Consider the following 57,671-nt stretch of genomic DNA (forward strand, 5'->3'; position numbering starts at 1 on the left):
TTCATTGATGTCGGCAGCCTCGTGACCGCCGACGCGGCAAGCGGAACATCGATGTTCTCCATTGCACGTACCGACGTGTTACGGGTCCAGGTCTTTGTGCCGCAGACGGATTACTTCGGCATCAAGGACGGCGATCACGCGACGGTCACGGTTCCGGAGCTATTGAACCGGACCTTCGACGGCAAGGTTGCCCGCAACGCGCAGGCGCTTGCGGCGAACACCCGCACCCTACTGACCGAGGTCGACGTGGACAACAAGGCCGGCGAGCTGACCGCCGGACTTTATTGCATCGTCCATCTTCAAATCCGCCGTTCAAGCCCGGTCGTTCGCTTGCCCTCGCAGGCGGTGATTTTCAACAAGGAAGGTCTCAGCGCGGCGGTGGTCGTGGATGGCAAGGTACAGCTTCGCAAGATCGATCTGGAAGCGGACAATGGGGCTGACGTCGAGGTGCGGGCCGGGCTCGTGCCAGGCGACCAAGTCATTCTTAGCCCCCCGGTAAATTTGATCAACGGCGCGAGCGTGAAAGTCCCTTAGGGCAGCTCAATTTTTCGATGCCGGCGGCGTTTTGGATGTGAAGGTCCAGATCGCATAAGCGACAACGCCGATGATGAGCGTGCTGGCAATCTGCAGGACATTTGGATTTTCCAAAATGTAGTTTTTGATGCTTCTGAACATGGGTTGTCCTTGGATCCTTAAAGTCCGCCCTTCGCACCGCGTGAAACATATTGGTACGATCGGCGGATCAAGTCCAATCCCGGTTTTTTCGGAGGCTGACCATGGGTCGGCGACGCAACAGGCGCCAATCAGAATCCGCCGACCTTTTCAGTGAGCTTTTTGCGGATATCCGATGCTGTTTCGAGCAGGACGTCATTGGTGGCGAGTGCCTGGCTGATCTCTTCGGTCTTCGGGCTGGAGACGGTAAAAATGCTGATGTTGTCTTCTGTGATTTGCAGCTCCTTGCTCCTCACGATTTCTCCGACCAGGGCCCGCTGCGAAGCTTGGAGTTCATTGAGGCTGCAGTTCACTTTGGTCAAGCAGCCATTGATGGCTTTGACCGCCTTCTCGTGGTGATCGAGGACATCGAAAAGGCCGCACGTCGTTGCGTTGATCTTGTGCTCGAGCTCTGCCCCGCTCTCTTCCCTCGCGACTCTAAAAATGAAGGGAGCCGCGACGAGGGTCGCGCCGCATAACGCTAACAATGTTTCGGCAGCATGCAGGTCGATACGCCCCACCGCAGCGACGACAGCAATGGCAATGAGTACAACGCCCGCCAACGTGGGCAGTGCCTGTTTCCACATATCCGCCTCCCCGAATAGGCGCATCCAGCCTTATTTGATCGCGATGACCATCGAATCTGGTTCATCGAGATTTTCCACGCTCGTCTGCGAGAACCCCACCTCGCGCATCCAAGCCTGACAGTCGGCCCCGGTAAAGTCGAAGCCGCCGGCGGTCTCGATAAGCATGTTCAGGCTCATCAGGAGGCCGAAAGCATTTTCGCGCCGATCATCGTCAATCAGCGCTTCATAAACAATGAGTGCCCCGCCCTTAGGGAGCGCGGCATAAGCCTTGGCAAGCAGCAGACGCTTCTGCTCCAAATCCCAATCGTGCAGAATATGGCCCATGATGAGGACATCGGCGGCCGGCAGCGGGTCTGTGAAGAAATTCCCCGCCAGAAATTTCACGCGGTCGGAAATATTCTGCTTTGCAATGAATTCCGAAAAAACCGGTTTGACCTCGGGCAGATCGTAGCCGGCTCCGGTGAGATGCGGATGCGCGCGGGCCAACGTCGCCGCCACCATGCCTTGCGCAGTCCCGACATCGACGAAGCTCTTATAGTTCTTCCAAGGGAATTTGGCGGCGATTGCCTTGGCCGCACCAACGCTCACGCCACTCATGGCCGTTAGAAAGGAACGCAGCCGCTCAGGATCGGCATAGAGCGCGGCAAAAAAATCGCTCGTATTTTTGCCCTCGCTCTGATTCTGACCGGTTTTCAAAGCATCGGTCAAATGACCCCAAGAGCCGTAGAGCCGCGCATTGGCCATTTCCAAAAGGCCGCCGGCGTAGCTTGGCTTTCCCTTGTCGAGGAAAAGGTCGGTCTCCGCAGTGTTGCCGTACCGCCCCTCCTTCCGATCAAGCAGCTTGAGAGCGACTAGAGTGTCGAGGAAATCGCGGGCGGCGCGATCGTGCAAGCCAAGCCGGCGAGTCAAAGTCGGCAAATCCGCCGGGCCGTTGGCGAGCTCGGTGAAAACCCCTAGCTCGACGGCGCTCAACAGCGCCTTGGCTGCCCAGAATCCCAATCCGAGTTTGAAAATATTGGCCGGTGTAACGGCTTCGCTCACGACATTCCCCCTGGACGACCACGCCGCTCCGCCGAAATTTGCTGATTTTGGGCATCTGCTTGGTGCAGTCAGCCAAGCGGCAACATGTTTGGCAGGTGGTTATTTTACTATGGCAAGAGTGAGGCGACAGCTGAGCTCGTGAGAGGCTTGGGGTGTGGGCTGGCGCAAAGACGGGGGGTAGAGCAGCTGTGATTTAATGGATCGGTTTCCAGGGACGCGCAGCTATCTTTTGGGTGCCGTGGCAATCAGTTTGCGCAGCGTCGCAATGGTCGATTGATCCGCAATCCCATCGACGAGAACCGGCCGAAAATGGCGCTGAAAAGCGGTCACGGCCGCCTCGGTCTTGGCGTCGTAAAGGCCGTTGATATCGAGCCCGTATCCATAGGTCGCGAGCAAGTTTTGCAACGCTTCCACCTCGGGGCCATCGGCATCGCGTTGCAGACGCGGACCCTCTTCGATCGCGCAAGGCGCCACAAAATGGCCAATCCCTGCCTTGGCCAATTGCCCCCAAGGAAAATGCTCGCCGGGGTCGATCTTGCGATCCGGCGATACGTCCGAATGGGCCAGCACACGGTGGGGCGCGATGCGCCAGCGGGCGATAATATCCTGGCAGAGCGCGATGACGGCCTTGATCTGCGCCGAAGGATAGCTCGGCGACCCGCCGCGATGGCCCGGATTGGCGATTTCAATCCCGATCGACACATCGTTCATATCGTGCTCGCCGTGCCAAACCCCGCGGCCGGCATGCCAGGCGCGACGGCTCTCTTCCACGAGTTGCGTGAGGCGTCCATCTTCCCACACGAGATAATGGGACGAGACTTCCGTCACCGGATTGCAAAGCTGCTGCAACGCGGCCTCCGCGGTTGGAAGGCCGGTGTAATGCAGGAGTATTGAGTCCGGAGTCCTGCCTCCCTTGCGAACACCATGGTTGGGCGAGGGGTGGATCATCACGGGAAGAGTGCTGTCAGGTTTCAATAGCCGTAATACGCCGTGCATACCTGATTGCCATAAGCATCATAGCCGATCTGCGCGCAACGCGGCGGTGGTGGCGGCGGACGCCGGTAATAGCCAGGCGGCGGGGGTGGAGGCGGAGGCGCCGTTGTCGCGCCGACTATAGCACCCGTCGCCGCGCCAAGCGCGCCGCCCGCGAGGGCCGCACCTACGCCACCTCCGGTGGCCGCTCCGATCGCAGCCCCGGTCGCGCCACCAAGAGCAGCACCGCTCACGCCGCGCTGTTCCGGGGTGTAGCCGCAGCCTGTGAGAGCGATCGACGAGGTGAGGAGGATCGTCAATGGAAGAATCTTCTGCATGCCACATCCTAACATTCGTGCGCGTGCCACGGTCTGTCCAGACACTCCAGTCAATGCTCCGGGTCAAGACGAAAAATCGCGTCCCTGTTGTTGATTCAGCCCGGCGCGGCATTTGTAGCACGCAGGCCTTTCCAAATAGACAATTGACGAATCCGAGATAGCGCGCCTAAGTGGGACGCGCCAGTCGGCCGGGTGGCCGCCGCTTACAAAGCGGAGGAAAGTCCGGGCTCCATGGAGACACGGTGCCGGATAACGTCCGGCGGGGGAAACCCTAGGGAAAGCGCCACAGAAAACAAACCGCCAAGAGGTTCAAACCTCGCGGCAAGGGTGAAATGGTGCGGTAAGAGCGCACCGCGCGCATGGCAACATGAGCGGCATGGCAAGCCCCACCGGGAGCAAAACCGAATAGGGGCAACACAAGGCGTTTCTCGCCTGAGAAAATCCTTAGATCCGTCTCTGGATCGTTGCCCGGGTTGGTTGCTCGAGGCGGCCGGCAACGGTCGTCCTAGAGGAATGGCCACCACGCGCGCGATCACTCGCGGGCCATACAAAACCCGGCTTACAGGCCGGCTGGCGCCTTAGCGGCATGGCAAGCAAGCCAAGCTTGCGAACAAAAACCAGAGCCTTCCGCTTTCGGGGGATGACTCTGGTTTTGTTGTGATCCTCAACTGACCGCGCGGGACTAGGGCGGGATGAGGAAAAGTGGAACCCGGTTTTCCTCATCCCGCTCTAAATTTTTGGAATCGATCACGCTCATGATTTTGGATTGAATCAATCCAAAATCATCGTGATCTAGCGCAGCCGGCCAGCCGCATGCGCAAGCATGGTGTAGACCTTGCCCGTCTCCGACAGGAGATAAGTCTTAGTGACGGCTTCTCCGCCGGTATCGCCGCCGAGTTCTGCCAGCAGCCGTTCGAATTCTTGAATGTAACGGTCGATGGTCGCGTGAAACTCCGGATCGAGGCGATAGCGCCGGCGAACTTCATCGAAGGTTTGCGCCCCGCGACCGACATAGATCCGCCGTGAGAAGGCATTGGCTTCCCCACGACGATGGCGCTCCCAGGCGTCCGACACCGCGGCATGATCGATCAGGCGCGCAACATCGAGAGAGAAGGCATCGAGCGGTTGGGCGGCTTGCGTTGCTTTAGCAACCGCCTTCGGAGCGGGAACGGGCTCCTCGCTGTCGGCGCGGGCAAGGAGATCTGAGATCCAACCATTGCCGCGTTCGGGTGGCTTGGCCCCAGCCGCCGGGGGCCGGGCCGCGGGGCGCGGCTTTTGCGGCTCGGGCCGCTGTGGCTCTGGCGTACGCGGCGCTTCGGCCACATGGGCAGGCTCCGCTCGGCGGGATGCTGTCTGGGAACCAGCGCGTTCAGAAGCGAGCGGCGCCGGTTGCGAGACATCCAAGCCGCGCCCCGAGCGGGTTACGATGTCGCTCAATTCTTCGAGTGCCTTGATCTGGTCCGCCACGGCACGCCGCATCAGCGCGGCCTGTTGCGCGGTCTCCTGCGGCAAGTCGGTGGCGCCCCGGCGCAATGCCTCGCGGGTCGCTTCGAGTTCCTTGTGGATGTCGCGCGACATATTCCGGAGTTCCGCCGCCGCGGCTTGGAAGCGCTCGGTGGTTTGGCCGAAAATGCCATCGACTTCGGCATTGACCTGTTCGCAGGCCGCGCGCAACGCGGCTGCGGTCTGTTCGCGTTCCTGCGCGATGTTGGCCCGAATATCCGCAAATTGACGATCGACCATGCCACCCGTGGCCTGCGAAGTTTCGCTGAGGAATGCGTTGATGTCGCGGGCTTGCGTCGCGGCTTTCTCGAAGGAGTCCTCAAGCCGCCCCGCGAAGGACGTCATCATGCCTTCGAATTCTTCGCGCCGCTCCGTGATATTGGTGATGAGAGATTCGAGCGAGTCACGGCGGGCGGTCAGCATTTCATCGAGCTCACCCTGCGAACGCGAGAGTTCGCCTGCGGAACCCGCAAGGCTCTCCCGGTGCAGCACGATCGTTTCGGCAAGACTGCCGGCGTCGTCGATGGTCGCCCGCGTGGCCTGATTGAATTGGTTGATCTCGGCCACGACATGATCCAGCACCGAGCGGAAATCGTCCATGCGATCGCTCAGCGAATGTTCCGCAGCCGCGAAATCTGCCCCCGAGGATCCGATCGCCGCTTGCAGCGCGGTGCTTGTATTGACCAGGCGATCGATCACTTCGCTCATGCCGGTCCGCAATTTTTCATTGGTATCGACAAGCGCGCCGATCGAGGTCGAGGCGCTGTCTTCGATCACGCTGCGCAGCTGTTCCGAGGATTGCTCTATCGCCTCGGTGAGTTCGGTTTGCTTTTGCGCAAGATGCTGAGCGATGGCGTTGCCGCGGCCCTCGATCGTTTGGGTGACGATCTCGCCGAGGTTGGTCATTTCCTGCGCGATCTCGTTGCCGCGCGAGGAGAGAGTTTCGATCAGTTGGCCGCCGCGTGTTTCGAACAGCTCACGAAGATCTCCGGAACGTGCCGCCAGGGCCGCCTGCAAGGCCTGACCCCGCTGGCCGAGCGCACCATCGAGATCGGCAAGCCGGTTCGCTAGCGTCACGCTGATTTCGTTCACGCGTTCGACGAGGTTTTCGCCGATCTCGCCGGCGCGTCCCGCCAGTGTCCTGTCGAGATCCTCGACAGCCTGTGAAATCGTGTCCCTGATTTCCTCGGCACGTCCCGAGAGCATTTGCCCGAGGTGGCCGGTTTCTCGGTCGAGCGCGGAGTTGATGTTGCCGGTATGCAGACCGAGCGTTTCGTCGATCTCCTTGGTCCTGGCGGCCAAGGTGTCCGCAATGGCCCTGCCCCGCGCGTCGAGCTCGCCGGACACCGTGGCCAGCCGGCCGACCACGCGATCCTCGAATTCGGACACCCGGCCATCCAGCGTGTCGGCGATCGCCTCCGCCCGGCCCCCGAGCGCGGCATTGACCTCGTCGGCCTTGGCGGTGAACACCTCGGCAATCTCGGTGGAGCGAGCCGCCAAAGTGACGCTGATTTCCTCGGCCTTTTCGTCGAGCGACCGAATGATCCCGTCGCCGCCTTCGCCCAAGGCCCTGGCGATTTCGAGGGCTCTGCCCGTCAATGTCTCGCTGAGCATTTTCGCGCGTGAATCGAGGCCTTCGTCGACGCGCGAGATCAGCGTGTTGAGTGTTTGGCCGATCTCCTCCGCCTTGGCGGCGGTGCGGGATTCGAACGCTTCGATATGCGCTTCCAAGGTCGCAGCCGCTTCCTGCGCGCGCATGCCGAGCTTGTCATTGAGCTCGCCACCATGCACGGTCAGCGTGTTCTCAATCGAGCCCAGCCGGTCGGCCAAAGTCGCGGTAAACCGTCCAGCATGATCCACGAGGTTACTTGCGATGGTCCCGCCCTGCTCGATGACGGTCTCTTCGAACATCAGCAGCCGGCCAGCGAGGGCTTCATTCACCCGGTCGCTATGGGTGGTGATCGCGTTGATGGCCTCTTGCGCGGTTTGCACGAACCGATCGTTGAGATCGTTAGATTGATAACCAATCGAAGCGATCGCTTGCTGCGCGGTGACTTCGAAATTCTCGCGCAGAGCGCTGGTGTGATCCGCAAACGCGGTCACCGCGCCGGTTGCCGCCTCCGCGAGCCGCTCGCTCATTTCATCGGAATGGATCGTCAGGGCGCCGAGCGTCTCGTCGAGCGCGGTGGCAAGGCGTTCATGCAGCGCCTCGGCGTGGCCGGTAAAGACCTCCACCGAACGCTCCGCGGTTTTTTCAAGCCGCTCGCTCATAGTCTCCGAATGGCTCGACAAAGCACCGAGGGTTTCGCCAACGGTTGAATTCAAGCGCTCGTGGAGCGCTTCGACATGGCTAGTAAACTCCGTCACCGAATTTAGCGCGGTCGTCCCAAGCCGCTCGCTCATCGCCTCGGAATGGCTCGACAATGCATCCAGGGTTTCGCCGACGGTCGCATTGAGATGAGCATGGAGCGCCTCGGTGCGGCCGGTGAACACCTCGACGGATTGCTGCGCGGTCGCCTCCAGGCGTTCGCCCATTTCCTGCCAATGGTTGGACAGCGCGCCAAGCGTGTCGACACTTGTCGTGGAAAGCCTTTCGTGAAGCGCCTCGGTTTGGCTCGAAAAGGCCCGAAGCGTTTGCCCTGCGGTCGATTCCAGACGTTCGCTCAGCCGTTCGGAATGATCCGTCAAAGCCGCGAAGGTTTCATCGAGCGTCGCGGCGAGCCGTTCATTTAGGGCGCCGGTGTGGCTGGTCAGGGCAGCGACCGTATCTTGCCCTGTATGGGTCAGTTGCTCGTGCAGCTGCTCGGTATGATTGCTCAAGGCGGCGAGCGTATCTCCGACCGCGGTGGCGACTCGCTCGTGCAACGATTCGGTATGGCTGGTGAGCGTAGCGGCCGTCGTGTCGGCGGTCGCGGCGAAGCGTTGCTGGAGCTCCTCGCCATGCCGCTCGAACTGGGCGTGAAGTCTGGCCTGACGCTCGTCAAAAATGGTCGCCAGATTGCGGCTTGAATCTTCCAGGGACTCCCGCGCCTCAGTGGTGCGATCCTGGATCAGGCCGGCGATGCGGCCGCCCATTTCGGTAAGGCTTTCCTGCAGGCTGTTGCCTTGCACCGCGACAACATCGTGGAGGCGATCGCTGGTTTCGGCCAGGCGAATCGCAAGATTGTCGCCGCGCGCGAAAATCGTCTCGGCGATTCTTGTACCAGTCACGTCGATGCGTTGCGCAAGGGCGTCACCCCGGCTTTCGAGGTCGAGGACCAGCGTTTCCCTGGCATTCGACAAGCGCTGATCGATTTCCGCCACCCGGTCAGAAAGAATTTGCGCGATGCCATTGCTGGCGCCCGCGAGACTGGCGGCCGCTTCCTGGCCGGTCTGCGTCAGGCGCTTAACGAGATCATTGCTTTGAGAGGACAATTGCGCGGCGAGGTCATCGCGGCCTTGCCCCAGCGCGGTTTTGATCTCGTCTCCCTTGGAACTGAGCGAGGCGGTGACGCGGCCGGCGGCTTCCCCGACACTCTCTTCAAAACGGGTGGAGGCACGATCGAGATCCCGGGAGAGATTGTCATGCGCAAGCGCGATCGCCCCCCGCACCCGATCCGCATTGGTGAGAATGGATTCCCGCTCCGACGCTATTTCGTCGATCAGGGACCGAACGCGGCGCTCATTATCCGCATAGGACCGCTCCAGATTGGAAACTTCCGACCGCACGAGCGTTTCGAGTTCGCTCGCTCTTGCCAGAGCCCGTTCAATGCCGTCGCCCATTGAGGCGACTTCGCGCCGAATGGCCTGCGACAGCGTAACCATCTGTTCGGTGGCGATGGTTTCAGGCTCCGCCAGCCGCAGCGCGACTTCCGTCATGGACCGGGCCGCCAAGCGCATTTCCTGAACGCGCCGCACCAAGGTGACGGTCACCAGGACGAAAATGATCGGGCCGACAATGGTCATGAGGTAGAGCGCGGCTTCCGGCAACAAGGAGCCGGCGGGCAGCGCGAAGATGACCGAACGATTGGCAACGAGGTAGCCAAGAACCAGAATGACCCAAAGGCCCGAACAGGCGACGACGAGCGCCGTCGGAACGCCGCTCGACCGGCTTTGGAACGCGCGCAGAACTTCGCCGGCGGACTGGCGGTCATCATTGGCCGGGCGCACAGATGCGGTGGCCGCCGCGGCGCGCTCGACGGTGCGCGGATCGTTGGCGGCGAGCATCGCCCGCGTCTGATCGAATAAGCGATCCTCATCATTGCCGAGCGCCTCTGGCGGCTGCGGGCGTGCGGGTTCACGCGAGCGCCCCGGCTCGCTCGCGCGCTTTGAAGCGTCTCGCCGCGCCGCATTGGATCCGCGGTCGCCGGACAATCGATCTTTTGTTTTGTCCTTGCTCGGTGCGGGCTCTGCCGGTTCGGCGCCGAGATCGCCGGCGCGAAGGTTGAGCGCCTCTTCGATGGCTAAAAGCGCCGCAGCCGCAGGGTCTTGAGCCTGTTTGGAACTCGCCATGGATACCCCTTACAAACTCTATCTAGCGCGAGGGGCCAGGGCTCCCCGCCAATACGCCACCGAGCGGCCCCGGTCGGAACCGTTAACCAAAGCTTACTTTACAGCCGGAGCTCTGGGATTCAAACCGCTTGGCCAAAGCCATTTATAAACATCGTTAACGTGGCCATAGGCTTACACGCTAAAGAGGGCGCATTTTGGATAGGTTTGACCACTCGAATAGAATGGGGCGTCCGTCGGACAAGCGGCTTTTTTATGGCGATTGCCAAGGGTCAAGCCTGTATCCTCAGGCACGCCATTGCCCGCCGAAGGCGAGATCGCGCGGGACGCCATTACCAGATAGAAACAAAAATACATTCTATATCAATATGTTAATTGAAAGTTTAGAGTTCTTCAAGGCTGCCCTTGCCCTCGGAGTTTGCTGCTGTTAGAACCATTCTAACCCGACTCAGGGCACCGTGCCTGATGCTCGGGCTCCGCCAAATCGAGAAGGACGTAAACATGGCAGGGCTGAGTGGCAGCAAAACCGAATCCAATCTGAAGGATGCCTTCGCGGGCGAATCCCAGGCAAACCGGAGATATCTCTATTTCGCGCAAAAGGCCGACGTCGAAGGCTTTAACGACGTGGCCGCGGTTTTCCGTTCGACCGCCGAGGGTGAAACGGGTCATGCGCATGGTCATCTGGAGTTCCTGGAAGAAGTCGGCGATCCGGCGACCGGCCTCCCCATCGGCGAAACCTCAAAGAACCTGACCGCTGCCGTTGCGGGGGAAACCCACGAATACACCGACATGTATCCGGGAATGGCGCGCACCGCCCGCGAAGAGGGTTTTGGCGAGATCGCCGATTGGTTCGAGACGCTTGCCAAGGCGGAGCGCTCGCACGCGGGCCGCTTCCAGAAAGCTCTCGACGAACTGCCAAAGTAATGGCAAGGCCGCCCGTCATCAGAATGGGCGGCGGTTCGGTCTCGCATTGCCTTTTCAAGACAAGCTAGAGCGATGATTGCACCATGGGTCGAGCTCTCGGCCCATGGTTACTTCCGGCCAACCTGGCCGGCCGTCACCCTGTCGTTTTCTTTTTGAAGAAGTCTGCATCCCATGAGCGAAGGCGGCCTTGCGGCTCCGTCCCGACATCCGTTGGACTGGCAAAATCCGGACTTCTATGATGAGGCGAAGCTCGATGCCGAGATGCGGCGCGTGTTCGACATCTGTCACGGCTGCCGCCGCTGCTTCAACCTTTGCGACTCGTTTCCGCGCCTCTTCGATCTGGTCGATGCCGCCCCGAATGGCGAATTAGACACCGTCGCCAGCGCCGACTTCAAGCCGGTGGTGGACGCATGCACGCTCTGTGACATGTGCTACATGACGAAGTGCCCTTATGTTCCCCCGCATGAATTCAATCTCGACTTTCCGCATCTGATGCTCCGCTACCGCGCGATGGAAGCGAGCAAGGGCAAAATAAAGACCGCCGATCGCGAGCTCGCCAAGACCGATCGCAACGGCAAGCTTGCGCATTATCTGGCGCCTCTCGCCAATTGGGCCACGGACCGCGCCAGCAAATCCATGCGCGCCATTCTCGCAAAGGTCGCTGGACTTCATAAGGCGGCCTGGCTGCCCAAATACAGCTCGCAGAGCTTGGAGGCGCTCAGCCGCGAAAATCCGCCGGCTCTCAATCCGGACGCGCCGGCCCATGGCCGCAAAGCGGTGATCTACTCGACCTGTTTTTCCAATTACAACGACCCCAACATCGGGCTCGCAGCCCGCGCGGTGCTCGCCAAAAACGGTGTCGAGACGGAGGTCGTGCATCCGCATTGCTGCGGCATGCCGATGCTGGAGCAGGGCGAAATCGCGGAAGTGGCCAAGGCCGCCAAGATCGTGGCCGCGGCAATGCAGCCCTGGATCGAAAAAGGCTATGACGTCATCGCGCTCGTTCCGTCCTGCGCCTTGATGCTGAAACTCGAATGGCCTTTGATTTTGCCGCAGGACGAAGACATCAAGCGGCTGGCCCGGGCAACCTTCGATCTCAGCGAATATGTCGTTGGCATCGCCCGCAAGGAGGGGTTGGCGCCGGGACTGCTGCCGGTCGCTCCGGGCGGCATTGCCCTGCATATTTCCTGTCATTCGCGGGCACAGAACATGGGCCAAAAAGCGCGCGAATTGCTGAAGCTTTTGCCGGCTGTGAATTTGCAGGTCATCGAGCGCTGTTCTGGGCATGGCGGTGCCTGGGGCTATAAGGAACCGAATTTCGACACGGCGATGAAAGTGGGTGCGCCTGTGGCCCGGCAGGCCGCGGACAGCGGCAAAGCCGTGGTCACCTCGGAGTGCCCGCTCGCCGGCCTTCATATCGCGCAGGGGATCGATAAGATCCGTGGCGACAAACCCAAACCGCGCCTCGTCAGTCACCCGATCCAACTCATTGCGGAAGCTTACGAGCTCAACGACTGATGGGGCCAGCGACGGGTTGGCACAGAGTGTAATTTGTGGAGCAGGTCATGGACCGGAAGCATAATCTCACGGCCGCCGACATCCTGCCGATGGCCGAATATGGAAAGATCCGGGGCGAGTGCCGGCGCAAGATGTCCGAGCGCAAATGCAACCGACGGGCGGAGATCGGGCCCCACATCACCTTCTATTTCGAAAATTATGAAACCATGTGGATGCAGGTCCACGAGATGGTGTTTATCGAAAAAGGTGGCGCGGAGCAGATCGAGCAGGAGCTCGTGGCCTATAATCCGCTGATCCCCAAGGGCCAGGAACTGGTCGCGACCTTCATGATCGAAATCGACGATCCGGATCGGCGAAAGCGCGTTCTCGGCGGCCTCGGCGGGATCGAAAGCACTGCATTCATCGAGATCGGCGGCGAGCGCAGCCAAGGACGCCCGGAAGAAGATCAGGATCGGACCCGCGACGACGGAAAAGCCTCGGCGGTTCAGTTCGTGCACTTCCCATTGACCACCGCTCAAATCGCGCTGTTTCGGACCCCCAACGCGAAGGTGACCCTCGGCTTCACCCATCCCGCATACAGTCATATGGCGGTTCTGCCCGAAGCCATGCGGGCCGAGCTTTCGGGCGATTTCGACTAAACCGAAACTTGGCCACCCATCGTCAAGGACGATTGGTATCATTTAAACCATCGATTAGACCGATATGAAACGGGCGGTTATAGCTCCCTTCACGGTCGATGCAGCGGCATCGACGATCTCGAAAGGAGTTTCTAAATGGCTGCCATTGGTTCCAAAATTCCGAGCTTTTCCGTCGTCGGCGTCAAGCCGGGTTTTGAGGCGCATGAGGAAAGCGGTAACAGCGCCTTCGAGATCCTGACCGAAGCTAGCTTTCCGGGCAAATGGAAGGTCATCTTCTTCTATCCCAAGGATTTCACCTTCGTCTGCCCCACCGAGATCGCCGAATTTGCGCGTCTCAGCAAGGAGTTTGAGGACCGCGACGCGGTTGTGCTCGGCGGCTCCACCGACAATGAATTCGTCAAGCTCGCTTGGCGGCGCGCGCATAAGGATCTCGCCAAGCTTCCGATCTGGCAATTCGCGGATACGAACGGAACGCTGACCGACGGCTTGGGTGTCCGCTCGCCGGATGGCGTCGCCTATCGCTACACCTTCATCGTCGATCCAGATAACGTCATCCAGCATATTTATGCCAACAATCTCAATGTCGGCCGGGCGCCGAAGGATACTCTGCGCGTGCTGGACGCCTTGCAGACCGACGAGCTTTGCCCCTGTAACCGCGAGGTCGGCGGCGACGTCCTCCAGGTTGCTTGAGGCGCCCATGTCGATCGAAAGCCTGAAGGATAATATTCCCGACTTCGCCCGCGATGTCCGGCTGAACCTATCCGCCATCGTCAACGACGACACGCTCGGCAAGGAGTCCAAATATGGGCTGCTTCTCGCCTGCGCGATCGCCACCCGCAACCCAGAGGTGGCACAGGCTTTCGATCAAGATGCGGCGCTGCATCTCCCCTCGGCGGCGCGCGATGCCGCACGGGCGGCAGCCGCCATCATGGCGATGAACAATGTCTATTACAGATTTGTTCATCTGGCCTCGAACAAGGCCTATCGGACAATGCCGGCAAAGCTGCGCATGTCGGTGATTGGAAGTCCCGGCGTCGCCAAGACCGACTTCGAGCTTTGGTGTCTGGCGGTCTCGGCGATCAATGGTTGCGGCGCCTGCATCGACGCGCATGAAAAGGTTTTGGCGGAGGCGGGTACGACGTCGGAAGCAATTCAGTTCGCGCTGCGCTGCGCCGCAATCGTTCAATCCGTGGCCGTGGCTCTTGAGGCCTCGCGGCTTTCGGCTGCCTGAACGTAGACGCCGGAATCATCCAGCGGCTGTGCGACGCCTTTGGGGATGCTCTGCCGGATCAGATTAGCGAGAGCCAGCAGGGCCGGCCGGCGCGGGTTGGTCCTGCGCGAAATCAGGCGTACACGCCGCGAGGCGGGCGCCCCGTCGATCCGGCGCGCGGTGAGGGTTCCTGGCAGCCCATGCGGTTCAAGAAGCGCCAGACCGGGTGCCAGGGTCATGCCGTAGCCGGCCGCGGCCATGTGGAGAAGGGTCTGGAGGCTGGTCGCCCGCATGTCGGCCATGGCATCCTCGCCCAGATCCGGATGGTGGCAGAGTTCGAGTGCCTGATCGCGGAGGCAATGCCCGTCCGCGAGGAGCAGAAGGCTCTGGGGATCGATGTCCGCGGCGGCGACACTCGGCCGCCCGGCAAGCGGATGATCTTCCGGCAGAACCAGGAAGAACGGCTCGTCGAACAGATCCGCGCTCTCGAGCCCAGGCGATTCCGGATCGGAGGCGATAATGGCGGCGTCGAGCCGGCCTGACACCACGAGGTCGATGAGCCGTGAGGTCAAATCCTCGACGAGAAGCAAGGGCGTCGCCGGCATCATCCGGCGTGCACGCGGCAGGACGAAAGGCATCAGATAGGGGCCGAGCGTGGGAATAACCCCGAGGTGCAGCGGCCCGATCATCGGGTCGCGGCAGGCCTTGGCGCAAGCGAGGAGATCGTCGGCAGCGGCGATCGCCCGTCGGGCATGTTCCAGGATTTGCTCGCCCGCCGCGGTGGTCGCAATCGATTTGCCGACCCGCTCGAAAATACCAACCCCAAGTTTTTCTTCCAGTTTCAAAATCTGGCCGCTTAGGGTCGGCTGGCTGACATGGCAGGCCGTCGCGGCGCGGCCGAAGTGGCCGAGATCGGCGACGGCAACAATGTAACGGAGATCACGCAGGTTCATTCAATCGTGCTATCAAATCATAATCTTTAAAACAATCGGTCCAGCCTATGAAAGGCGGCCGAAGCGGCAGTTGTCGTCCGCGCGATGCATAGGGAAACCGCGCCCGGATGTGTGGCCGGGCGGCTCGGCCCGAGCCCATAGGGTCAGTAGACGCCTTTTCGGGCGATAACTGCGCCGACCGTGCGCAGCAAGATGATGAGATCCGTCGAGAACCGCCAATAGCGCACATATTCAGCATCGAGCTCGATCCGCCGGTCGTAGCTGCAGTCGCTGCGGCCGCTGATCTGCCAAAGCCCGGTCAAGCCAGGTCTCGCCGATAGATAGAGGCCGAGCTTGTCTCCATAGCGCGCCATTTCGGACGGTACGATCGGACGCGGCCCGACCAGACTCATATCGCCACGAAGCACATTGATCAGCTGAGGCAGCTCATCAAGGCTGGAGTGCCGCAAGAACCGCCCCCAGGGCGTGATGCGGGGGTCGTTCGGCAGTTTTTGCGTGCGCTCCCAAATATCGCGGATCTCCGGGTCGGACGCCAACAGTGCTTTCAGCACCTCGTCCGCGCCCACGACCATCGATCGGAATTTAAGACATTTGAAGCGGCGTCCGCAGTGTCCAATCCTTGTGTGCGGATAGATCACCGGGCCGGGGTCCAAAAGTTTCATAGCGAGTGAAACGAAGACAATGAGGGGAACGATACAAATAATGATCAGCGATGCGGCGACTATATCGAAAAGCCGTTTTGCGGGTCCGCCTACAATTACCCGTCGGCTGCCCAAACTAGACCGCTGTAACTGCCTCCGCAGTATTGTGAACCCAGCATCTAACATATACATTCCTCGTCAAATTGAAGTAATAATTCGTCGTTGCTGCCTAGCGCCTCCTCCTAGACGTCAATTATTGTTGGCTTTTTAGTTGTTTAACTTCTGGATTTAAGTTTTATCCAGACCGGCCGCCGGCACCTGGCCCGATACAATGAGGGCTTGCTCGCGGGCCGCGCGATTCCAGCGCCGACGGGCCGCCAAGACGAGTTTGTTGGCTTTCGATCGATGCGCGATCAACCTCAGACCCGCGATGCTGAGGTCTTCCGGGGCCCGTTCGGAAAGGAAGTCGGCCGGTGCGCAAAACTCAACATTATCCGTACTTTCATTCGGCATATTCGCTGGCATGACAGTACCCCGCGAGGTTCAATGAAAATGCTGGATCCAATCATTCTTGATGGTCTCGTCGGTCGGCTCACGAATGTCGGTTTTGGTCTCTCGGAAGTGGCTCAAAAAGTCAGCCAGGGCTCCAAAGAGGTAGCCGAACGTAAGACAGACGATGACAATGACGACGCCCCAGAACGTCTCGAGCCAGCCGGGTTTCGTCCAAGCCGAAAAGCCGAGAATGAGGGAGATCGAAACCAAACCTATCGGTACGAGAGCCAAGACATTCAGAAATTGCCCGACCGCGAAGGCGACCAAAACACTCGCAATTTGAATAAAGTGCATGCCGCCTACTTTCCGCCGGACCGCTTCAGAATGAGATCTTAACACTGATTTATGACAAATATTATTATTTATATAGTGCGGTAAAAATGTGGCTATGTAAAGCATTTACTCTCGCACCCAAGCCGTTCGGCGCCGCGCAAGCCCTTGCCAAGCGCTCGGCCGACCCCTAAGGCAATCGGCGGCGGCACTTAGGCCCAATCGGGCGTCTCAAGGCAGGCGCCCATCAATGCGAGAATGACCGGCGACATGGCGATTGAACGAACCTTTTCCATCCTCAAACCCGACGCGACGCAGCGAAATCTGACCGGTGCGATCAATGCCTTGATCGAGAAGGCGGGGCTTCGGATCGTCGCGCAAAAGCGCGTCAGAATGACGCGCGGCCAGGCCGAGGTCTTTTACGCGGTTCACAAGGCTCGTCCGTTCTTCGGCGAACTCGTCGAAACGATGATCGCCGGGCCTGTCGTCGTGCAGGTGTTGGAAGGCGAAGACGCAATCCAAAAATATCGGGATGTGCTGGGCGCGACGGATCCGGCCAAGGCCGCACCCGGCACTATCCGCAAGGAATTTGCGCTCTCCCTGGGCGAGAATTCGGCGCATGGATCGGACGCGCCCGAAACCGCTGCCATTGAGATCGCACAATGGTTTTCCGGCAACGAAATCGTCGGCTAACGGCGAGCCACCAAACAGGGCGGCGATGGCTAGTCGGGAAACGGAACCCGCAACGGAGCGGGCGGCGAGGATGGCTCGCCGCAAAACACCCGATTGCCTTGAACCCGCGCTCGGCCCTCCGCCACGCAGGCCAGCGCCGCCGGATAAAGCAGATGCTCTTGCGCAAGTACCCGCGCGGCAAGCGAGGCCGGTGTGTCCGAATCGAGCACTGGAACCGCCGCCTGCCCGATAATCGGACCTTCATCCATGGCTGGCACCACGAAATGCACGGTGCAGCCATGGATTTTCACCCCGTCCGCCAAGGCCCGCTCATGGGTGTTTAAACCGCGGTAGGCCGGCAAAAGGGCTGGGTGAATATTTAGCAGCCGCTCCCGCCATTGACCCACGAACCAGGGGGTCAACATCCGCATGAATCCGGCAAGGCAAATGAGCTCGATTCGATGCAGATCGAGCAGCACCTGCATGGATCGTTCGAATTCCTCACGTCCGGCGTAGATCTTGTGCTCGACCACGGCGCACGCAATCCCATGCTCCTTGGCAAAAGCCAATCCGGCAGCATCCGGGCGGTTTGAGACGACAAGAACAATTTCCGCCGGATAGAAGGGGCTGCGGGCGCGCTCGATCAAGGCGCGCATGTTGGAACCGCGCCCGGAAATAAGGATCGCTGTGCGGGTGCGTCGCAAGGTCACAACGCGAGCTGCCCGGAACAGATGACCCGCGCGCCCTCCTCGGCCGCAACCACCTTTCCTAGAGGGATCGGGTCTTCGCCCGCGGCCCTGAAAGCCTTCAAGACTTCAGCGCTGTGGCCTGCCTCCACAATCAAAACCATTCCAATGCCGCAGTTGAACGTCCGCAACATTTCCCGCTCCGCAAGGGCGCCCTCCGCCGCAAGCCAGCCGAAGACCTTGGGAACCGGGATTGCCGAGAGATCGAGTTCGACGCCAAGGCGGGGTGGCAGAACGCGCGGCACATTATCCAAAAAGCCGCCCCCGGTGATATGAGCCAAGGCCTTGATGCCCTCCGTTTCCGCCAACGCCTGCAATATGGGCCTCACATAGATGCGGGTCGGCGTGAGCAGGGCTTCGGCGAGGGTTTTTTCTGGCGCGAAAGCCGCAATGGCAGACCAGGCTAGCGAATTTTGTTCGAGGATTTTGCGGACCAGGGAAAAACCATTCGAATGGAGACCCGACGACCGCAAGCCGAACAATTGATCGCCTGCCTTGATGTCCGCCCTTGGCAACAGCCTGCCCCGTTCGACGGCGCCGACCGCAAAACCCGCGAGATCATAATCGGCGTTCGCGTAGAGGCCCGGCATTTCAGCGGTCTCCCCGCCAATCAAGGCAGCGCCCGCCTCGATGCAGCCCCGGGCGATCCCTTCGACCACCTGCGCGGCGGCGTCGGGATCGAGCCGTCCGGCGGCATAATAATCGAGGAAGAACAGCGGCTCGGCCCCCTGCACGACGAGGTCGTTGACGCACATCGCGACGAGATCGATCCCAATCGTGTTATGGATGCCGCTTTCGATGGCCACTCTGACCTTTGTGCCGACGCCGTCATTGGCGGCGACCAGGATCGGATCCACAAAGCCCGCGGCCTTGAGATCGAACAGACCGCCGAAGCCGCCGATTTCCGCATCGGCGCCGCGCCGCCGCGTTGCCCGCACAAGCGGCTTGATTTTTTCGACCATGGCGTTGCCGGCATCGATATCGACGCCGGCGTCGGCATAGGTAAGGCCATTCTTTTTCGTCATGTCGGTCCAGGCCGCAGCCACCGCGAGGTCTTTTTAGACGTCACGAGCTGTAGGAGAATTTTAGCGTATTGAATCAACGCCCATGTCAACTCGGGGAAGCAGTTTTGCTGGCAAAAGCCCTAGAGCACAGGTTTCAAGGCATTCGCAGATGCCCCGCCTCGCTCGATGGGCGCATGATCCCGAAAAGTCTGTCGGTTTTAGGGATCATCCTCTAACGCCCGATTTGTGCCAAAGCAATATTGCAAAGCCGATAGGCAATTTGTGCCGCATCGGGACGATCGGGCGGGCGGGTTGAGATCATGCAATGCCGCGCTGGTGCCACCGGCCACCGCCGGGCCACAACCCCAAGTCTGGCCGCCATTGAACCCGGCTGGGCTTCAAGGGTTGTCACTTTGCCGAGGCTTGGAAACTATAGCGGGTTCCGTGCCCATCCATATTTCGAAACGGATTGATGTTTTCCTATTACCGCAGTCTTCCGAATTTGATTTCGCTTGGACGCCTTGTCCTTGCCCCGGCGATTGTCTCCCTGATCATAGCCGAGCGCTGGAAGGAAGCCTGCGTGGTCTTCATCATCGCCGGCGTTTCCGACGCGGTCGACGGCTGGCTCGCCAAAACCTTCGAACTTCGGACCGAACTCGGCGCCTATCTCGATCCGCTGGCCGATAAAGCCCTGATCGTTTCCATCTATGTGACCCTCGCCGTCGTCTCCGTTCTTCCCGCGACGATTGCCATTATCGTCGTCGCGCGCGATGTCATGATCATCGGCGCGTTCATGATTTCAGGGTTCATGCGCAGGCCCGTCAAGGTCAAGCCGCTCATGATCTCCAAGCTCAATACAGCGGCACAAATCAGTTTCGCGGCCATGGTTCTCGTGGCCAAAGCCTTCCATTTTCCCGCCGCCGCTTGGTTCCAAATTATGCTTTATTGCGTGGCCGCACTCACCATTGCCTCGACAGCTGCTTATCTGCGGCAGTGGATCCGGCACATGAGTGTTTGACGCAAAGAAGTGCTAAGGCCGGACCGGAAGCTGGAACTCCCCGGCAAGAGTGGCGGAAAAAGGCAATGACGATACGGATCGAATGGCAGATCGGCTTTTGGATTGGCGCGTTCTTGCTGCTGGTCCTGCTGCTTTGGCTGTTCAGCGGCGTGCTTCTGCCGTTCGCCGCCGCCGGCGCGCTAGGCTATCTCTTGAACCCGGTCGTCGACCGCCTGGAGCGAATTGGCTTCAATCGGCTCGGTGCGACGCTCTTCATTATGGCGTGCATGGTCCTGGTTCTCGGGCTGATCTTCGTTCTGGTCGTGCCCGTACTTTGGCGCCAACTTGCCAGTTTCATCGAGGCGATGCCGGCCTATGCCGTCAAGCTGCAGGAGCTGATTTCGGCGGCTTCCGTCAATTTCCAGAAGGACTATGGCGGCACCCTGCTGGATAAGCTGGGTCTTGGCAGTCAAATCGGCCCGGATCTCGGCAACGCCACCAATAATCTCGTTGCCCAGGGGGCTCAATGGGCGGCATCCTTCCTGAATTCGCTTTTGACACGCGGGGCGGCGCTGATCAGTTTGGTTTCGCTGCTGGTCGTAACCCCCATCGTCGCTTTCTACATGCTTCTCGATTGGCACAAGATGATTGCGACGATCGACGATCTGATCCCGCCGCGAAACCGCGAAACGGTGCGAACCCTTGCCCGCCAGATCGATACCGCCATGGCGGGATTTTTACGCGGCCAATCCCTCGTCTGTTTGTGTCTTGGAATCTGGTACGGGTTGGGCCTGTCGCTGATTGGGCTCAATTTCGGCCTTCTCATCGGCATTTCGGCCGGTGCGTTGAGCTTTATCCCTTATGTCGGTTCCCTGACGGCCCTCGTTCTGTCCTCGACGGTGGCAATCGTGCAGAATTGGCCGGATTGGCGGCTGCTCGCCATGTCGCTCGGCGTGTTTTTGGTCGGCCAATTTCTCGAAGGCAATATTTTGTCGCCGAAGCTCGTTGGCGAATCGGTCGGGGTGCATCCGGTCTGGCTGATTTTCGCGCTGCTCGCTTTCGGCAGCCTGTTCGGTTTCACCGGCCTCATCACCGCAGTGCCGTTTGCCGCCGCCGCCGCGGTCATCCTGCGCTTTGCCCTGAAGCGCTATCGGGAAAGCAATCTTTACACGGAAGTCCGGCGTCCCAGCGCCAAGCTGCTTCTCGACTCGAAACTTGCCCAACTCGACCATGAGGATCGTTGAATGGCTGGGGAGAAGCCCCGCCAGACGCGAGCTGCTCCTCGTCAACTGACATTGGAGCTCGCGCCAAAGCCTGGTTACGAGCCGGAGAATTTTTTCGTCTCGCAATCGAACGAAAAGGCCTACGCGATGGTGGAGCTATGGCCGCGGTGGCCGGCTCCGATGCTGATGATCGTGGGGCCGCCGGGCGCGGGCAAAAGCCACATGGGTGCGATTTGGGCCGCCAAATCCGGTGCCGCGACCCAGCCCGGCGCGTCGTTGGCTAATGCCGATATCGAAGCCCTGGCCGCCGCGGGTCCGCTTCTCCTTGAAGACGTCGACGAGATCGGACAAGCCGAACCTCAGCTTTTCCATCTTCTCAATCTGATGCGCGAACGCGACATCGCGCTCGTCCTCACGGCGCGGGCCCTTCCCGACACCTGGGGTTTGCGGACCGCCGATCTTTTGTCGCGGCTGCGGCTCGCGCCGACGATTGAAATCGGAATGCCCGACGATGCCTTGATGCGGGCGGTTCTCGTCAAACTGCTGATCGAACGGCAGCTTGTCGTCGACACGGGGGTCGTTGACTACATCGCCCTGCGGCTCGAGCGGTCGCTCGAAGCGGCCCGTTCATTTGTCGATCGGGTGGACCGAGAAGCGCTCGCGCGCAAAAGCCGGATTACGCGGGCGATCGCCAGCGATGTCCTGATCGCAATCGGCAATGAGGAAGACCCGGCTCCCGCTCAGGGACCAACGTAGCGGATCGTGCGGCCCCTGGCGTCGGTGAATGTCTTCCCCGCGCTCAGACCGGCCTCGGTCGCGGAGCGTCCGGTGACCAACCCGGCTTTGGAGTCATCGGTGCCGGAAATCGATCTCGGCGCATCCAACTCCGCGAGAGACTTGCGCTCGCGTTTGGAGAGCCCCTTGATCTCCGACAGTTTCCTGAAATCGCCCGCCTTGTGGTGGTGGCTGCCGTAGTCGCCGACAAAAATGCGGATTCCGGAGCGGGTCATCACCGCATCGCCTTCCTGCAAGCTTTCGTCGTTCATGATGTCGACGGGCGCGTGCGGGCGCACCGGATGTCCCGCCTTCTCATTCCGATGCGCCACGACCTTATGCCTGCGGAAACCATTGGCGTGTCCCCACGGCCGATAGGCTGGCGGGCGCGGAAAGTACCGCGGGGCCGGAGGCTGGAACTGCTGAAACAAAAAATCAAAGAATCCGGCGTGAGCGACGCCCGGAGACAGGCTGATCCCGAGGAGGGCGATCGCAAAGACGCGACCAAAGCGATCCGTTCGCATCAAAAAATCCATAAACCGAGAAGTCGGCGCTCATGTAGCTTAAGTTTGGGTAAACGTGAAGCGGATTGATTGGTTCAGCCTTGAGAAAGCAGTCTTTCATATTCTGCGCGGATCACGCTTGCTCCATACTGGCGTTCAAGCCGCAAAATTGTGAAATGGCCGCGCGCAATGGTCTGGAAATGGTCGGCAAAGGCGTAGTTTACGGCGGCTCCACCGGCGGCGCCGATCAGCGGAACACTTTGGGCGGCGAGCTTTTGCGAGACCACCACGCCAAAATGCGTCCCAATTTGCGCAACAAAGCGAACCAGCGCCGGCGCGACGTCATTGATGAGGCCCCGGCTGGACAGATAGCCGGCGGCTTCCGACACCGACTTCGCCAACAGCGCCCGAACCGCAAAATAGCCGGTCTCCAGAACCGCACCCTCCTCAAGATTGGAATTTGTGCCATGGAGATCGGCATAGCGGATGGGCTTATCCGCATCGGCGCGGCCGCCTAGGGCAAAGACTTCGAGACAAGCAAGCACGGTTGCGGGATCGGACAGGTCCTGCCCCTCGCCGCGGGCGATGTCGGCGATCGAGCGCAGCATAATCGCGGTCGAGAACGGAAGTTCGACCGGCAGGCTTGAAATACCGAATGCGCCGCCGGCGGCGCCCGCCAAAACCGCTATGCTCTTGTGCATGCGGCGCCGATCCCGCATCGGCTTGCCGGCAAGGCTCCGGATCGCGAAATTCAGACCGCCCCGGATGGCCGCCTCCGCGGCCCTGTTCGCGATGCCGGAAATATGCGCCGGAACGATCGCGCCAATCGCGCTCACCTGCCGCCCCAGCGCCGCGCTCAGACGAATGGCCAGACTTGTCCGCTCAAGTTCACGCATGGCGCGCTCCAGCGCCGCTTGGTCGTCCTGGCTAAGCCCGGAGGTGGGGTTGGGAATGACGGCCCAGTTCGGGTGGGACGGAACACCGGGTACAAAATCCATGAAATGCCTCGTTGAAGGGTGGCCTGGAAACGGGCTTTAGAGGCAAGCCCGGCGGCCGGCCTTGAGAGGGAACGGTTTCCTCCGCCGGGGGTTCAGAAGCGTTAATCATCTTTATCTCGGCAGGTTGAGATAGCTAAACAAAGTGTTAAATAGATATGGTAATTGGTTGATGAAACCTTAATTTCAAGGACATCCATTGCGCCAAAAAGCAAAATAAAGTAATTTGATCGAACTGTTTCGTATAAATCAGTAGAAAATGAGCAATCGATGACTTAGTTAAGTCAACAGATTGAGAAATAGCAACTATACTTCCCTAAGATTAGCTCGTTTTGTTTAAGACCATCGGAAAACAGCCCTGACATTGTTTGGTACCCTGGGCTGGGAGGCACGAGATGGACGTTAGGACTGTGAAGCCGATGACGATTTTGTCGATAGCGGGTTTTTCGTTGATCGGCTTGGTTCTTCTGTCTCCCTGCGATGCGATCGCGAACGCAGCCGAAACTGTCCGGGCGTCCTCATTCGCGCCGATCAGCGGCCCGACCGCCGTACCCTATGGTTGGGGGGATTTTTGCCGGCGCAATGCCGGCGCCTGCAACGGGGAGCCCATTTCGCCCACGGATATCGAATTGACATCAAAGACGATCATCGAAATCGAACGGGTCGACAAATGGGTGAATGCCCAAATCAAGCCGGTCTCCGACATGGAACATTGGGGTCTCATCGACGAATGGGACTATCCAACCGACGGCAAAGGGGATTGCGAGGACTTCGCGTTATTCAAGCGCAAGATCCTTATTGAGGAAGGCTTCCCGCGTCAGGCCTTGCTGATGACCGTGGTCAAGGACGAGCACAACGAGGGGCACGCGGTCCTGACCGTCAAGACCACCGCCGGCGACTATGTTCTCGACAATATGAATGATGACATGAAGCCCTGGAACCGCACCGGCTATCGTTTCGTCAAGCGCCAGTCGCAGAACGATCAGAACGCGTGGGAACAAATCGGGGATCCGACGGCCGCACCGGATTATGTGTCTCGCTGACCGTACGGCCGGAGCTTTCGCCCCGGCCCTGTTCGCGCATGTTCGCCGCAAGAGGCGGTGCCTTCTCAGGCTGAAATGCTTTCATTGGCCGATTGCGGCGCCGGCAGCCTGGGGCCGACGACTTCCTTGAGGGCGGCCACGTCCTTGGACGCGGATTTGGGCGGCACGGGCCCCGGACACATCGGGGTCGGAATTTCGACCTCGACCTCGAGGGTCGAGACGACTTCGCCCCGCTCCATCTTCACCTTGATCCCTTCGGCCTCGACCGGGAAATGCTTCGCGATCACCGCCAGAATTTCTTCCTGAAGAATGGCGATCAGATCGGATTTCCCTGAAACGGCGCGTTCATGCGCGAGCAGGATCTGCAGCCGTTCCCTGGCTACCGGCGCGGAGCCTTGCCGCCTGAAAAAACTGATGAGCTTCATGCGGCCCTCCGTCCAAATAGTTTTCCAAACAGCCCCTTCCGGTCGCTCGGCACGGTCATGTCGATGACCTCGCCATTCAACCTCTTCACCGCGGCAAAATAGGCGCGCGCCGGTGCGCTTTCCGGATTGCTGAGCGTGATCGGCGAGCCGATATTGGAGGCGCGCAGCACCTCGGTGCTTTCCGGGATGATTCCCAGCAGCGGGACGGACAGGATTTCCAGCACGTCTTCGACATTCAGCATTTCGCCGCGGCCGGCGCGGGCCGCGTCAAACCTGGTGAGCAGGAGATGCTTCTCGACGCGCTCGCCTTTTTCGGCGCGCTCGGTCTTTGAGTCGAGCAGACCGATGATACGGTCCGAGTCGCGCACTGACGAAACTTCCGGGTTGGTCACGATGACCGCCACGTCGGCGTGCCGCATCGCAAGCGTCGCGCCGCGCTCGATTCCAGCGGGGCTGTCACAGATGACCCAATCGAATTTCTCTTTCAGTTCGGCAATGACGCGTGCGACGCCCTCGTCGGACAATGCGTCCTTGTCGCGCGTCTGCGAGGCGGGAAGCAGCGACAGCGTCGGGACGCGCTTGTCGCGGATCAAAGCCTGCGCGAGCTTGGCATCGCCTTGAACGACATTGATCAGATCGTAGACGACTCTGCGCTCGGCGCCCATGACAAGATCGAGGTTACGCAATCCGACGTCGAAATCGATCAGCACGACATTCTTGCCGCTTTGCGCTAACGCCGCGCCCAGAGCCGCGGTGGAGGTCGTCTTGCCGACGCCGCCCTTGCCGGATGTTACGACCAGAACCTTGGCCATGTTGATGTCTCCCACTCTTTCAGTCTTGAACCATGGTCAGCGAATCACCATCAAGCCACACTTGAATGGGCTTGCCGCGCAGATGCGCGGGCATGTCGTCGGCCACCATGTACAGGCCGTCGATGGAAAGAAGTTCGGCTTCGAGTTTGCGGCAGAAGATGCGCGCGCGGGAATCACGGGAACCGGCGATAGCCCTGCCTCGAAGCGTCCCATAAATGTGGATGGAGCCGCCGGCGATGACTTCGGCGCCCGAGGCGACCGAGCCGATGATGGTCACATCGCCTTCCGGATGCACAATGCATTGGCCGGAGCGGATCGAGCTGTCCAGCAGCAAGGAATTTGGATGCTCGGTATTTTTGGCGGCGACGGCCGAGGGTTTCGAAGCTTCGGGAGCTTTCGCCACATCGGGCGTGGCATCGGACTCTGGGGATTCAGTTGGAAGCTCCTTGCCGAGAACGTCGGTGATGCCTTTTTGCCGGCCGCTCAACAGCAAGGGAGGCATCGCAAAGTCGAGCCAAGAAGGCTCGGCGCCCTCAATGCCCATGACCTTGATGTTGCGTTCGGCGAGTTCCTTGAGGAGCTCCGCCACACCCTGCTTGCCGGGCCGTAAAATGGAAAGGTCAAGAACGATCGGGCGGCCGAGGAAGAAGCCCGGCGATCGGGCGAGCCAGGCATCCATTTCAGCAAGCCAGTTCGCCAAAGGCGGTTCCGGTGCAAGCACCATTGCGTGGTAGGAGCGGCCATGAAAACGGATCGAATGACGGGTGTTTGCAGCGGCTGTCACGGCAGGGCCTCGAAGATGTGCTTCGACGATTTAGCCAGGGCATGGTTAACGCCCGGTTAAGGCTTTTGCCACGGGCCCCGATTTGGCACAGTTCAAGGAAGAAATTTAATTTCGTTGTAATAATTGGAGACGGTCAGAGGGCGCGGGGCCGGCGTAAATCGAGCGTCAAGGGAAAGTCGGCGGAGCGTTCTTCGGGCGGCACATCGAACGATCCTGGCGTGTGGCCGTGATCCTGAAAGCGCGCAAGGCGGCGCGCTTCGGCCTCGAAATTATTGACCGGGAACGTCTCGTAATGCCGGCCGCCCGGATGGGCGACGTGATAGACGCAGCCCCCGAGCGCTCGCCCGTTCCAACTGTCGACGAGATCGAAGGTCAAAGGGGCATGGACCGGAATCGTCGGGTGCAGACCGTTGGCGGGCTGCCAGGCCTTGAAGCGCACGCCGGCCACCGCTTCTCCCGATGTGCCGGTCGTGGTGAGGGGCATGCGCCGGCCGTTGCAGGCGACGATATGGCGGCCTTCGACAATGCCGGTTGCCTTGATCTGCAAGCGCTCGAGCGAGGAATCGACATAGCGCACGGTGCCACCGGTTGCGCCTTGCTCGCCCATCACATGCCAAGGCTCGAGCGCCTGCCGCACTTCGAGTTTGACCCCGCCATGCTCGACGGCGCCGCAAAACGGAAATCTGAATTCGAACTGCGCTTCGAACCATTGCGGATCGAACGCAAAGCCGGCCTGTCCAAGGTCGGCGATTACGCCCAGAAAATCCTGCCATATGAAATGCGGCAGCATGAATCGATCATGCAAAGCGGTGCCCCATCGCACCAGATTTCCTTGCTGCGGTTGACGCCAAAACCAGGCGACCAGTGCGCGCAACAACAATTGTTGGGCCAAACTCATCCGCGCGTCCGGCGGCATTTCGAAGGCCCTAAATTCCACCAAACCGAGCCGCCCGGTCGGTCCGTCTGGCGAATAGAGCTTGTCGATGCAGATTTCGGCGCGATGCGTATTGCCGGTCACGTCGACGAGAAGGTTGCGGAACAGGCGATCGACGAGCCACAGCGGCGCGCCCTGCTCCGCCGGCGGTACGCTGGCGAGTGCGATTTCGAGTTCGTAAAGCTGATCGTGACGAGCCTCGTCGACACGCGGCGCCTGGCTCGTCGGGCCGATGAAAAGCCCGGAAAAGAGATAGGAAAGCGAGGGATGCCGCTGCCAATAGAGCACCAGGCTTTTCAACAGATCGGGGCGCCGCAGCACCGGCGAATCCGCAGGCGTCGCACCGCCCAGGACAACATGATTGCCGCCGCCCGTCCCGGTGTGGCGCCCGTCGGTCATGAATTTATCGGCGCCCAGCCGTACCTGGCGCGCATCCTCGTAAAGACCTTTGGTCGTTTCGACCAAGGCGCGCCAGTTCACGGCGGGATGAATATTGACCTCGATGACACCGGGATCGGGGGTCACCTTGATCACATTGATGCGCGGATCGAAGGGCGGGGGATAGCCTTCGATATGCACGGGCAACCCCGCCTGCTCGGCGCTGGCTTCGACCGCGGCGAGAAGCTCGAGGTAATCCTCCAAAGCTTCGACCGGCGGCATGAAAACGCAGAGAACCCCATCGCGTGGCTCGATCGAAAGCGCGGTGCGCACGGCACCTTCGATCGCCTCCTGCTCGATACGCTCCTGCCGCGTGCTCGACGCGGCCGGAGCGTGTTCGAAACGCTGCGCGATGTCTTGTGGAGGGGGCAGGACTTCGCGCGGCTCCAGGGGATCCTGGGCAATGATGAAGGGATAGGACGAAGGCGGCACCCAAGGCAGGGACGACAAGGGCAATCGGTAGCCGACGGGGGAATCGCCCGGCACCAGAAACAATCTGCCCCGTCGCAACGCCCACTGCTCACTTTTCCAGCGCGAACCGGTCATGCCGCTTGCCTGCGCGTTCCAGCGCTGCACCGGCATGACAAAACCGACGGGCTTTGTCAGACCGCGTGAGAACGTGCGGATCATCCGGCTGCGCTCTTCGGCATCCTCGATTTTGGGATCGAGCGGATCGATATTCTCGGGCAGATTGCCTTCCTTGGCGAGCCAAGCGACAGGATCCTCAAAGGCCGGCAATACGCAGGATGTCTCGATCCCAAGTCGTTCCGCTATGCCGTTTGCAAAATTCTTGGCTTGGGCACGATGCTCCTCGGCGCGCGCCAGGTCGGCGGGCATCATGGATTCCGGCCCGACCGGCTTCGTCAAAGCGACCTCGCCGATCAGCGCGGGATTTTTCCAGATCGGCTCGCCGTCCTTGCGCCAGTAAACTGAAAATCCCCATCGGGGGAGGCTTTCGCCCGGATACCATTTGCCTTGACCATAATGAAGCATGCCGCCGGGCGCGAAACGCTGATGCAATCGGCGGATCAGCCTGTCCGCGAAGCTGCGTTTCGTCGGACCAACGGCCGCGGTGTTCCATTCGTCCGATTCGAAATCGTCGATCGATACGAACGTCGGCTCGCCGCCCATCGTCAATCTTACGTCGTTTTGGCCAAGCTCGGCATCGACCTGTTCGCCCAGTTCATCGAGCTTCGTCCAAGCGGCGTCGGAAAACGGCAGAGTGATCCGAGGCGCCTCGCCGACGCGCGTCACCTGCATGTCGAAATGGAAATCGACATTGGCCGGCTCGACCAGCCCCGAGATCGGCGCGGCCGAGCGATAATGCGGCGTGGCGGCAACTGGTAGATGGCCCTCGCCGCAGAACATCCCGGATGTGGCATCCATCCCGATCCAGCCGGCGCCGGGCACATAGACCTCGGCCCAGGCGTGCAAATCGGTGAAATCAACCTGCGTGCCCTTCGGCCCGTCGACCGGCTCGATGTCGGCCCGCAATTGGATGAGGTATCCCGATACGAAGCGGGCCGCGAGGCCGAGGTGACGCAGCATTTGAACAAGCGTCCAGGCAGAATCGCGGCAAGACCCGGACCCGAGTTCCAAAGTTTCCTCCGGGGTCTGAACGCCCGGTTCCATCCGGATCAAATAGCGGATCGCCTTGTGCAGGCCGATATTCAGATCGACCAGAAATGTCACGATGTGAATCGGACCCTTCGGCAGCGCGTCGATATAGGCTGCGAGGCGCGGACCGAGTGGTTCGGCTTCCAAATAGGGCGCCAGCTGCGCCTTTAATTCGGGCTCGTAGGCGAAAGGAAATTGCTCGGCGTAGGGCTCGATGAAAAAATCGAACGGGTTGATGACCGCAAGATCAGCGGTGAGATCGACCTCGACTTTAAACTCCGTCACCTTTTCGGGAAAGACGAACCGGGCCTGCCAATTGCCGTGCGGGTCCTGCTGCCAGTTCACGAAATGCTCGGCTGGCGTCACTTTCAGCGAATAAGCGGTGATTTTGGTGCGGCAGTGGGGGGCCGGGCGCAGCCTGATGATCTGCGGCTCGATCACGACCGGCCGATCATATTTATAGTGGGTCACGTGATGAATGGCGGCGGAAATGGTCACGTTGTAAGCCCTAACAGCGCCAGCCACAGATCAGACCGCCTCGCTGGTTCGAGGTGCGACCTTATTTGTAGAATTACAATCAGCAATTTTTACGCCAATGCGCAATGCCGGTCGCCCCACCTCTTCCAGTGAGGAAGGGGCCCAGCAGCGGGTTGAACATCGGGCCGAAGGCGACTGTGACTTCGTCGGGCGTGAGCTTCACCGTGTTGTTGCGCCAATGATCCCCTCGCGGACTCGTCGAAGCCGCAAAATGCCATTGGCGGCGAAACGAGCGGCAAGCCGAATGACCCGCCGCTCCGGTTCTTGGTCCAGTGCCGTAAGCGCGCCGCTTAGGCCGCCATTCCCATGGCTTCGGCCTTTTTCAACAGCGCCTCGGCCATCCTTATGCTGGCGATGTCGATGAGGCGGCCGTCGAGCGAAACCGCGCCCTTTCCGGCCTTGGCCGCATCGGCCATCGCGCTGACGATCCGGCGCGCCTTGGTGACCTCGGCTTCCGAGGGCGTGAAGACCTGATTGGCGAGTTCGATCTGCGAAGGATGAATTGCCCATTTTCCTTCATAGCCCAAAACCGCGGCGCGCTTGGCGGCGGCGGTGAAGCCATCCGGATCGGAGAAATCGCCGAACGGTCCGTCAATCGGACGCAGGCCATAGGCGCGGCAGGCAACCAGCATGCGGGTCTGCGCCGCGTGCCATTGATCGGCCCAGTAATAGGCGCGGTTGCCATTGGCATCCTTATCGGTGAGCACGCCATAATCCGCATTGACGCCGCCAATGATGGTGGTGCGCGCCCGCGTCGACGCCGCGTAATCGGCAACGCCGAAGGACATGGCTTCGAGCCTCCGGCTCGATTGCGCAATCGCCTCGACATTGGCCATGCCGAGCGCCGTTTCGATCAACACTTCAAAACCGATGCGCTTCTCGCGCTTCTTCGCGGTCTCGATCTGCGTGACCAGCATGTCCACCGCATAGACGTCGGCTGGAACACCGGCCTTGGGAATCAGGATCATGTCGAGACGCGGGCAGGCTTCCACGATATCGACGACGTCGCGATACATGTAATGCGTGTCGAGACCATTGATGCGGATCATCATGGTCTTGTTGCCCCAATTGATGTCGTTCAGCGCCGCGATGATATTCTTGCGGGCCTGTTCCTTGTCGTCGGGCGCGACGGCATCTTCGACGTCGAGAAAAATAATGTCCGCGGCCGACTGCGCCGCCTTTTCGAACAACCCAGGATTGGAACCTGGGACCGCCAGTTCGGAGCGATGAAGACGCGGCGTCGCCTGCTCGATGATCGTAAAGCTCATGCCCTTGTTTCCCCTCTTGGTTGGCGCGGTTGTGAACGACGCTCAGCCGGTGGCGCCGAGACCGCTCGCGATGCAATTGATGGATAGAAGGAGGTTTGCTTTATAGGCCTCCAAAGCCTGATCGGTTTCGCAGGCCCGGAAGCGGCGCAAAAGCTCGACCTGCTCCCGGTTGACCCGGTTGATCGTCGGCAGCCGATGGTCAAGGCGCGCCCGGTAGCTCGGGAAGCGTTCACCGATTTCACGCTCCTGACTGATCCGCAAAACCATCTCGCGGGTCAGCACGAATTCATGCTCGATCAGCGCGAAGATGGCATCGCGCTTGGAAGCATCGGGAACAAGGCTCGCATATTCGCGGGCAATCGCCAGATCGACCAGACAGAGGGTTTTCTCGACCTCGCCGATGATCAGGCGGAACAGCCGCGATTCCTTGAACATCCGGCGCAGCAGCGCCTCGCCGCGTTCCTTACGGACATCGAGGAAGCTTTTGATGCCGCTGCCCATCCCGTACCAACCGGTGATGACATGCCGGTTTTGCGACCAGGCGAACACGAAGGGGATCGCCCGCAAATCACCGAGCGAACGCGCGCCGAAGCGCCGCGCCGGCCGCGATCCGATATTGAGCAGGGAAATCTCCTCGAGCGGGCTCGCCGCTTGAAAATAGGTCAAAAGATCGGGGTGGCCGATAAAGCCCGCATAGGCGGCATGGGCGGTGCCCGACAGTGCCTCCATGGCTTCCTCGAATTCCGCCCTTGGCACCAGCGCTTGCTCGCGTTCCGAAATCAAAGCGTGCTCCAGGACAGCACTACCCAGGACCTCCATCTGATAGGCGGCGGTCCCACGATTGGCATATTTGAACGAGACTACCTCGCCCTGCTCGGTCACCCGGAAGCGTCCATTGATCGAGCCTGCCGGCTGGGCCGCGATCGCTTGCGCGGTGGGCGAACCGCCCCGGCTGACCGAGCCGCCCCGGCCATGGAAAAACGCGATCGGGATGCCGCTTTCGGTGCCGATCTTGGTCAGCCGCGTCTGCGCCTTCGCCAGTTCCCAGTTCGAGGATAGAAAGCCGCCATCCTTGTTGGAGTCGGAATAGCCGATCATCACCTCCTGCACGCCGCCCTGGGCGCGGGCGCTGCGCCGAACCACCGGCAGCGACAAAAGCTCGCGCATGATCGCAGGCGCGGCGCGGAGATCGGTGATGGTTTCAAACAGCGGCACGATCGGCAGAGTGCAGGCTTCGACGCCGGCCGCATCCAGAAACAGCCCGGCATGTTTGGCCAGCAGATAAGCGCCGAGAATATCGGCGACCGAGCGGGTCATGCTCAGAACGAAACAGCCGAATGCTTCACGATCGAATTCGGTGCCCTTGTCGCTGGCGAGCTTGAACATGCCGAGCGTTTCGGCTGCCTCGGGCGGCAGGTCGAGCGGCGGGCGTTCCGCCGGGAAGGGCCGGGCGAGTTCGGCGGTAACCCAGTCCTTCCACGCCGCCGAGTCGGGCTCGGGCGGCGTGCCGCCGTCGCGGCCGGCGGTCGCCTGCCAAAGCGTCTGCAATGTTTGGGTTAGCCGTGTCGTGTTCTCGCGCAGATCGAGTCTGACGGTGCGGAAACGGAAGATCTCCACCGACCAGCGGACCGGCCGCACCAAACTCTCGCCGATATCGGCAGCCCCGCTTTCGATCAGCGCTTCTTCCAGAACCCGAAGATCGGCGATCAGTTCGTCGGCGCTGGCATATTCAGCACCACTACCCATGCCGCCGCGCTCGAAATGCGCGATGGTGAGTTGGAGTTTGCGCAGCATGCAAAACAGGAACTGGCGATAGGGCTCGCCGGAATTGCGCTGCGCGATCATCGCGCCTTCAAGGCTCTTGGCGAGTGCGCTCGCAAGCGCCTCCTGAAAGGCCGCCGTCGGAGGCAGTGCCCGCTCGGCAATCGACAGCCTGCGCAGGAGAAGCGACAGGTGCTGCTCGTAATGGCGGAGGCTCGCCAGCGCATTCTCGACAAGCGCCCGGCGGGTGACGTCATTGGTGACGAAGGGATTGCCGTCGCGGTCGCCGCCGATCCATGAGCCGAATTGAAAAAACGGCGTGAGCGCAAAATGCTCGCCGGGATAAAATTGATGCAGCGCGCGATCCAATTTTTTCAAAAGGTCGGGAACGCCGTCAAACAAGGTCTCGTGAAAAAAATGCAGACCCCAGGCGACTTCTTGATCGACCGAAGGCTTCTCCAGCCGCAATTCGCCGGTCATCCACAAGAGCTCGATCTCATCTCGCAACTGGTCGATCAGCCCGGCCCGTTCACGTGCGGTCCAGCGCGGCTGTTCCAGCTCGACCAAGAGACGGTAGATGCGGCGATGCTTTTCGAGAACGGTCACGCGCTTGGCTTCGGTGGGATGCGCGGTAATGACCGGCCTGACCCGCGTCGAAGCCAGCCGTCCGTGCAGTTCCCGCGCCCCAATCTTGAGATTGGCGGCCTGTGCGACGAAGTTGGCGAATGTGCCGGGCACCGCGGTCTCGCCGCGTTCGCGTTCGGTCTGACGACGCAGCCGCATCGCCGTGTGCTGCTCGACGATCGCAAGCAACTGAAACCAGATTCCGTGGACTTGGAAGACGCGCGCAAGCAGATCCGGCGCGAAATCCACGACTTCCGTTTTTTCGCTGAGAACCGCGGCAACCTCGGGATGCTGACGGCGCACGATATCGACCAGAAGGTCGAACAGGATGGCGGCGGTTTCCTCGCCATCGAGCAGGGCCTGGACGTCTCCCGGCGCCGGGCCGATATCCGCCCCTGGAGGGCCGACGTTAGTTTGCATCATGGATCACACTCGTCGCAGCGGGCGGCCAGGATCTTGGGCTTGTCCGACGTCCGGGCACCGCATCCGAACCTTATCGGTTAGAAATTCGCGGGCTCGATGAACCGAATCCGCCGCTCTCCAGTCCTTGCGCAAATCCAAGGTGCATCCCTTGCAAAGATTGCGCGGGGCGCGGCAAGCGGGGCGCAGTGCGTCCCGCCGGGACCGCTGCCTTAGTGAGCCAAGACCTTGGCCATGGTCGAGCCGAGTTCGCTCGGGCTCGGCGCCACGGTGAGGCCGTAGGACTTCATGATTTCCGCCTTTTCAGCGGCGCTGTCGCCGGTCGCCGAAATGATCGCGCCCGCATGGCCCATGCGGCGGCCTTTTGGCGCGGTCAGGCCGGCGACATAACCAACCACGGGTTTGGTCATATGGCTCTTGATCCATGCCGCGGCCTCGGCTTCTTGTGGGCCGCCGATCTCGCCGATCATCATCACGGCCTTGGTTTCCGGATCGCGCTCGAACAAAATCAAATGATCCAAGAACGAGCTGCCGTTGATCGGATCGCCGCCAATGCCGACGCTGGTCGAGACGCCAATGCCGAGGGCTTTCATCTGTGCCGCGGCTTCATAGCCAAGCGTTCCCGAGCGGGAGACGATGCCCACCGAGCCCTGCATATAGATATTACCCGGCATGATGCCGAGCATCGCTTTGCCGGGGCTGATGATGCCGGCGCAGTTCGGCCCGACCATCAACGTCCGGTGGTCGCGCTGATAGCGCAAGAGATAGCGCTTGACCCGCATCATGTCCTGGGCGGGAATGCCGTCGGTGATCGAGCAGACGAGCTGAATGCCCGCATCCGCCGCCTCCATGATGGCGTCGGCGCAGAAAGCCGGCGCGACGAAGGCAATGCTGTGGGTCGCCCCGGTTTGACGGATCGCTTCCTTGACGGTGTTGAACACCGGCAGGCCGAGATGTGTGCTGCCCCCCTTGCCAGGCGTGACGCCGCCCACGACCTTGGTGCCGAATTCGATCATTTCCTTGGCGTGGAAAGTGCCTTTGTCGCCGGTGAAGCCCTGAACCAGGACCCGGCTTGTTTCGTCGATCAGAATACTCATCGTTTAAGGCTTCCCCTGAAACAATTCACGGCGAAGGTCACAAACCCCATTCGCCCATAAAAATGCGGAAAACAGGCGTTCGCGGCGCGCTTTCCCTCGTTCTTCGTCTCGAACGCGCTGTGGCTGCCGCATGTTTTCCTTTCGTCGGCTCAGGCCGTGCGGAGGGTGCGTTCCGCCGCACCTTGTGCGGCATCGACCGCCGCCTTTGCGGCCTCGGCGAGGGTTTCGGCAGAAATGATCGGCAGACCGCTTTTTTGAATGATCTCGCGCCCGGCCTCGACATTGGTGCCGGAGAGGCGGACCACGAGCGGCACGTCCACATGCAATTCGCGGCAAGCTTTGACGACGCCCTCGGCGACCCAATCGCAGCGATTGATGCCCGCAAAGACGTTGACGAGGATCGCTCTGACATTGCGATCGGAGAGCACCAAACGGAACGCCGCCGCAACGCGCTCGGGCGAGGCGCCGCCGCCGACGTCAAGGAAGTTGGCGGGGCTGCCGCCGGCATATTTGATCATGTCCATGGTCGCCATCGCGAGGCCGGCGCCATTGACGATGCAGCCGATATTGCCATCAAGACCGACATAATTGAGATTATGTTCGGCGGCCTGAACCTCGCGCGGATCCTCTTGCGAATGGTCGCGCATGTCGGCCACATTGTTCCGCCGGAACAGCGCATTGTCGTCGAACGACATTTTGGCGTCGAGCGCAAGGACGCGGTCATCCTTGGTGACCACCAGCGGATTGATCTCAACCATCGTGGCGTCAAGATCGCGAAACGCGCGATAGCAGCCGAGCATCGTGGCCACGGCGCGGCTGACCTGTTTCAGATTGAGCCCGAGACCGAAGGCGATCTCGCGCGCCTCGAACGCCTGAAGGCCAACTGCCGGCTCGACCACGACTTGCAGGATCTCTTCCGGGTGCTCCTTGGCGATCTCCTCGATCTCCATGCCGCCGAAACGCGAAGCGATGACGCGCACCCGCTCGACCTTACGGTCAAGCACGAAGCCAAGATAAATTTCACGTTCGAACGGTTCGGCAACCTCGATATAGACCCGTTGCACGACCTTGCCTTCCGGGCCCGTCTGGTTGGTGACGAGCGTCTTGCCGAGGAGTTCGGCGGCGGCGGCGCGTACTTCATTATACGTCTTGCACAGCTTGACACCACCGGCCTTGCCACGGCCGCCGGAATGGATTTGCGCCTTCACGGCCCAATGCCAGCCGCCGAGTTCGGTGGCGCAATAGACGGCCTGATCGGGGCTGTAGGCAACGGCACCATGCGGTGTCGCCACGCCGAAGTTGGCTAGGATTTCTTTGGCCTGATACTCGTGGATGTCCAAATACCCCTCCTTCAGATTCGGACCGCTCCGATCGGCGCGGGCTTATTCATTATATTTTTTGGCGCCTGCCCTGGAAACCCGGGCGGCCCGAGCCCCGCCGTCGCGCGGAGCCGAAGCCTTAGTGCCAAATTCCCGCCGTATCAACCGTTCAGTTCCTGGCGCCGCATCGGACCGGCAAATTCCGGAATAGCCTCGCTCTTTGCCGGCCGGCGGTTGGGAACGAGGGTCAAACAGGCCGGAAACCAAGGAAACGCTGCAACGGAAACCGGTCCTACTTAGCTGATACAACTTCGTCTGTCCGATTTCGGCGGGCTTTATCCGGCCAACGAGAAAATGGTTGAACCGCGGCTATTTCCGGTTATGAAACTGCGGTGTTCGGCAAAATACAAGAATATATGCGCCGCGCGCATGCGCTCTATTCGGGTTTCGAGTATTGGCGTAGGCAGGCGCCGCAGCCAAAATACGATCCTCCCGAACACTCGATCAATGTTCCCCTGTTGCCGTGCCGGCAACCGTGAAGTGAAGTGCAAATCACAATGACACTCGATGCCCGCCAGCTGCTTCGCGATATGTTTGAGGCGGCGGTCGGTGCGGCTTTGCCGAAAAAGTGCCTGCCGCCCCATATGCCGGCGCGCCCCGCCGGCCGCACGATCGTCATCGGGGCCGGCAAGGCGGCTGGCTCCATGGCCAAGGCGGTCGAAGATCATTGGCCGGGCCCCATCGAAGGACTGGTCGTCACCCGCTATGGCCATGGCGCGCCATGTCAACATATCGAGGTGATCGAGGCCGGCCATCCGGTCCCTGATGCCGCAGGGCAAGAAGCCGCAGAGCGCATTCTGGCCCTGATCAACGGTCTGACCGCTGACGATCTCGTGCTTTGCCTCATTTCAGGGGGCGGCTCGGCGCTTCTCGCTTTGCCTGCGGCCGGCGTGACGCTCGCCGACAAACAGGGGATCAACAAAGCGCTCCTGAAGAGCGGAGCCACGATTACCGAGATGAATTGCGTGCGTCGGCATTTGTCGGCCATCAAGGGCGGAAAACTCGCCGCCGCCGCCGCACCGGCAAAAGTCGTGACGCTGATGATTTCGGACGTTCCGGGCGATGATCCTTGCGTGATCGCTTCGGGACCGACGGTCGCCGATCCAACGACCGCAGCCGACGCCTTGGCGATCCTCGAAAAATACGCCATCGCCGTGCCGCAACATATTCATGCGTATCTCAACTCGCCTGAGGCGGAGACATTGAAGCCCGGCGATCCGCGCCTCGCCGGCGTCACCAATGTCATGATCGCAACGCCGCAACTCTCGCTCGAAGCCGCCGCTGCGGTCGCCCGCAAGGCAGGCGTGACCCCGCTTATTCTCGCCAACGCAATTGAAGGCGAAGCCCGCGACGTGGCCTTGGTGCACGCCGCCATCGCGCGGCAAGCCAGTGCTTTCGGTCAGCCCTTGCCGCCTCCTTGCGTCCTGATTTCGGGCGGCGAAACCACAGTCACCGTGCGTGGAAAAGGCCGCGGCGGCCGCAACGCCGAATTCTTGCTGGCTCTCGGGGTTGCTCTGGACGGCCATCCGGGCATTTATGCGCTTGCTGCCGATACCGATGGAATCGACGGCACGGAGGACAACGCCGGCGCGCTGCTTGCCCCTGACAGTCTTGCCCGCGCGGCCGCGGCCGGTGTCATTGCCAAGGCCAGGCTTGCCGACAATGACGGCTACAGTTTTTTTTCTGCCATCGGCGATCTGGTCGTGACCGGACCGACCTTGACCAATGTCAACGATTTCCGCGCCATTATAGTGTTCGGCTGAGAGTCGGCGATGTGGCGGCATGGAAGGAAGACCACGCCCGCAACCTCTACGGTTGCGCATGAGCCAATGGTTTTGTTAATAGAAGCAACCAGTAAACAAATGGAGGGTGCATTATGGCGGGCCGCCACTTTCTTTTCGTTCCCGGACCGACCAACGTCCCGGACCGCGTCACACGGGCCATGGTGGTGGCGATGGAAGACCACCGGTCTTCTAAATTTCCAGAACTCACTTTGCCCCTGTTTCAGGATTTGAAGAAGGTCTTCAAATCCACCGAGGGCCAGGTTTTTATTTTCCCGTCGTCCGGCACCGGAGCTTGGGAAGCTTCGCTTTGCAATACGCTCTCTCCGGGCGACAAGGTTTTGGCCTCGCGCTTCGGTCAGTTCAGCCATTTGTGGATTGATCTTGCCCAGCGGCTCGGCCTCGACGTCCAGGTTTTGGAAGAAGAATGGGGCACCGGCGTCAAGCCCGACAAGATCGAAGAGATTCTCCGCGCGGACAAATCGCACCAGATCAAGGCGGTGCTGGCGGTTCAGAACGAGACGGCCACCGGCGTCACCAGCGATATTGGTGCCGTCCGCCGCGCGATGAACGCCGCCAACCACCCGGCCCTCCTCTATGTGGATGGTGTGAGTTCAATCGGCAGCATCGATTTCCGCATGGACGAATGGGGCGTCGATCTGGCGATCGCCGGCTCGCAGAAGGGGCTCATGCTGCCGGCGGGGCTTGGCATTGTTTGCGCCAGCCCCCGCGCCCTCGCAGCCTATAAGAGCGCCGGTCTGAAGCGGGTCTATTTCGATTTTGGCGACATGATCAAGGCCAATGCGACCGGCTATTTCCCTTATACGCCGGCGTTGCCGATGCTCTATGGCCTCCGCGAATCTTTGAAAATCCTTTTCGAGGAAAAGCTGGAGCGCGTCTTCGAGCGCCACAATGTTCTGGCGAGCGGCGTCCGCGCTGCCGTCAAAGCCTGGGGTCTGCAGCCCTGCGCCAAGGAGCCGAAATGGTATTCGGACACCGTCACCGCGATCGTCGTCCCACCGGGATTTAACGGCGCCGATGTGATCGATGCCGCGTTCCGCCGCTACAATCTTTCGCTCGGCGCCGGCCTGTCCCAGGTCGCGGGCAAAGTGTTCCGGATCGGTCACCTCGGCGATCTCAACGACCTTATGGTTCTTGGCGCCATTTCCGGCGCTGAAATGGCGATGGCGGACGTCGGAATCGACGTCAAACTCGGCAGCGGCGTCGCTGCGGCCCAGTCGCATTTCCGCTCGACCATCATGGCCAAGGAAAAGAAACCCTCGGACCAGGAACATTTCGCCGAGCTGCACCCGGAAGGTGTCCTCAACGATTGATCGGCGGATTCGCCGCGCCGATTTGCTCCACCGTAAGGCCGCTTGATCTTTGGAAGCGGTCCCACCTTCGAAGCGCCGCCCGCACGCGGGCGGCTACTCCTTTCGCAAAGACGATATTGCCGCAACGCGGAAGGAACCGAGCCTGAAAACAGGCGTCGCGATGTTCACGCGGGCACGCCCAAAATGTATTTCGGCGAAATTTGCCGGAATGCTCCGCTGGCGGAACCGGCACACTTCAATTCATGGAAAGATCACGCCGTGCAACACTCGATCGTCTTTCTCGACCGCTCGACCCTCGAGGCCAATCTGCGGACACCCAATTTTCCGCACAATTATACGGAATATGCCGTCACCGCCCCTGACGAGATTGTTCCCCGCCTTCGCGACGCGACGATTGCCATCATCAACAAAGTCCCCATGCGCGAGGCCACGCTCGCACAGCTCCCCAATCTCAAATTGATCGCAGTCGCGGCAACCGGCACGGACGTCGTCGATAAGACCTATTGCAAGTCGCGCGGCATTATCGTCTCGAACATCCGAAATTATGCGTTCAACACGGTTCCCGAGCATGTCTTCGCGCTTGCCTTCGCGCTTCGCCGCAATCTCCTCGCTTACCGCGACGATGTGCGCGCCGGACGTTGGCAGGCCTGCGATCAATTCTGCTTTTTCGACCATCCGATCCGCGACATGACGGGCTCGACCATCGGCATCGTCGGCTATGGCGCGATCGGCAAGTCGGTTGGACGGATCGCCGAAGCCTTCGGCCAGAAGGTGCTGGCCTATGATGTCTTTGAGCAGCCAGGCCTGACCGATCTCGACACTTTGCTGCGCGAAAGCGACATCATCACCCTTCATTTGCCGCTGACGCCCGAGACCAAGAACATGATTGGCCCGGCCGAATTCCGGAAGATGAAAAAGGACGCCATTCTGATCAATACCGGCCGTGGCGGGCTGGTCGACGAGGCGGCCCTGGCCGAGGCGCTCACCCAAAAAATCATCGGCGGCGCGGGTTTCGACGTTCTCACCGTCGAGCCTCCGAAGCAAGGCAATATCCTGCTTGATTTACGACTTCCCAACCTCATCATCACGCCGCATGTCGCGTGGGCAAGCCGGGAAGCCATGCAGATCCTCGCCGACCAGCTCATCGACAACGTGGACGCATTCGCGGCAGGCAAGCCGCAAAATGTGGTTGAAGCCTGAGCGCGGCTTCAAGAGGAGGAACAATGCCGTCGGACATCGAAATTGCTCAAGACGCCCATATGCGGCGGATCAACGAGGTGGCGCTCGAAAAGCTTGGGATCGGGGACGAGCACCTCGAACCCTATGGCTGGTACAAAGCCAAGATTTCACTGGAATATATCGATAGCCTCGCGAACCGTCCGGACGGCAAGTTGATCCTGGTCACCGCGATCAGCCCGACCCCTGCCGGCGAAGGCAAGACAACGACCACCGTCGGCCTCGGCGATGCGCTGAATCGGATCGGTAAGAAGGCTTCCATCTGTCTCCGCGAACCCTCGCTCGGGCCGGTCTTCGGCATGAAGGGCGGCGCGGCGGGCGGCGGCTATGCGCAGGTTGTTCCGATGGAGGACATCAACCTGCATTTTACCGGCGACTTCAGCGCGATCGCGCTCGCCAACAATCTCCTCGCGGCGATGATCGACAACCATATCCATCACGGCAACGAGCTGAACTTCGACATAAGGCGCATCGCCTGGAAACGGGTCGTCGACATGAACGACCGGGCCCTGCGGCAAATCACCGTCGGCCTGGGCGGCGTTGCGAATGGCTATCCGCGCGAGGATGGCTTCGACATCGTGGTCGCTTCGGAAATCATGGCGATCTTTTGCCTTGCCACCTCGATTAAGGATTTGAAGGATCGCTTGGCGCGGATCGTCGTCGGGTACACCCGTGACCAAAAGCCCATTCTTGCGGGAGACTTGAACGCGCATGGCGCGATGGCCGTTCTTTTGAAGAACGCGTTGAAGCCCAATCTCGTGCAGACGCTCGAAAACAATCCGGCGTTCATTCATGGCGGTCCGTTCGCCAATATCGCGCATGGCTGCAATTCCGTGCTCGCCACCAAGACCGCGCTTAAACTCTCCGACTATGTGGTGACCGAAGCGGGCTTCGGGGCCGATCTCGGCGCCGAAAAATTCGTCGACATCAAATGCCGCAAATCCGGCCTGCGTCCACAGGCGGTCGTGATTGTCGCAACTATTCGCGCCCTCAAATACCATGGCGGCGTGGATCTCAAGGAGCTCAATACCGAGAACCTTGAGGCGCTGGCCAAGGGTCTCGCGAATTTAGAGCGCCACATCAACAACATCCGCAACCATTACGGGCTTCCCTGCGTGGTCGCGATCAACCATTTCACTTTCGATACCGCCGCCGAAATCGAGCTTCTGAAGACAAAGCTCGCGCATCACGAAGCTCCGGTCGTGGTCTGCCGGCATTGGGCGGAAGGCGGAAAGGGCGCCGAGGATTTGGCGCGCACGGTCGTCGATATTATCGACAAGGTCCCAGGCGATTTTAAATTCGTCTACGATGAATCGGCAACTCTTTGGGACAAGATGACGGCGATCGCCACAAAGCTTTACGGGGCGAGCCAAGTGACCGCCGATTCGAAGATCCGCGGGCAGATCAAGCGGCTTCAGGATAATGGGTACGGCCATTATCCGGTTTGCGTCGCCAAGACCCAATACTCATTTTCGACGGATGCCAGCCTTCGGGGCGCGCCCTCGAACCATGAAATCAATATCCGTGAAGTGCGGCTGGCAGCCGGCGCGGAATTCGTGGTGATGGTGTGCGGCGAGATCATGACCATGCCGGGCCTGCCGAAGGTGCCATCGGCAACCAAGATCGACCTTGACGATACCGGCAAGGTGTCGGGGCTCTTTTAAAAATAAGGAAATGGTCCGCAAACCAGCTTTGCGGACCATTTCGTTTTTTCATCTCAAGCTAGGCGCTAATCCCCGCCCGCCTTCGCCGCACCAGCGGCGGGACGCTGCTTCATCAACCAGGACTCCAGGCCGTCGATGTCGACATAATCCTTCTCAAAGCGCAGGCCGGCAATCTGGCGACAGGGACGGTCAGGCTCGCCAAGATCGCTGAGAAGGCTGGTTGCAAGGCTGAAATCATCGCCCTTCAAATAATGACTTGGGACGGCAACGACCGGTAAATCCGCTTCCCTCGCCGCCCTCACGCCGTTTTCCGAATCTTCGATGGCGACGCAATTTTCGGGATCGCATCCAAGCGCATCGAGCACGAAGCGATAGACGTCGGGTGCGGGTTTCTTGCCGGCAACGACATCTCCGGCGCCGATGACTGAAAACCAGGATGGCCCCTCGTCGCCGAACATGTCACGCAGCAGCGCGTCGACGCTGCCCGGAAGAGAGGTGGTGGCGATGGCGAGCCGCACGCCCCGCGCACGGGCTTCTCTGATCAGGCGACGAATGCCAGGCCTTGGCAAGACATTTCCCGCGCCAACGAGGGCGGCGTAGCGCGCCGACTTTTCCGCGTAAATGTCGGCAAAGCGGGCCTGGGCCGTTCCGCCGTCCTGCGGCTTCCAAAGGTCGATATAATGCTGCAGACGCTCCTTGCCGCCGGTGACCTGGAGGAGATCGCGATAGACATCGCGATCCCAGGTCCAATCGAGTCCCACGGCGGCAAATGCCTCGTTGAACGACTGCCTATGCGTCTCTTCGGTTTCGGCGAGTGTCCCATCGACATCGAAAATCAGCGCCTCAAGCGGCATCACTGCGTTGCTTTCTCATGGCGGAAGCTCGAATCGCGGCGATGTTGGCCGCATAATGCTCCGGGCCCTGCTTAAAAACGGCCGAGCCGGCAACCAGGGTGTCGGCGCCCGCCGCGGCAACCAAGCCCGCTGTTTCAGGAGAGATCCCGCCGTCGACCTCGATGCGGATCGCCCGAGCGCCGATCATTGTCTTCAGCTCCGTGATCTTGTCGACCGAAGAGGCTATGAAAGCCTGACCGCCAAAACCGGGATTGACCGACATCACCAGCACCAGATCGACGAGATCGAGGACATGCCGGACGCTTGAGACCGGCGTCGCCGGATTGAGCACAACGCCGGCCTTTTTTCCCAACGCCCGAATTGCCTGTAGCGACCGATGCAGATGCGGTCCCGCCTCGACATGGACCGAAATCAGATCGGCGCCCGCCTCGGCAAAGGCGGCAAGATAGGGATCGCACGGAGCGATCATGAGATGCACGTCGAAGGGCAGCGTCGAATGAGGGCGCAACGCGGCAACCATCGCTGGCCCGATCGTGATGTTGGGCACGAAATGGCCATCCATGACATCGATATGGATCCAGTCCGCGCCCGCTTGCGAGATCGTCCGAACCTCCTCACCGAGTTTGGCGAAATCGGCCGAAAGAATCGAGGGCGCAATGACGAGGGGAGTCATTCTCTTTGCGCTTTCCTATGGGCTGAACCGAGCGGAAGACCATTGCGCTCTAAAGCGCCGATCCATATGAAACCGCCTGCAAAACAGGGGCCGAGGGTCCTGAGCAGGCATTTCATATCCAAGCCTTCTCCTGTCAAGAGCAGCGCAGCAACGGTCGAGGTCCGGAACGCAAGCCTAGTACTCAAATGCTTGCTGCAAGGTTTCCAAGACAAGCTTATCCATTTGAAGGAGGGCTTTCATCACTCTCCGCGATTTTTCAGAATCGGCGCCGCTTAACATCGCCCCTAAAGCGGTCGGAACGATCTGCCATGACACGCCGTACTTATCTTTCAGCCAGCCGCATCTTTCCTTTTGTCCGCCTTCGGAAAGCTTCTCCCAGTACTCATCGATTTCTTGCTGCGTCTCGCAATGCACGAAAAACGAAATGGCGGACGTGAAGGCAAATAGGGGGCCTCCGTTCAAAGCGATAAATTCCTGCCCATCGAGCTCGAATGTTCCGGTCAAGACGGTTCCCTCAGGTCCCGGTCCGCCCTCGATATTGCGTGTGATGTTCAGGATTTTCGAGTTCTTGAACACCGAAGTATAAAAATCCATCGCCTCTTCGGCTTGGTCGTCAAACCACAAGAACGGAGTAATTTTCGGCATCTTGGCTTGCCTTCAGGGCCCGCACAGGACAGGCGCCGGTTCGCAGCTGCACTCTTTATTCCGCAGCGCTGCGACGAAGCTCCACGCGAGGATCGAGGCTGCCGGAGGCGTAGCGCTCGGCCATGGCGGACATCGGCAGAACCTTGATCTTCGACGCATTGCCAGCGGTCCCGAATTCCTCGAACCGCTGTCGGCAGACCTCGCGCATCGCCTCCATCGCGGGCTTCAAGAATTTCCGCGGATCGAATTCGCCCGGCGTCTCAACAGCGACCCGGCGAAGTTCGGCGGTCAACGCAAGACGGCAATCGGTGTCGATATTCACTTTGCGGACGCCATGCTTGATGCCGCGCACGATTTCGTCCACCGGCACGCCATAGGTCTGACGCATGGCCCCGCCGTATTTGTTGAAGCGGTCCTGAAGTTCCTGCGGGACAGACGACGATCCATGCATGACAAGATGGACGTTGGGAAGCTTGGCGTGGATCGCTTCGATCACCCGCATGGATAGAATATCGCCATCCGGTCGGCGCGAAAATTTATAGGCACCATGCGATGTTCCCATGGCGATCGCCAGCGCATCGACCTTGGTTCTCGTCACGAAATCGACAGCCTGGTCCGGGTCCGTCAAAAGCTGGTCGAGGCTCAGCTTGCCCTCGGCTCCATGCCCGTCCTCTTGATCGCCGCTGCCATGTTCGAGCGAGCCAAGGACGCCGAGCTCCCCCTCGACCGAAACACCCACGGCATGAGCCACTTCCACGACCCTTTTCGTGATGCCTGCATTATACTCATAGGAAGACGGCGTCTTGCCGTCGGCTTCGAGCGATCCATCCATCATCACCGATGAGAAACCGTGCTGAATCGCGGTAAAACAGGTGGCTTCGCTGTTGCCGTGATCCTGATGCATGCAGATCGGGATGTTCGGGTAAATCTCGATCAGGGCCTCGATCATTTTGGCGAGCATAATATCATGGGCATAGGCACGCGCCCCGCGGCTGGCCTGGATGATCACCGGCGCATCGACGGAGGCGGCGGCCGACAGAATAGCCAAGCCCTGCTCCATATTGTTGATGTTGAACGCTGGGACGCCATAGTCATGCTCGGCCGCGTGGTCGAGCAGCTGCCGAAGGGTGATACGGGCCATAGATTAACTCCGTCGCAATTGCGGGTAACTTGCCGAGAATAGTGTATTTCTGACGTTCGTGAAACTTGAGCAACACCGACGCCGCCAAGGCTTACGAAACTGTCGACAACGGTCCAAAGTTGGGAGGCCTTGGACGCCAAAATCTGATCGAAATTGCAGGCCTATGCGGGCGTTACAATGGCGCCATCGACCATTTCTCATCAAATATCCGTTCCTGACTGCCCTAAATCGATTCGAAAAAAAGCAGGCTTGGACCCTCAACGGGCGCGCCGGCGCCGCTCTACGAGCTGGAGAACGAAGGGCGTCAGGATCAACTGCATCGCCAGATCGAGCTTGTTGCCTGGAATGACGATCGAATTGGCTCTCGACATGAAACTGTCGTGAATCATCAAGTGGAGATAAGCGAAATCTATGCCACGCGGCTTGGCGAAACGGATGATGACCATCGACTCGTCGGCCGTCGGGATCCAGCGGGCGGCGAAGGGGTTTGACGTATCAACCGTAGGGACGCGCTGAAAATTAATGTCGGTTTCGGTGAATTGCGGACAAATGTAGCGGATGTAATCGGGCATTCGCCGCAGCATCGTGTCCATCACGGCTTCCGTCGAATAGCCGCGCGCCGACCTGTCACGATGAATTTTTTGAATCCATTCCAGATTGATGACAGGGACGACGCCGATTTTCAGATCGGCATATTGGGCAATATTCACCTTCTCCGTCACCAAGGCCCCATGCAGGCCTTCATAGAAGAGAAGGTCACTCCCCTCGGGCAAGGACTCCCATTTGGTGAAGGTTCCGGGATCGCACCGATAGAACGCGGCTTCTTCCTCGTCATGGATATAGCGCCGGGTCTTCGCCGTCCCCGTTTCGCTGTAACTGCGGAACACCCCTTCGAGTTCGGCGAGAAGATTGGCGCGCGGCCCGAAGTGGCTGAAATTTCGATTGCCGTTCGCTTCCTCCTCAGCCATCACCCTGCGCATACCGTCGCGATCATAGCGATGAAATGCATCGCCCTCGATAAAGGCAGCCTCGATGTTCTCCCGGCGAAAAATCTGCTCGAAGGTCCGCTTAACCGATGTCGTTCCGGCACCAGAAGAACCGGTCACCGAGATGATCGGATTTTTGGCGGACACGATGGTCTCTTCTTCACAAACGCATGAGGCCGCGCTTGCCGAATAAGGGCGCGCGCTCGGCGGAAAATTGCGGATCGCTATGATAGCGGGCGACGACTTCGACCAGATTTGTCGAGCCGAAGACGAGCGGCACGCGCGCGTGGATGGCCGAAGGAACGACGTCGAGTATCGGGTAGACGCAGTCTGTCGCCAGCCCATTGGCGCGTTCGACAATCAAGGCCACAGGATTGGCTTCGTAAAGAAGGCGCAGCCGGCCTTCGCCATAGCCTTTACGCTGATCGCCCGGGTAGAGGAAGATCCCTCCGCGCTGCAAGATCCGATAGGCGTCCGCAACCAACGAGCCGGTCCAGCGCATATTGTAGTTGCGCTTCATGGGCCCTTCGACGCCTTGCTCGCAATCATCGACAAAGACGCGAACGGGCGCATCCCAATGCCGGTAGTTCGAGGCGTTGACGGCATATTCGGCTGTCTCTGTGGGGATCACCAGATCAGAGGCCGCTCGGTAGAACCGGCCATCGCGCCGGTCGAGGGTAAAGATCTGCGTTCGACCGCTTCCCAAGACGAACACGATCGAAGTCTGCGGTCCATAAATAACAAAACCAGCAGCGATTTGCGCCCGGCCAGGTTGCAAGAAATGCGCATAAATGTCGCTGACGTCGGCGAGCGCGGGAAGGATCGAAAAGATCGTTCCAATCGAAACATTGGTGTCGATATTGGAGGAGCCGTCCAGCGGGTCCATCGCCACGACAAGCGGCGCCGCGGGATCGAGGGGCAAGGGCTCCCGCAATTCCTCCGACACGACGCCCAAGACCGGCGAACGCTTGAACACCTCGATGAAGACATTATTGGCCAGAACATCCAGCTCCTTCTGGACATCGCCGTCCGTATTGGTGCTAGAACGGCTCGCGCCGAGGCGCCCGTTTAATAGCCCGGAGCCAATCACATGCGACATTTCAACCGACGTGACCGCGATTTCATTCAGCACTTTCGCGGCCGGCCCTAAGCGAGCATCCGTGGCAACGCTTTGATCCAGATAGGCTTCCAAGTCCTGGGTCCCGGAGATCCTCGACATGCCCGCTCTTTTCGCCCCCCAACAACGCGTCCGTAATATCGTTTATAGCTGTGAAAAATAAAAGCGACTAATATTTCGCGCAGCAACATAAAGCGGACCGTTTTTGGCGGCCCGGAACGCGTCAAGAGCGGCGCCGCGGCGGTCATCTCGACAGGCCGATCTGTCGGCGTCGACTTGTCCTTGGGCGATTTTATCGGGCGGGGAGAGCAAAGTTTCGTGTCAAAGATCGTGAAGGCTTGAGCAGCAGCTTGATTTCCCGCTCCGCCTTCGCAATCAGATCCTTGCATTACCTCTTCGCTTCCAAGGAGTGGGCCTGCGGGGCGGACCGGATATCGGCTGTTTTCAAACAACTTCGATGATAACCCTACGATAGAGCTCATGAACGGCGGCCACGCTACACAGCTGGGTACCGGGATGCAGCAAGGCCGCCGAACCGGCTGCGGCGCCGTACCGGAAGGCATCACGGATCTCGTCGCCACGCGCGAGGCTCCAGACCAAGGCCCCCAGGAAACTATCTCCGGCACCGACGGCGCTTACAACTTTTACGGCGAGCGGCGGCGCGCGTAATGCTCCATCACGAGTTACCAGCAACGCGCCTTGATGCCCAAGTGTGAGGGCGACGATCTCGGTTTTTCCCGCCTTGATGAGGCTACGGGCAGCGGCGACGCATTGAACCTCGCCTTGGAGGGCATCGCCGACGAGCCCGCACAGCTCGCCCCGACTCGGTTTGATGAGATACACGCCTTCTTCCAAGGCTGCAGCAAGCGGCGGACCCGACGTATCCAAAATGAACTTTGCGCCCGAATTCGTCACGTGCCGGGCGGTACGCGCATAGAAATCGTCAGGCACCCCCACAGGGAGACTGCCGCTGGCGACTACGATACCAGCACCCCCCTCGATTGCAGCAAGCGCGTCGAGACAGCTTTGCCATTCCTGTTCGCTAAACCGCGGTCCAGGCATGACGAAGCGGTACTGGGCGCCAGATGTCTCCTCGCGAACCGTAAAATCTTCTCTGGTTTCCTCCTTGACCGCGACCGTCATACTGCGAATGCCTTCTTGATCAATCAATCGGTGGAGCAAACCTCCTGTTGCGCCTCCGATTGGGTAGAGCGCAGTCACGTCGCCGCCCAGCCGGTTGATCACACGGGCGACGTTGACTCCGCCGCCGCCCGGATCGCGCCGCGCCGCGCCGCACCGGAGTTTTCGGGTGGGCGCAATTCTCTCAACTGACGTCGAAACGTCGATCGCAGGGTTCGGCGTGAAGGTGACGACGCGTGTCATGTGCAATTTAAGCCTGACAAATCGGTTTGTGCCCTTGAGATGAGCAATGCGCATTAGCCGAAAGAAGCCTTAAGACCAAGCTCCTTTCAGCCCACCGCCAGCACCTCCGCGCGGACGCCACGTCAGGCCGATCCCGTTTGACACCGTAAACGCTTTTTCAAAAGTGATCTTTTCCTTGGCGAAAGACAGCTAGAAATAAAGGCAAACAATATTGAGGCAGGTACAGGAAAATTTTGGGGTCGGCGCCACGCCCTATAAGACGCCGCGGCATTTGCGAGAGGAGTTCATTATGGAGCGAGAAGACTTTGGCATCGAACAGGTCACGCAAGAAGACCGCGCTTATAACGGATCACGCTTTTCGCAAGTGCGGGAGGCGATCTTCGCCAATCCCTATCAAAGGGTTTGGGGCCGCGAAGGCGAACTACCCCTGCCTGATTACAAAACGACGTTGTCGCTTGTATTGCGTGGATTTCTCTCTCTTGGCCGGCGATATCTGTTTCGGCAGGCTGCGGAACGCGCCGTCGATTCTCACGCTGACTTGCGCTGGGGACCGGACGGGAAGGGATACCGCCGCCTCGTGCACCCAAATGGCCTCTGCCTCACGGGCTTGTGGGAGATAACCGAAGAAACGGAATACTCGGGCTATTTCGGAAAAAATAGCAAAGCCTTGGTCATCGGACGCTATTCCACCGGCTCCGAGATCAATCGCGGCCGGACGCGGACATTGGCGCTTGTCGGCAAACTGTTTCCAACCACCGACCCCAATCATGCCGAACCGCTGCGGACCGCAAGCTTCATCACCCAGGAGGACATCGGCGGCGACCGCACCGAATATATCAACGATGCCGAGTTCCGTAATGCTCCCAATGTGACACCTTGGCGCCGCGGGAAAGGACTGCTGATTTTGCTTGTTTCAGGGATTGTTTTTACCCTCGTCGATAAGAAATCCACCTTGCGGCAGCTGTACCAGATCGCCGAACTCGGTAAGCCGCTGGATGAACCCACACGCACGCCTGAATTCATGCGCCTTTTGGTTGCATCGGATCAGCCAAGGATCGAAGGGGCGACTCTGGATTTCCGCGACGAAATCATGGCGCAGATTTTCGACAAGGGCGATCCCGCGCCAAAACGTACGCTGACGTTTCATATTGAAGTGACGGATGAGGGGACGACGCAGGAATTCCTCGGCTACACGAAACGGACTTTTCAAAATTGGCGCCGGATCGGCAAGCTCACCTTTGATCATGCCGTCGTCTCCTACAATGGCGACCACGTCATTCATTTTAATCATCCCGGCTGGCGCGAGGACAGGAATGATCCCGCAACCGCTTTGAGAGCCCCGCTTTCCAAGGCGTAGCCATGGGCAAATTCAAAGACTCGCCGGTGCCGCCGGCCCAAACGGGGAAGGTGTAATGGTGACGGGAAGCGGCTCCGCCTTGGAGCCGCTTCGCTATGGCCTTATGCGCTTTTCTTGAACTTTGCTGCTTCCTCGGACCCCTTGGTGGCGTCTCCGGCGCTGTAGGAGTGCGCGCCGGTCCCGGCGAGCTTGCCTTTGTCGACGATCAAATATTCATCGCGGATGGGGCGGCCCTCGAAATAGCATTCGAGGATTTCGCGGGTGCCCGCGGCGTAACGCGCCTGCGCGGACAGCGACGTGCCGGAAATATGCGGGGTCATCCCATGATGCGGCATGGTGCGCCACGGATGATCCTTTGGCGCCGGCTGCGGGAACCAGACATCGCCCGCATAGCCCGCGAGTTGGCCGCTCTCCAAGGCGCGGACAATCGCGTCCCGGTCGCAGATTTTTCCGCGCGCGGTGTTTACGAGATAAGCTCCCCGCTTCATCTTGGAAATCATCGCATCGTTGAAGAGATGCTCGGTTTCGGGATGCAGCGGGCAATTGATGGTGACGACGTCGCAGACCTTGACCATATCCTCGACCGTCGGATGCCAAGTGACGTTGAGTTCCTTCTCGATGGCCTCCGGCAGCCGGTGCCGATCAAAATAATGGAGATGCATATCGAAGGGTTTCAGCCGGCGCAGAACGGCGAGGCCGATGCGGCCGGCCGCGACTGTCCCGACATGCATGCCTTCGACGTCATAAGAGCGTTCGACGCAATCGGCGATGTTCCAGCCGCCCTTCAACACCCACTCGTAGGAGGGGATGTAATTGCGCACCAGGGAGAGGATCATCATCACCACATGCTCGGAAACGCTGATCGAATTGCAGTAGGTGACTTCCGCAACCGTAATGCCGCGGTCCATCGCCGCTTGCAGGTCGACATGGTCGGAGCCAATGCCGGCGGTGACCGCGAGTTTCAGCTTGGGCGCCTTGGCGATGCGCTCGGCGGTAAGATAGGCCGGCCAGAAAGGCTGCGAGATCACGATCTCCGCATCGGCAAGTTCGCGCTCCAAAACCGAGTTCGGGCCGTCCTTGTCGGAGGTCACGACCAGCGTATGCCCCTGGGATTCTAGATATTTGCGGAGGCCCAGTTCGCCCGACACGCTGCCAAGAAGGGTGCCCGGCTTGAAGTCGATCGCTTTGGGGGTCGGAAGCGTCTGCCCCCCTGGATAATGATCGATCTTGGGTAAATCGTCGCGCGGATAGATTTTCGGATAACCGCCGATCGGATCGTCGTAAAGAATGCAAACGACCTTTGCCATGTCTTTCTCCCTTCCATTATTTTTTTCTAGACCATAAGAAGAAGAGCTTACCTCTCAAGTTCAAGCCTAGAATATCTGAGGCACAGTCCTAACTATATCTGGCCAGATGCGGTCAGCTTTCAAGCGCTTCTTCATTTAACTTGAGGCAATGAGGTTTGATATGAAATCAGCCTCCTCAAGCGAGCTTAAGCTCGCCCTGAAGACAATATTAATCCAATGAAATATTCTGAAGAATCGATAGCAAGAGCCGATCAACTGGTGCCGCCGGCCGCCGCTGCAAGCCCATCGGCGAAGTCGCTTTGGCGCGTGCCGGCCAAAAGCGCACTGGCCATCGGCGGCAAGGGATCGCGATCGGAGAGAACGAACCCTATCATCTGGCTGTGGGTCGGCTCGATGAGTTCGATCCCCACCAGATCCGGGCAGTTGACGAACACATGGAAGAAACTGTGCGGCACGATGCTCGCGAAGCCGCCGTGGCGGACATAAGAACAAATGCCCAGAAACGAATTGCTCACGATGGTTGGATTTGCCGTCGTGCCGAGCGCCGCCAGGACGCCATCGATAATCCGGCGGTTTTGCATGTCTTCGCTGAGCAGGCAGAGCCGTTCTCGCGCCGCCTCCCGCCACGAGATGGTCCTTTGCCCCGCATGGGGGCTGTTGCAATGGGTCACAAATACATAGTGCTCCCGATAGAGCGCAAAGCGGCGGACGTTTTCCAACGGCTCATTATCGAGATAGGTGATTCCCGCATCAAGCTCGAAAGTGTCGAGCCCGGTCTGGATGGACCGCGACGTCATCGACGTCACTTCGACCGTCGCCGCCGGATGGGCGGTTGAAAATTGCGCCGTCAGGCAGGACACCAAAGGCATCGCAGCCGGAACAACCCCGAGCCGCAAGGTGCCGCTCAAACCGCTTCGCAAGCCCTTGAGATCGAGCCGCAAGCCGTCATAGTCGTTGAGGATCTGCCGGGCCCATCCCAGCACCCGCTCGCCCTCGGCGGTGAGCCCGACGAAGCGATGGCCGCGGACCACGAGCCGGACTTCGAGATCGTCCTCCAATTTGCGAATGGCCGCCGAGAGAGTGGGCTGCGCAATGTGGCAAGCCTCCGCCGCGCGGGCAAAATGCTTTTCTCGCGCCAGGGCGACGAAATAGCTGAGATGACGAACAAACATGCTCTTGGCCGCAGCGGACACGCCCGCTAACCTCACTTTGTAAGGTCATTTTATATAACGCTTTGCGAGATGGCCAGTCAGCTTCGCGGGTCGAGCCGGATGTTGTGCGGTCCGGTTGCACGGCGGAGGGTAGGAATTGCGCAGCAACCGCAGCCATGGTCTCAAATGGAAAGGCCCGGCGTTTTCGCGCCGGGCCTTGAAGCAACCGCGAGTGCGGATGGGAAAACCGCCGATCAGAAAGCGCGCTGGACCCGGATGCGGCCTTCGTATTGGCTTTGGTTTGGCCTGAAGGCCGGCAGGCCGACAGCAACCAATGTGGCATCCGGAACAAGGCCGGCCGGACGGCTCTGGTTCACATGCACATACATGAATTCGCCACCGATATCGAAGCCCTTGAGCGGCGTCCAGATGAGGTTGGTGCCGACCCGGCCTTCCTTGATGTTGGAGATGCCGACGCCGCCGCCGAAGCCGGAGAGGGCATTCGCCGAATAATGGACTTCCATATAGGAGCCATAGACTGCGGAGCTGAGGGTCGGGATCCAGTAATGCTTGTAGGCGCCGGTGATGTCCCAGCCCCATTGTTGTTCGCAGGAGCCGCTGCCGGTGAAGACGCAATCCGAATTGGGCTGGCTGTTCCAGCCGGTGCTGTAATCCGATGCCGTGAAGCCGGAGCCGGCATAGCGGTTCTGGTTGACCGCGCCATAGTTGTAGCCGAGGTTGTTGCCGGCGATATAGCCGAAGGCGCCTTTTTCATAGGCCGCCTGGAGCCAGAACTTGTCGCCCGGCGAGAGAAAATCGGCGTTCAGCTGGACGCCGCCCTGGATCGCGAAGCCGTAGGAATTGCTGACCAGGGCCGGGAAGGCATAGGCGGGGGTGAGCCCGGCGCCGGTGGCTGGCGGGGTGCCGAGCGCGGTGGAGCCGAACAGGCTGGCCCGGACCTGATGCGCCGCGGCCGACAATTGCACCGCGCCCCAGGGCTGGTCGAGGCGGAGGTTGCCGACGATGTCGGGGACCCGGGCGCCGGCGGGCTGACCTTGGAACGAGGTTCCGGTGATGCCCCCGACATTGATCGGGATGGGCGCGCCGGCGGCGGTCGCCGTGGCGCTGGCAATGGTGCTGCCGATCGCGGCGCGGCGGGATGGCTGGTCTTCGAAGGAGATCGTCGAGGAAAACCCACTGCCGAAGGTCGCGGTGTAGGAGAACAGGGCGACGGTGGCGTTGGAGCCGCGCACATTCACCCAGTTATAGGCATCGGCGTAGAAATCGAACATCGATTGGGCGCGGCCCGCGGTCAGCCCGGCGAATTGGATGAAGGCCTTGTTGATGATCGTCGTCTCGCGCTGCGAACTGGTGCCGGCGGTGGTGTTCCAGGTGTTGCCGAGCGACGCAAGGCTGCCGGTGGCGGAGTTGGCGCCGGAGCCGTAATAGGCATCGACCCGCGCGAAGGCCCGCAAGGTGCCCCAGGGGGAGGCCGTCCGGGCATCGAGTTCGACCCGGCCCAAGGCGTTGAAGCTCGCCGCATCGCGCGAGCGATTGTTGGAATATTGGGCGACGCTCGGAAGGAAGCCCACACCGGCACCTACGCCCACGGGAGCGAGTGCGGTATGGAAGGCCGGAATGCCATTGCCGTAGAAACCGGTGCCGCTGATGCTGTAGCTCGGATCGAAGGTGCGCCCTTCGGCCAATACCAGGCCGCCGACCCGCAAACAGGTTTCGGTGCCCGGGATATAGAAGAAGCCGGCGCCGTAAGCATCGCAGATGCGAACATATTCGACCGGCGCCGCGGCGCGCGCGGGAAGATCGGCGGCCTTCGCCCCCGACACCCCTGCCACGCCCGTCAAGGCCGCGGCTGAACCAAGAAGAAGACCCTTGAAGATTTTCATGACACATCCCCCAATACAAGGACCCCTTCCGGATCCGTCCATTTTCCAAGTAGTGCTCGCGAATAACCCAAGGATTTCGCTGCAACGCTCTGTAGAAAATCTGTGCTATATAGACAGTCTAGTCAACGCTAAAACTATGGTATTTCAGCCACAGTCGTTGCTATTCTGCCACTCGCCCCTCCTGGACCCTGCCCCATAAGCACAAAAATAGCCTTGCTTATTCGGCTTAGTCAATAGGTTAAGTGTAGTATTTGCGCCACAGACGTTGCTTACTCTAATCCTCATGCCAACGTTCTTATTACCTTCGCCATCGCCTTGATGGGCCATCGGCTCAGGACAAGTTCCGGTGTAAAGGTTAAGCATGACAGTTGGACGTCGTCTGTATGACATGTTGACTATGCCAAAATCGCCGTCATGACGCTAACACATTGAATTATAAATTTAATTTTAGATTCTGCGCAGGCGCCGGTTCAGCCCTGGAAGCGCGAATGCAAACATCCGTGGCGCAAATATCACACTCAGGTTGCAGGCGAAGTCGTTCTGCAACCTCGCCCTTATCGCGAGCCTATTTCTTCCCGGAGAATTTCGAGCTGAAGCCATTCATCCTCCATCTGAGCGAGTTCGGCCTCCGCTTTGGCCAGAGACCCGGAGAGTTCCTCGAATTTCGCGGAATCGCGAGCATAAAGCCCGGGATCGGAGAGCTGAAGGCCGAACTTCGCTTTGAGCGCGCGCAAGGCGTCCATGCGCGCCGGCAAATTCTCAAGTGCGTGTTTTTCCTTGAAGCTCAGTCGCGGCTTGGGGCGAGGCAATTGTACCGCCCCGGCTTTAGGTTCCGCTTTGACCGCGGCTGATACGGCAACGATCGGCGCGGAACTGACCCCGGCGCCGCGCTGGGCGACCATATCGGAATAGCCGCCCGCATATTCGGCCCAACGGCCACCGCCTTCCGCCATCAGCACTGAAGTGGTGACGCGGTCCAGAAAATCACGATCATGGCTGACGATCAGCAAGGTGCCCTTGTACTCGGCGAGCATTTCCTGCAGCAGATCGAGCGTTTCGAGATCGAGATCATTGGTCGGCTCGTCGAGAACAAGAAGGTTTGACGCACGGGCGAGGGCCCGCGCCAGCATCAGCCGTCCGCGTTCGCCGCCCGAAAGCCGCCCGATTGGCGTGCGCGCCTGCTCGGGCCCGAACAGAAAATCCTTCATGTAGCCGATGACATGTTTCCGCTCGCCGTTGATTTCGACGAAATCGCTCCCGCCCCCGGTCAGCGCATCCTTTAAATTCGTATCCGGATCGAGACTGGCGCGGGCCTGATCGAGCGTCGCCATCAACAGATTGGCGCCCAGCCGCACCGAACCTCGGTCCGGTGGAAGATTCCCGATCAGCAGATTGATGAGGGTCGTCTTGCCGGCGCCATTTGCCCCAATGAGGCCAACCCGGTCACCCCGTAGAATACGAGTCGAAAAATGCTTGACGATCACCCGCTCGCCAAAAGATTTTTCCAAATCCCTGGCTTCGATGACCAGCTTCCCCGAAAGATGGCCGGCGCTTGCCTCTAGCTTGACCTCGGCAGGAACGCGCCGCTGGTTCCGCTCGGTCCGCATCGACTTCAAATTGGCAAGGCGTTTTTGGTTGCGCTTGCGCCGCGCCGTGACGCCGTAGCGCAGCCAATGCTCCTCCGCGACGACTTTACGCTCAAGTTTATGGTGGGCGCGCTCCTCCTCTTCCAGCTCACGGTCGCGCCAGGCCTCGAATTCAGAAAATCCCCGCGAGAGGGTCCGGGTTAGCCCACGGTCCAGCCAGACGGTGCTGCGCGAAAGGTTCTGTAAAAATCGGCGGTCGTGACTGATGATGACGAGAGCGGAGCGCAAGGTTTTGAGTTCGGTTTCCAGCCATTCGATCGCCGGCAGATCGAGGTGGTTGGTCGGCTCATCAAGCAGCAAGACGTCGGGTTGAGCCGCGAGGACGTGGGCCAGCGCGGCGCGGCGCGACTCGCCGCCCGAAAGCTTGGCTGGATCCTCATTCCCGGTGAGGCCGAGTTCATTGAGAAGCGTCATTGCGCGATGAGTGCCATCGGTCGCAGCGAGGCCCGCCTCGACATAGGCAAGTGTCGTCGGGTAGCCGGAAAGGTCCGGCTCCTGCGCCAGATAGCGGACCGTGACCCCCGGCTGCAGGAAGCGGGTTCCACCGTCCGGCTCGATCAGGCCGACCGCGATCCGCAGCAGCGTGGATTTCCCCGAGCCATTGCGGCCGACGAGGCAAAGGCGCTCGCCCGCCGAAACGGATAGGTCGGCAGACTCCAAAAGAGGCTTGCCGCCGAGGGTCAGTGAAATGTTCTGCAACAGCAGAAAAGGAGGCGCCATTTTTCTCAAGGGTGTGGGAGGATTGGGCTTCGGTCTAAACCATTTCCGGCGAATGCGGAAACCGCGCCACGAGGAGAGCTTCGCTGTCCGTCATCTTCCGTGCACATCAAAATATTACGGCCGCCGGCAGAACTCTTCCAGGACCACACCGACCGGAGGCTTTGCCCGATTGGACTTTTTCAAGGCTTTGTCCCCGGTTAGATTGTGCCTTGCCCGCGCCATCGAAGGGCGCGTGGCGATGGCGCTCCGCCGGATCCGATGAGGGACGTTTTTGTGAAAAATAGACCCTTTGGCGCTCGTCCCCTCTGTGCCGTTCTTGCCGCAACCCTTTTTCTGGTTTTGACGCCGCCTTCATGGTCGGCGGACAAGCAGA

50 protein-coding genes and 1 other RNA gene (2 of these 51 cut by a window edge) are annotated in these 57,671 nt (G+C 60.1%); 18 read left to right on the forward strand and 33 right to left on the reverse strand.

The features are described from left to right. Window positions 1-534: the end of an efflux RND transporter periplasmic adaptor subunit gene (locus tag CU048_08415; protein ID QBR71303.1), read on the forward strand. It extends 693 nt beyond the left edge of the window; 534 of the gene's 1,227 nt are visible here — the last part of the coding sequence; its start codon lies off the left edge, out of view; its stop codon occupies window positions 532-534. Between the two features lie 269 nt (window positions 535-803). On the opposite strand, the gene CU048_08420 is transcribed toward CU048_08415, so the two are convergent. The 4 genes from CU048_08420 to CU048_08435 all read right to left on the reverse strand — a co-directional run bounded on the left by CU048_08420 (window position 804) and on the right by CU048_08435 (window position 3,649). Beyond that, the gene (locus CU048_08420) at window positions 804-1,322 is read right to left on the reverse strand and encodes a hypothetical protein (GenBank protein ID QBR71304.1); all 519 of its coding nucleotides are present in this window, start codon (window positions 1,320-1,322) and stop codon (window positions 804-806) included. 6 nt (window positions 1,323-1,328) lie between these two features. Next, complete coding sequence (locus CU048_08425) at window positions 1,329-2,339, reverse strand: methyltransferase (protein ID QBR71305.1); 1,011 nt, start codon at window positions 2,337-2,339, stop codon at window positions 1,329-1,331. 222 nt (window positions 2,340-2,561) lie between these two features. Further along, window positions 2,562-3,287 (reverse strand): N-acetylmuramoyl-L-alanine amidase, encoded by a 726-nt coding sequence (locus CU048_08430; GenBank protein ID QBR71306.1) that lies wholly within the window; start codon window positions 3,285-3,287, stop codon window positions 2,562-2,564. A 23-nt stretch (window positions 3,288-3,310) separates the two neighbouring features. Beyond that, entirely contained in the window at window positions 3,311-3,649 is a 339-nt protein-coding gene (locus tag CU048_08435) for a hypothetical protein (GenBank protein QBR72773.1), read from the reverse strand. A gap of 180 nt (window positions 3,650-3,829) precedes the next feature. Between CU048_08435 and rnpB the strand changes: the two genes are divergently transcribed. Further along, an RNA gene (gene rnpB / locus CU048_08440) (RNase P RNA component class A) lies at window positions 3,830-4,227 on the forward strand. A 214-nt stretch (window positions 4,228-4,441) separates the two neighbouring features. On the opposite strand, the gene CU048_08445 is transcribed toward rnpB, so the two are convergent. Beyond that, entirely contained in the window at window positions 4,442-9,643 is a 5,202-nt protein-coding gene (locus tag CU048_08445; protein QBR71307.1) for a hypothetical protein, read from the reverse strand. A gap of 171 nt (window positions 9,644-9,814) precedes the next feature. Further along, window positions 9,815-9,997, reverse strand: a complete 183-nt coding sequence (locus CU048_08450) for a hypothetical protein (protein ID QBR71308.1) — start codon at window positions 9,995-9,997, stop codon at window positions 9,815-9,817. 144 nt (window positions 9,998-10,141) lie between these two features. Between CU048_08450 and CU048_08455 the strand changes: the two genes are divergently transcribed. From CU048_08455 to CU048_08475, 5 genes are all read left to right on the forward strand, one after another. Further along, on the forward strand, window positions 10,142-10,564 hold the full coding sequence (locus CU048_08455) for a rubrerythrin (GenBank protein ID QBR72774.1): 423 nt from the start codon (window positions 10,142-10,144) through the stop codon (window positions 10,562-10,564). Window positions 10,565-10,735: 171 nt separating this feature from the next. Then, entirely contained in the window at window positions 10,736-12,082 is a 1,347-nt protein-coding gene (locus tag CU048_08460) for a glycerol-3-phosphate dehydrogenase (GenBank protein ID QBR71309.1), read from the forward strand. 47 nt (window positions 12,083-12,129) lie between these two features. Then, complete coding sequence (locus CU048_08465; protein QBR71310.1) at window positions 12,130-12,720, forward strand: DUF3501 domain-containing protein; 591 nt, start codon at window positions 12,130-12,132, stop codon at window positions 12,718-12,720. A 135-nt stretch (window positions 12,721-12,855) separates the two neighbouring features. Next, window positions 12,856-13,410: an alkyl hydroperoxide reductase gene (locus CU048_08470; protein ID QBR71311.1), complete on the forward strand. Its 555-nt coding sequence runs from the start codon at window positions 12,856-12,858 to the stop codon at window positions 13,408-13,410. Window positions 13,411-13,417: 7 nt separating this feature from the next. Further along, entirely contained in the window at window positions 13,418-13,951 is a 534-nt protein-coding gene (locus CU048_08475) for an alkyl hydroperoxide reductase (protein QBR71312.1), read from the forward strand. Here CU048_08475 and CU048_08480 read toward each other — a convergent pair. From CU048_08480 to CU048_08495, 4 genes are all read right to left on the reverse strand, one after another. Then, complete coding sequence (locus tag CU048_08480; GenBank protein QBR71313.1) at window positions 13,903-14,883, reverse strand: LysR family transcriptional regulator; 981 nt, start codon at window positions 14,881-14,883, stop codon at window positions 13,903-13,905. The two genes, CU048_08475 and CU048_08480, sit on opposite strands and share 49 nt — an antisense overlap. Window positions 14,884-15,026: 143 nt before the next feature. Then, a complete protein-coding gene (locus tag CU048_08485; GenBank protein QBR71314.1) occupies window positions 15,027-15,716 on the reverse strand; it encodes an exopolysaccharide biosynthesis protein in 690 nt (229 codons plus the stop codon). Window positions 15,717-15,812: 96 nt separating this feature from the next. After that, window positions 15,813-16,049: a hypothetical protein gene (locus tag CU048_08490; protein QBR71315.1), complete on the reverse strand. Its 237-nt coding sequence runs from the start codon at window positions 16,047-16,049 to the stop codon at window positions 15,813-15,815. An 18-nt stretch (window positions 16,050-16,067) separates the two neighbouring features. After that, window positions 16,068-16,370, reverse strand: a complete 303-nt coding sequence (locus CU048_08495; GenBank protein QBR71316.1) for a hypothetical protein — start codon at window positions 16,368-16,370, stop codon at window positions 16,068-16,070. Window positions 16,371-16,616: 246 nt separating this feature from the next. Between CU048_08495 and CU048_08500 the strand changes: the two genes are divergently transcribed. Then, entirely contained in the window at window positions 16,617-17,039 is a 423-nt protein-coding gene (locus tag CU048_08500) for a nucleoside-diphosphate kinase (GenBank protein ID QBR72775.1), read from the forward strand. Between the two features lie 29 nt (window positions 17,040-17,068). Here the strand turns inward: CU048_08500 and CU048_08505 are convergent, their stop codons facing one another. Further along, window positions 17,069-17,728, reverse strand: coding sequence for a phosphoribosylglycinamide formyltransferase (locus CU048_08505; protein ID QBR71317.1), 660 nt, complete (start codon window positions 17,726-17,728; stop codon window positions 17,069-17,071). After that, window positions 17,725-18,789: a phosphoribosylformylglycinamidine cyclo-ligase gene (locus tag CU048_08510; GenBank protein QBR72776.1), complete on the reverse strand. Its 1,065-nt coding sequence runs from the start codon at window positions 18,787-18,789 to the stop codon at window positions 17,725-17,727. The genes CU048_08505 and CU048_08510 overlap by 4 nt, the downstream gene beginning before the upstream one ends. Window positions 18,790-19,240: 451 nt before the next feature. Here CU048_08510 and CU048_08515 point away from each other — a divergent pair, with 451 nt between their 5' ends. From CU048_08515 to CU048_08525, 3 genes are all read left to right on the forward strand, one after another. Beyond that, complete coding sequence (locus CU048_08515) at window positions 19,241-19,786, forward strand: CDP-alcohol phosphatidyltransferase (protein QBR71318.1); 546 nt, start codon at window positions 19,241-19,243, stop codon at window positions 19,784-19,786. Between the two features lie 71 nt (window positions 19,787-19,857). Beyond that, window positions 19,858-21,009 (forward strand): AI-2E family transporter, encoded by a 1,152-nt coding sequence (locus CU048_08520; protein QBR72777.1) that lies wholly within the window; start codon window positions 19,858-19,860, stop codon window positions 21,007-21,009. Beyond that, window positions 21,010-21,744 carry a hypothetical protein gene (locus tag CU048_08525; GenBank protein QBR71319.1) on the forward strand — a complete coding sequence of 245 codons (735 nt, stop codon included), beginning with the start codon at window positions 21,010-21,012 and terminating at the stop codon, window positions 21,742-21,744. On the opposite strand, the gene CU048_08530 is transcribed toward CU048_08525, so the two are convergent. After that, complete coding sequence (locus tag CU048_08530; GenBank protein ID QBR71320.1) at window positions 21,729-22,298, reverse strand: hypothetical protein; 570 nt, start codon at window positions 22,296-22,298, stop codon at window positions 21,729-21,731. The genes CU048_08525 and CU048_08530 overlap by 16 nt on opposite strands. Before the next feature lie 62 nt (window positions 22,299-22,360). Beyond that, a complete protein-coding gene (locus CU048_08535; protein ID QBR71321.1) occupies window positions 22,361-23,263 on the reverse strand; it encodes a peptidase in 903 nt (300 codons plus the stop codon). A gap of 416 nt (window positions 23,264-23,679) precedes the next feature. Between CU048_08535 and CU048_08540 the strand changes: the two genes are divergently transcribed. Further along, window positions 23,680-24,303, forward strand: a complete 624-nt coding sequence (locus tag CU048_08540; GenBank protein ID QBR72778.1) for a transglutaminase — start codon at window positions 23,680-23,682, stop codon at window positions 24,301-24,303. Window positions 24,304-24,368: 65 nt separating this feature from the next. On the opposite strand, the gene CU048_08545 is transcribed toward CU048_08540, so the two are convergent. The 8 genes from CU048_08545 to CU048_08580 form a co-directional block, all read right to left on the reverse strand. Further along, window positions 24,369-24,728, reverse strand: a complete 360-nt coding sequence (locus CU048_08545; GenBank protein ID QBR71322.1) for a cell division topological specificity factor MinE — start codon at window positions 24,726-24,728, stop codon at window positions 24,369-24,371. Further along, complete coding sequence (gene minD / locus CU048_08550; GenBank protein QBR72779.1) at window positions 24,725-25,540, reverse strand: septum site-determining protein MinD; 816 nt, start codon at window positions 25,538-25,540, stop codon at window positions 24,725-24,727. Before minD ends, CU048_08545 begins: the two co-directional genes overlap by 4 nt. 19 nt (window positions 25,541-25,559) lie before the next feature. Further along, the gene (locus CU048_08555; protein QBR71323.1) at window positions 25,560-26,324 is read right to left on the reverse strand and encodes a septum formation inhibitor MinC; all 765 of its coding nucleotides are present in this window, start codon (window positions 26,322-26,324) and stop codon (window positions 25,560-25,562) included. A 133-nt stretch (window positions 26,325-26,457) separates the two neighbouring features. Beyond that, on the reverse strand, window positions 26,458-29,811 hold the full coding sequence (locus tag CU048_08560) for an IMP dehydrogenase (protein ID QBR71324.1): 3,354 nt from the start codon (window positions 29,809-29,811) through the stop codon (window positions 26,458-26,460). 329 nt (window positions 29,812-30,140) lie between these two features. Continuing rightward, the gene (locus tag CU048_08565; GenBank protein QBR71325.1) at window positions 30,141-31,118 is read right to left on the reverse strand and encodes a CoA ester lyase; all 978 of its coding nucleotides are present in this window, start codon (window positions 31,116-31,118) and stop codon (window positions 30,141-30,143) included. 42 nt (window positions 31,119-31,160) lie between these two features. Continuing rightward, a complete protein-coding gene (locus tag CU048_08570; protein QBR72780.1) occupies window positions 31,161-33,923 on the reverse strand; it encodes a phosphoenolpyruvate carboxylase in 2,763 nt (920 codons plus the stop codon). A 212-nt stretch (window positions 33,924-34,135) separates the two neighbouring features. Continuing rightward, a complete protein-coding gene (locus CU048_08575) occupies window positions 34,136-35,020 on the reverse strand; it encodes a succinate--CoA ligase subunit alpha (GenBank protein QBR71326.1) in 885 nt (294 codons plus the stop codon). Between the two features lie 149 nt (window positions 35,021-35,169). After that, complete coding sequence (locus tag CU048_08580; GenBank protein QBR71327.1) at window positions 35,170-36,360, reverse strand: ADP-forming succinate--CoA ligase subunit beta; 1,191 nt, start codon at window positions 36,358-36,360, stop codon at window positions 35,170-35,172. Window positions 36,361-36,896: 536 nt separating this feature from the next. On the opposite strand from CU048_08580, the gene CU048_08585 reads away from it, so the two are divergent. The 4 genes from CU048_08585 to CU048_08600 all read left to right on the forward strand — a co-directional run bounded on the left by CU048_08585 (window position 36,897) and on the right by CU048_08600 (window position 42,414). After that, window positions 36,897-38,162, forward strand: a complete 1,266-nt coding sequence (locus CU048_08585) for a glycerate kinase (protein ID QBR71328.1) — start codon at window positions 36,897-36,899, stop codon at window positions 38,160-38,162. 113 nt (window positions 38,163-38,275) lie between these two features. After that, the gene (locus tag CU048_08590) at window positions 38,276-39,514 is read left to right on the forward strand and encodes a serine--glyoxylate aminotransferase (protein QBR71329.1); all 1,239 of its coding nucleotides are present in this window, start codon (window positions 38,276-38,278) and stop codon (window positions 39,512-39,514) included. Window positions 39,515-39,772: 258 nt separating this feature from the next. Further along, entirely contained in the window at window positions 39,773-40,714 is a 942-nt protein-coding gene (locus CU048_08595) for a glycerate dehydrogenase (protein QBR72781.1), read from the forward strand. Window positions 40,715-40,737: 23 nt separating this feature from the next. Continuing rightward, window positions 40,738-42,414, forward strand: coding sequence for a formate--tetrahydrofolate ligase (locus CU048_08600; GenBank protein QBR71330.1), 1,677 nt, complete (start codon window positions 40,738-40,740; stop codon window positions 42,412-42,414). A gap of 65 nt (window positions 42,415-42,479) precedes the next feature. On the opposite strand, the gene CU048_08605 is transcribed toward CU048_08600, so the two are convergent. The 7 genes from CU048_08605 to CU048_08635 form a co-directional block, all read right to left on the reverse strand. After that, window positions 42,480-43,268, reverse strand: a complete 789-nt coding sequence (locus CU048_08605) for a haloacid dehalogenase (GenBank protein QBR71331.1) — start codon at window positions 43,266-43,268, stop codon at window positions 42,480-42,482. Beyond that, the gene (locus CU048_08610) at window positions 43,258-43,941 is read right to left on the reverse strand and encodes a ribulose-phosphate 3-epimerase (GenBank protein ID QBR71332.1); all 684 of its coding nucleotides are present in this window, start codon (window positions 43,939-43,941) and stop codon (window positions 43,258-43,260) included. The genes CU048_08605 and CU048_08610 overlap by 11 nt, the downstream gene beginning before the upstream one ends. Before the next feature lie 174 nt (window positions 43,942-44,115). Continuing rightward, window positions 44,116-44,586, reverse strand: coding sequence for a hypothetical protein (locus CU048_08615; GenBank protein ID QBR71333.1), 471 nt, complete (start codon window positions 44,584-44,586; stop codon window positions 44,116-44,118). Between the two features lie 55 nt (window positions 44,587-44,641). Continuing rightward, on the reverse strand, window positions 44,642-45,727 hold the full coding sequence (locus CU048_08620; protein QBR71334.1) for a fructose-bisphosphate aldolase class II: 1,086 nt from the start codon (window positions 45,725-45,727) through the stop codon (window positions 44,642-44,644). A gap of 257 nt (window positions 45,728-45,984) precedes the next feature. After that, on the reverse strand, window positions 45,985-46,860 hold the full coding sequence (locus CU048_08625) for a phosphoribulokinase (protein ID QBR71335.1): 876 nt from the start codon (window positions 46,858-46,860) through the stop codon (window positions 45,985-45,987). A gap of 13 nt (window positions 46,861-46,873) precedes the next feature. Then, window positions 46,874-47,932 (reverse strand): class 1 fructose-bisphosphatase, encoded by a 1,059-nt coding sequence (locus CU048_08630; protein QBR71336.1) that lies wholly within the window; start codon window positions 47,930-47,932, stop codon window positions 46,874-46,876. Between the two features lie 342 nt (window positions 47,933-48,274). Further along, complete coding sequence (locus CU048_08635; GenBank protein ID QBR72782.1) at window positions 48,275-49,213, reverse strand: phosphofructokinase; 939 nt, start codon at window positions 49,211-49,213, stop codon at window positions 48,275-48,277. 289 nt (window positions 49,214-49,502) lie between these two features. Between CU048_08635 and CU048_08640 the strand changes: the two genes are divergently transcribed. Continuing rightward, window positions 49,503-50,570 (forward strand): hypothetical protein, encoded by a 1,068-nt coding sequence (locus CU048_08640; protein QBR71337.1) that lies wholly within the window; start codon window positions 49,503-49,505, stop codon window positions 50,568-50,570. 101 nt (window positions 50,571-50,671) lie between these two features. On the opposite strand, the gene CU048_08645 is transcribed toward CU048_08640, so the two are convergent. The 4 genes from CU048_08645 to CU048_08660 form a co-directional block, all read right to left on the reverse strand. After that, complete coding sequence (locus tag CU048_08645; protein QBR71338.1) at window positions 50,672-51,877, reverse strand: formate dehydrogenase; 1,206 nt, start codon at window positions 51,875-51,877, stop codon at window positions 50,672-50,674. 251 nt (window positions 51,878-52,128) lie between these two features. Continuing rightward, the gene (locus CU048_08650; protein QBR71339.1) at window positions 52,129-53,049 is read right to left on the reverse strand and encodes a LysR family transcriptional regulator; all 921 of its coding nucleotides are present in this window, start codon (window positions 53,047-53,049) and stop codon (window positions 52,129-52,131) included. Between the two features lie 233 nt (window positions 53,050-53,282). Further along, window positions 53,283-54,932: a porin gene (locus tag CU048_08655; GenBank protein ID QBR71340.1), complete on the reverse strand. Its 1,650-nt coding sequence runs from the start codon at window positions 54,930-54,932 to the stop codon at window positions 53,283-53,285. A gap of 554 nt (window positions 54,933-55,486) precedes the next feature. After that, a complete protein-coding gene (locus CU048_08660) occupies window positions 55,487-57,298 on the reverse strand; it encodes an elongation factor 3 (protein QBR71341.1) in 1,812 nt (603 codons plus the stop codon). Between the two features lie 204 nt (window positions 57,299-57,502). Between CU048_08660 and CU048_08665 the strand changes: the two genes are divergently transcribed. Further along, window positions 57,503-57,671, forward strand: partial view of a hypothetical protein gene (locus tag CU048_08665; protein QBR71342.1) — the beginning only. Its footprint extends 1,049 nt past the window's final position; 169 of the gene's 1,218 nt are visible here — the first part of the coding sequence; its start codon is at window positions 57,503-57,505; its stop codon lies beyond the right edge, outside the window.

It is taken from the genome of Beijerinckiaceae bacterium, assembly GCA_004564215.1.
GTDB lineage: Bacteria > Pseudomonadota > Alphaproteobacteria > Rhizobiales > Beijerinckiaceae > Methylocapsa.

Coding starts and splice junctions, on each gene's coding strand:
- CU048_08420 (QBR71304.1), bottom strand. CDS start 1,322: ATGCGCCTATTCGGGGAGGCGGATATGTGGAAACAGGCACTGCCCACG.
- CU048_08430 (QBR71306.1), bottom strand. CDS start 3,287: ATGATCCACCCCTCGCCCAACCATGGTGTTCGCAAGGGAGGCAGGACT.
- CU048_08435 (QBR72773.1), bottom strand. CDS start 3,649: ATGCAGAAGATTCTTCCATTGACGATCCTCCTCACCTCGTCGATCGCT.
- CU048_08445 (QBR71307.1), bottom strand. CDS start 9,643: ATGGCGAGTTCCAAACAGGCTCAAGACCCTGCGGCTGCGGCGCTTTTA.
- CU048_08450 (QBR71308.1), bottom strand. CDS start 9,997: ATGTATTTTTGTTTCTATCTGGTAATGGCGTCCCGCGCGATCTCGCCT.
- CU048_08455 (QBR72774.1), top strand. CDS start 10,142: ATGGCAGGGCTGAGTGGCAGCAAAACCGAATCCAATCTGAAGGATGCC.
- CU048_08460 (QBR71309.1), top strand. CDS start 10,736: ATGAGCGAAGGCGGCCTTGCGGCTCCGTCCCGACATCCGTTGGACTGG.
- CU048_08465 (QBR71310.1), top strand. CDS start 12,130: ATGGACCGGAAGCATAATCTCACGGCCGCCGACATCCTGCCGATGGCC.
- CU048_08470 (QBR71311.1), top strand. CDS start 12,856: ATGGCTGCCATTGGTTCCAAAATTCCGAGCTTTTCCGTCGTCGGCGTC.
- CU048_08475 (QBR71312.1), top strand. CDS start 13,418: ATGTCGATCGAAAGCCTGAAGGATAATATTCCCGACTTCGCCCGCGAT.
- CU048_08480 (QBR71313.1), bottom strand. CDS start 14,883: ATGAACCTGCGTGATCTCCGTTACATTGTTGCCGTCGCCGATCTCGGC.
- CU048_08485 (QBR71314.1), bottom strand. CDS start 15,716: ATGTATATGTTAGATGCTGGGTTCACAATACTGCGGAGGCAGTTACAG.
- CU048_08490 (QBR71315.1), bottom strand. CDS start 16,049: ATGCCAGCGAATATGCCGAATGAAAGTACGGATAATGTTGAGTTTTGC.
- CU048_08495 (QBR71316.1), bottom strand. CDS start 16,370: ATGCACTTTATTCAAATTGCGAGTGTTTTGGTCGCCTTCGCGGTCGGG.
- CU048_08500 (QBR72775.1), top strand. CDS start 16,617: ATGGCGATTGAACGAACCTTTTCCATCCTCAAACCCGACGCGACGCAG.
- CU048_08510 (QBR72776.1), bottom strand. CDS start 18,789: ATGACGAAAAAGAATGGCCTTACCTATGCCGACGCCGGCGTCGATATC.
- CU048_08515 (QBR71318.1), top strand. CDS start 19,241: ATGTTTTCCTATTACCGCAGTCTTCCGAATTTGATTTCGCTTGGACGC.
- CU048_08525 (QBR71319.1), top strand. CDS start 21,010: ATGGCTGGGGAGAAGCCCCGCCAGACGCGAGCTGCTCCTCGTCAACTG.
- CU048_08530 (QBR71320.1), bottom strand. CDS start 22,298: ATGGATTTTTTGATGCGAACGGATCGCTTTGGTCGCGTCTTTGCGATC.
- CU048_08535 (QBR71321.1), bottom strand. CDS start 23,263: ATGGATTTTGTACCCGGTGTTCCGTCCCACCCGAACTGGGCCGTCATT.
- CU048_08540 (QBR72778.1), top strand. CDS start 23,680: ATGACGATTTTGTCGATAGCGGGTTTTTCGTTGATCGGCTTGGTTCTT.
- CU048_08545 (QBR71322.1), bottom strand. CDS start 24,728: ATGAAGCTCATCAGTTTTTTCAGGCGGCAAGGCTCCGCGCCGGTAGCC.
- minD (QBR72779.1), bottom strand. CDS start 25,540: ATGGCCAAGGTTCTGGTCGTAACATCCGGCAAGGGCGGCGTCGGCAAG.
- CU048_08565 (QBR71325.1), bottom strand. CDS start 31,118: ATGAGCTTTACGATCATCGAGCAGGCGACGCCGCGTCTTCATCGCTCC.
- CU048_08570 (QBR72780.1), bottom strand. CDS start 33,923: ATGCAAACTAACGTCGGCCCTCCAGGGGCGGATATCGGCCCGGCGCCG.
- CU048_08575 (QBR71326.1), bottom strand. CDS start 35,020: ATGAGTATTCTGATCGACGAAACAAGCCGGGTCCTGGTTCAGGGCTTC.
- CU048_08585 (QBR71328.1), top strand. CDS start 36,897: ATGACACTCGATGCCCGCCAGCTGCTTCGCGATATGTTTGAGGCGGCG.
- CU048_08590 (QBR71329.1), top strand. CDS start 38,276: ATGGCGGGCCGCCACTTTCTTTTCGTTCCCGGACCGACCAACGTCCCG.
- CU048_08600 (QBR71330.1), top strand. CDS start 40,738: ATGCCGTCGGACATCGAAATTGCTCAAGACGCCCATATGCGGCGGATC.
- CU048_08605 (QBR71331.1), bottom strand. CDS start 43,268: ATGCCGCTTGAGGCGCTGATTTTCGATGTCGATGGGACACTCGCCGAA.
- CU048_08610 (QBR71332.1), bottom strand. CDS start 43,941: ATGACTCCCCTCGTCATTGCGCCCTCGATTCTTTCGGCCGATTTCGCC.
- CU048_08615 (QBR71333.1), bottom strand. CDS start 44,586: ATGCCGAAAATTACTCCGTTCTTGTGGTTTGACGACCAAGCCGAAGAG.
- CU048_08620 (QBR71334.1), bottom strand. CDS start 45,727: ATGGCCCGTATCACCCTTCGGCAGCTGCTCGACCACGCGGCCGAGCAT.
- CU048_08630 (QBR71336.1), bottom strand. CDS start 47,932: ATGTCGAGGATCTCCGGGACCCAGGACTTGGAAGCCTATCTGGATCAA.
- CU048_08635 (QBR72782.1), bottom strand. CDS start 49,213: ATGACACGCGTCGTCACCTTCACGCCGAACCCTGCGATCGACGTTTCG.
- CU048_08640 (QBR71337.1), top strand. CDS start 49,503: ATGGAGCGAGAAGACTTTGGCATCGAACAGGTCACGCAAGAAGACCGC.
- CU048_08645 (QBR71338.1), bottom strand. CDS start 51,877: ATGGCAAAGGTCGTTTGCATTCTTTACGACGATCCGATCGGCGGTTAT.
- CU048_08650 (QBR71339.1), bottom strand. CDS start 53,049: ATGTTTGTTCGTCATCTCAGCTATTTCGTCGCCCTGGCGCGAGAAAAG.
- CU048_08655 (QBR71340.1), bottom strand. CDS start 54,932: ATGAAAATCTTCAAGGGTCTTCTTCTTGGTTCAGCCGCGGCCTTGACG.
- CU048_08660 (QBR71341.1), bottom strand. CDS start 57,298: ATGGCGCCTCCTTTTCTGCTGTTGCAGAACATTTCACTGACCCTCGGC.